The following is a 40,700-nucleotide window of genomic DNA, read 5'->3' as shown; positions in this document are numbered from 1 at the left end:
TTTCTTCCAAAGTTCTTTCAAGTTCATATGAATAATCAAAATGATTTTCAATTGATCCCTTATTTCTTCCAGTAATAATTAGAATTTCTTCAATTCCAGCCTCCAAAAGTTCCTCCACAAGATACTGTAATGCTGGTTTATCGACAATTACAAGCATTTCCTTAGGCTGTGCTTTTGTCGCAGGCAAAACTCTTGTTCCAAGTCCTGCTGCTGGTATAACGGCTTTTCTTATTTTTTTTATGCTCATAATTTACCTCCTGTTTTATTCATATATCAAATTTTAAATCTATCTTAAAATTTAAAAACTAAAATACAAAGTAAACAATATCCAACATAGGCCAAAACTTTAAATTTAAATAATAAAAGCTGTGCTAAAATCATTTCTTTAAAAATTTGAAAGCTATGGGCTCGTCAAATTTGCGTTAATCGTGATAAAAAGGAATAAATTTGAAAGAAATTTTAATTACAAACGACGACGGATTCGAGGCTAGCGGCCTGCACGCTTTAGCTAGCGCACTGAGGGAGCTACCCGATACGCGCGTTACGATCGTAGCGCCGAGTACCGAAAAATCAGCCTGCGCGCACTCTCTTACGCTCACTAGACCTCTTCGCTTTATCAAGCTTGACGACGATTTTTACAAACTTGACGACGCTACACCCGCAGACTGCGTCTATCTCGCGCTTCATGCGCTTTACAAAAAACTACCCGACCTCGTAATCAGCGGTATAAACCACGGCGCAAACGTGGGCGAGGACATCACCTATTCGGGTACGTGCGGAGCGGCTATGGAGGGCGTTTTGCAGGGCGTGCCAAGTATCGCGTTTTCGCAGTTTTACAAAAACGACAGCATCGAAAAACTAGGTTTTTCGCTCGCGCAGCAAGCCGTCAAATTTATCGTTCCGCGCGTACTAGAGGGCGAAATATCCCTACCGCCGCGCCAATTTTTAAACGTAAATATCCCAGCCGTCTCCGCCCGCGAATTTAGAGGCTACCGCATAGTTCCCGCAGGCAGACGCAGCTACGCCACGCACGCGATGCTACACCGCAACCCGCGCGGCGTCGAGTACTACTGGCTCGGACAGCCGTCAAATTTAGACTACGAGCAAAACGGCGAGTCCGATATCAGCGTGCTTAGCGAGAGTTTCGCCTCGCTCACTCCGATCATGCTCGATATGACCGCACACGCGAGCTTGCAGGGCCTAAAAACCGCGCTAAAGGATCAAATTTGAGCGAGGTGATTTTGGATCAGAACGACCGATTTACGAGGTCTCGCTGGCTGTTTGGCGATGATTTTAAAAAGCTTCAAAACGCAAACGTCCTAATCTGCGGCGTGGGCGGCGTGGGCGGAGTCTGTGCGGATGCGCTAGCTCGCGCGGGTGTGGGTAAAATCACCGTCATCGACAAAGATATTTTTGATATAACCAATCAAAACCGTCAAATTTACAGCGAGGCGGTCGGCGCCGTCAAGGTCGGCGAATTTGCCAAAAGATACGAGTGCGTAACGGCGCTGCAAGAACTTATGACACCGGAATTTATTGCAAATTTTGATTTCTCGCCCTTTGATCTCGTGATCGACGCTATCGACGACGTACCCGCCAAGATCGCGCTCGCGCTAAAAACGCACGAAAAGCTCATCAGCTCGATGGGCGGAGCAAAGCGCATCGATCCTACGCAGATCAAGGTCGCCTCCGTCTGGCAAACCTGCAACGATCCGTTTGCTAAAAAAATACGCACCGAGCTTAAAAAAGCGGGCTTTAAAGGCAAATTTGACGTCGTGTTTTCTACCGAGCTGCCAAGGTGCGTGAAACTGGGCAGCTTCATGGGCGTAACGGCGTGTTTTGGGCTAAATTTAGCGGCTTTAGCGGTGAGAAAAATCATCAGCGATAAATAATTTTAATTAGTCTGGGCGAGTTTAACCGCTCGCTTAAAACAAATTTATGCTATTATACCGCACTTAAATTAAGGAAAAAAATGAAAACATGCGTCATCCTTGCCGGCGGCAAAAGCTCGCGAATGGGCCGCGACAAAACGCTGCTACCTTTTGGCGGATTTGCGACGCTCACGCACTACGGAGCGCATAAATTCGGGCGGATTTTCGAGCGCGTATTTGTTAGCTCTAAATTTGACAAATTCGACCCGCCCCTGCCACTCATCAAAGACGCCGACGCAGAGGAGATCTCTCGGTCAAATTTGAACGTAGCAAGTGATAAAAACACCCCGACAAACTCAGCTCAAATTTCTGCGCAAGATACGTCAAATTTGAGCCCGTACGCCTTTTCTCCGATGCTAGCTCTTTACAGTATCCTTAGAAATTTCCCAAACGAAAGCGTCTTTATCGTTCCCGCCGATATGCCGTTTGTTAGCGAAAATTGCGTGCGCGAGCTATATAAATTTGTGGGCAAATACGACATGGTCATCGCCGCAGACGAGTCGCATACGCACTCGCTTTGCGGGTTTTTTAGCGGGGATTTAGCGGACGCGGCGGGCGAGCTTTTTGCCGCGGGCGAGCACAAGATCGGGCTTTTGCGCGACCGTTGCCGTTGCAAGATCGTAAAATTCGCGCGCGAAGACGAGTTTTTTAACATCAACTACCAAGCAGATTACGAACAAGCTTTAAAAGAAGGAAAAATATGAAAAAAATTATCGTTTTACTGGCGATTTTGTTAAATTTCGCAGCAGCCGGCGAGTCTGCAACGGCGAAGCAAAATTTAATCGGCCAGTCCGAAAATGCGGCTGAAAATTTAACCGAGCCGACTACCAAAGACGAAGCCAAGCGCCTCTACGAAGCTGCCGCAAAGCTCGAGTACGAAGGCGACAAAACAAGAGCCCTTCAGCTTTATAAACTAGCGGCTAAAAAGGCGATATTTACGGACGAGGACGGCGAAACTGCCGCCATGGAGCGCTCCGTGATCGCGCCGTCAGATAGCGTAGCGGACGCGCCGGTGGAGGAGCAAAAGATTACCTCTAAAGAGCGCCCGAAAGCGAAATTTGAAAGCGGCGAGGCATACGACGTGGATGAAATTTTAGGCTTAAAAATGCACCACCTAAACTACCTCCTGCCGGCAACCTACGCATTTAACGACGTTGAAGGCAGGCGCAGATTTGAGACCGCTTTTCAAATCAGCCTGCAAAAGCCGCTGTTTTACGACGTATTTGATATGAACGAAACGATCTCGGCGGGCTACTCGCAAAGCTCGTGGTGGCAGACGGCCAAGAGCTCTACACCGTTTCGCGAGACCAACTATCGCCCCGAGATTTTCATAACCGTTCCGATGAGATTTGAGGCGCTGCCGAGTCTTGATTACCTACGCGCGGGACTTTTGCACGAGAGTAACGGCCAGGGCGGCGAGAAATCGCGCTCGTGGAACCGCGTCTATCTCGAGGCCAAACTTTACGCCGGTAGTCTAGTCGTGATCCCGCGAGCGTGGGCGCGCATACCGGAAAGCAAAGGCAGCGACGATAATCCCGACATCGAAAAATACATCGGCAATATGGATATAAATTTCGCTCTGCCTTACCGCGGCCACATCTTTACGGCGATGGTGCGAAACAACCTGCATTTTGATAAAACCAACCGCGGCGCGGGCGAGCTTGGGTGGCTCTTTCCGTTTGGCAAGAGCGGCGTTTACGGCTACGTGAAGTACTTCACTGGATACGGCGAGAGCCTCATCGACTATAACCGCCACACCGATAAGGTCGGCATCGGCTTTGCGATTTTAAAGTAAAAGGCTAGCGCGCTCAAGCGGCGCAGGCAAGGTAAAAATCACGGCAAGCGACCAAAAGCGATAAGTCAAATTTGGCCGAGTTGATGAGCCAGGCAAATTTGACGAGCAGGCGCTTGTTTGCAAAATATACGCATAATAAAGCAAGAAGCAAATTTGCGAATTTTAGCCGCGGCGCGATCCTTTAAATTTGCGCCAAAATCGCAGTCAAAAATCGCCGCCGCAATGCAAGCTCGAAATTCGTCAAATTTAGGGAGATAGATGAAAAATTTATTAAGGCTTTTTATCGTTTTAACCTGCGCGACCTCGCTACAAGCAGGCAGCAAATACGCGCCCGAGCAACAAAACAACGAGCTAATCGCAACTTATGAGATATTTTTTAAGTACAACCTGCGCAACGGCGAAAAGGACGCAAGCGGCAAAATACACAACAGACTCTACATCACCTGGCTAGATGCGAGCGGCGCGCAGTTAAATCGCTACGTCATCGACGAAGCGGACGAGAAGTACAAGCGCAAGATCTCGGACGACCCATCCACAAAGCTAAAAATCTCGTTCGCCGTCCGCAAAAACGAGCGCTGGGTGCTACTTGAAGTGTACTCAAAAGAGCACCGAGACGCGCCTGCGTTCACGGCCGAGAGATGCCTGTGTGGCGGACTAGAAAAGGAGCTACTAGAACTTTTTGACGCGGGCGAAGTGCTAAAACTGCACCGAAAAACCAAGCGTTTTGATGCAAATTTAGGCTTTTTCGTCGAAAACAACATAGCCGAATACCGCAGAGACGGCAAGCCATCGTATAAGGAATTTACCAGAGTCCAAACGAGTAAAAAGGAAACGACTTTTGAAAAATACGACGAGGGCGGGCGCCTGCACAGTCGCGCATACCAGATAGGCGGCGAGTCTGCGTATTTTGAGTTTTTCTACCCGAGCGGCAAACTAAAAAGCGTGATAGACCAGCGCCAAACGATCGGCAAGCCGCTTAGCGAAGCGATTAAAATACAAAAAGAATTTAACGAAAAAGGCGAGCTCGTAAAAGAGGTCGTAACCGACGCAAAAGCGGGCGCGGCGACTACGAAATTTTACGGCGAAAACGGCGAAATCATAAAAACCGAAACAAAAAATCTCAGATAAACTAAGAGCGGAGAAAAATATGTTTTTAAAGCTAGACGAGATCGCTCGCGAGCTAGACGAGATATGCCTGCCTCTGGAGCAAGAGGGCATAACGGGCATGAGGCTACTAGCACAAAGCGATGCCGACGCGTCCACGCGGGCGCTAGAAAATGCGCAAGAGGCTCTAGGCGTCAAATTTCCGCTTGCGCTTTCGCGGCTAGTTTGCAAATTTGACTTTGGCGAATTTGAAGTTTGCAACGTATGCTTTGGCGGCGGCGGCGACTACGCTAGCGAGCTAGTGCGCCTAAACAGCACCGACGAATACGGCGGCAAATGGTGGCACGGCGATACGCGTCCTACAAATTTGATAGTTTTTGCCGTGGGCGATCCGTGGATTTTTTTGCTTGATTGCGCGGACGGCGCGATTTATGCGTGGCTGCTCGGAGACAAAGAGCTTTGCAGTAGGCGCGTTGCGAGCGATTTTGAGAGATTTTTTAGAGCGCTTGGAAGCATCGATATCACACGACTAAGCAAAAAGGCCGTACCGAGCACGGAAGAAATAGCTAAATTCGTCCAGGCCGGCGATGATAATGCAATTGAGTTTTGGCGAGAAATGGCTGGAATTTGATAAATTTATGCTGGAAAGCTAGGCCTTTGCGCTAGCTTTTGCGGTAAATTTGCCTGATTTCAAAACTCTAAATTTGGCGACAACTACCGTCAAATTTTAACTCCAAATTTACAAATTTCACTTGCAAACCAGCTCAAATTTATATTATTTTTTGCATTTGGGTGCTAAATTTGAGCTCAAATTTGTCGTAAATTCGGCTCCAAAAATCAACAAAAGGCAAAAAATGATAACCGCAAAGGCTCTTTACGCATCCGCAAGGCTTAGATCGCTACCCCTTAGCGTATCAGGCGTACTGCTTGGCAGCGGTGCGGCATACGGTGTGGGCGTATTTAGAGCGGACATTTTCGCGCTGGCGCTGCTTACGACGCTGCTGTTTCAGGTACTCAGCGACTACGCCAACGACTACGGCGACGCGGTAAAGGGCACCGACGACGAGGGCAGGCTGGGGCCGCGCCGCGCGATCCAAACGGGGCAGATGAGCATGGCAGAGATGAAACGCGTCATCGTCGCTACGGCGCTACTTGCGGCATTTTCGAGCCTCGCGCTAAGCGTTTTGGCGTTTGGCGAGCGTTTTTATCTCGTGATTCTATTTTTGGCGCTAGGCGGCGCGTCGATATACGCTGCGATCCGCTACACCGTGGGCGCCGGCGCATACGGATATAAGGGGCTTGGCGACGTTTTCGTGTTTTTGTTTTTTGGACTTTTGAGCGTGCTAGGTTCGTACTTTTTATACGCGCGTTCGCTCGATGCGGCGCTACTGCTGCCTGCGTGCGCGTGCGGGATGCTAAGCACGGCGGTGCTAAATTTAAATAATATGCGCGATGTGCAAAACGACGCGCTCAAAGGCAAGCGCACGATCCCCGTGCGTATCGGGCTGCGCGCAGCCAAGCTCTACCACTACGCTCTTATCGCCGGCGGAGCAGGATCGATGCTTTGCTACTCGCTTTTGCGCGGAGACTCAGGCGTAAAACTACTCTACATAACTAGCTTTGTGCCGCTTATTTGGCATCTCTTTTTTGTTTCGAAAGTGCGGGAGTGTCGCGACTTCGACGGACAGCTAAAGGTCGTCGCGCTCTGCACGTTTACGATGTCGGCGCTGTTTTTTATCGGGGAAATTTGGGGTTAAATTTAGCCTGATTATTGTTCCGTGCTATTGCTGGCGACAAAAAGTAATTCAAATTTTTCTCAAAATATTGCGAAAAAGTTATATATTTACTTTTTTAAAATACACTTTCAAACCTAAATCACAAGGAGAAAAAATGAAAAAACTCATCAAATTTTCGCTAGCGGTAGCCCTAGCAGCGAGCTTCGCAAACGCCACAGTCTACGAGATCGACCCGGCACACAGCAACATCGGCTTTAAGATCAAACACCTAAGCATCTCAAAAGTCAGCGGAAATTTCGGCAAATTTGACGCCGTGATCGACTACGACAAGGACGCCAAGGAGCTAAAAGCACTAGAGGCTACCATCGAAACCGCCTCGGTAAATACGCAAAACGACAAGCGCGACGAACACCTGCGAAGCGCGGATTTTTTCAACGCGGCTAAATTTGACAAAATCACCTACAAAATGGTCAAATTTGAGAAAGAAAGCGACACCGAAGGCAAGGTCGTAGGCACGCTCACGATGCACGGCGTCACTAAGCCCGTGGTGCTAAAATTCGAGCTTGGCGGCTTTACGGCGGATAAAAACGGCAAGGAAAAAATCGGCTTTAGCCTAGAGGGCGAGACCAAACGCAAGCTCTTTGAGATCGGGCTAGATACCTCCGAGATCACGCTATCGGACAAAGTAGAGCTAGAGATCGAGATCGAAGCGAAGGAAAAATAAGTCTGGTTAAAGCCCGTTTTTTCAGGCTTTGTCTTGTTTTTGAGTTCTAAGTTTTTGCAAATTTGATAACCCGTACGGCACAAAAACCTGAACGGCAAAAACTAGAACTAAAATTTGACGCGTCAAAGCGCGATGTCAAATTTGAAAAACTAGCGAAACAGCCACGCCAAAAGGCGAATTTATAGCAAAAAACATCCGCTCGGACTTGCACATCACACCGAGCGATCAAGCACGACCAAGCCGGCAAACCGATAAATTCGCCGGCCCCGTCGCCGTAATAAAGCGTAAATTTACCCCTTACGCCCTAGCAAATATAGCCTCAAAGCCTGCTCTGCCGTCATTTTGAGATTGCGTGTAGCGGTTTGCTTATCCATCGCCTCCTCTAGACTCACAGGCTCGTTTAATACGCTAAAAAACGCATCGATGCCGTTTTCGTTACAGCCGCCGGCGCACGGCGACACGCTACCGGCTAGCGCGATGACGGGTTTGCCGTATTTTTTGGCGATCTTCGCCACTCCGGTTGGTGTCTTGCCCATCGAGCTTTGAAAGTCCAGTCGTCCCTCGCCGGTGATGACTAGATCGGCGTTTTTCACGTCCTCTTCGAGGCGGATTTCCTCCATGATGATGTCGATGCCGGGCTTTAGTTTGGCGTTTAGGTAGCTCACAAACCCGTACCCTAGCCCGCCTGCCGCGCCCGCGCCCTTGAAGTTCCAAAATTCGCTCGAAAAGTGCTCGCTCGTCGCGCTCGCAAAGCTTATAAGCCCAGCATCCAGATCCTTTACCATCTGCTCGTCCGCACCCTTTTGCGGACCGTAGACGTAGGCCGCGCCGTTTTTGCCAAACAGAGGATTATCCACGTCGCAAGCCACTAGAAATTCGCACTCTTGTAGCTCGGGTACTACGTTTTTGTTTGAAATTTTGGTGATTTTTATGAGGTTTTCGCCTTTGCCCTCGAGCAGCTCGCCGTTTTCGTCAAAAAACTCGTATCCTAGCGCGCTTAGCATGCCAGTACCCGCGTCGTTCGTCGCGCTGCCGCCGATACCGACGATAAATTTACGCGCGCCCTTGCTAATAGCATGCAAAATCATCTGCCCAAAGCCGTAGGTGCTCGTTTTCATCGGGTTTCGGCGCTCTTTTTCCACCAGCATGAGTCCGCTAGAAGACGCCATCTCGAGGATGCCCAGCTCGCCTGCTAGCGCGTATCTGGCGGGGATCTTTTCGCCGAGAGGATTTTGCACGATGACGTCGATAAACTCGCCCTCTAGCGCATCTGCTAGCGCCACCACGCTACCTTCGCCGCCGTCTGCGATAGGTTTAACCACCACTTCCTCGGTCTCGCCGGCCAAGGCTTCTATACCCTCTTTTACGGCGTTGCCGGCTTCAAGCGAGCTCAAAGAGCCCTTAAAAGAGTCGATTGCTATTAGTATTTTCATCTGTTTTCCTTTTTCTGTTAGCGGCTCGTCTTTTGAGCACTTTTTCAGTTGCGCTTCGCTCACTGCTTTGCAAGAAGCGGAGCTGGCTAAAATTTAGCTCGGCGGACTGTTTTTGCTTCGTTTCACTCGCAACTGCAAGCAGAAGTCCAGCCTACGCTAAATTTTACCTGCGCAATCCCAAAAATCATCTCAAAATACTTCGCCTTAAATTCTACGATCTGATTTTATCAAATTTAGTTTTAAATCGCGACGCTTATAAATGCCAAATTTGATCCCTAGCCCGCAATGCTTTGTTCGAAGAGCAAAGCCATGTCGCCACATCTCACGCGCAGTGGGGTTAGAGAGGGCTTCTGCGTCGCTGCGCTAGCAGCTGCAAGCAGACGGGAGAGGGTCTGCCTTTAGCAGTTGCTAGTGCGTAGTACGACGCAAAGGAAGGCGACGCTCTACTTAGCTTCACTACGTTCGCTACCGTCGCCCTATGGGCTTGAGACCGCTTTGCTCGTAACTGCAAGCAGACCGTAATTCAAGCCCCTTCCCCCTTAACAAGAAAGATTAAATTTAATGCGCAATGCTAAATTTAACCAAATCAAATTTGGCATTTTCAAGATGCGGGTCTGGGCGGACAAATTTGAAAATTTACCGCTCTTACCGTAAAGAGTGCAGCCTGGTTGCGCCAAAACCGCACTCAAATTTGTCCTCAAATTTAAAGCAAAATCAGCGACGCAACCCAAACCGTCGCCATACCGACGATACCCATTATAAAAGTAAGCATCGTCTGGGTCTTGTAGCCCTGCTCCGGCGACATCTTGCTAAAGTTCGTAACGACCCAAAAATAGCTATCGTTAGCATGCGAAACCGTCATCGCGCCCGCAGCGATCGCCATCACCGTTAGCACCGCGCCCATCTCGCTCGTGAGTCCTAGCGCGCTCATCATCGAGCCGCTATCGGTGAAAAGCCCCATGATAGAGGCCGTCGTCGTAAGCGCCACGGTCGAGCTACCCTGAGCGGTCTTGATGATAGCCGAGATAACAAACGGGAAAAATATGCCCACAGTGCCGATGAGGTGGGCGTTTGCCTTCATAAACTCGACAAATCCGGCCTTAGCGATGACGTTGCCTAGCACGCCGCCCGCAGCCGTGATAAAGAGGATCGGTCCGACGATCTTTAGCGTTTCGTTGGTCATGAGGTTAAATTCACCAAGCTTGCCCGTTTTAGCCAGCAAGATAACGGCAAATAGTACGCCTACGCCAAGCGCGATGATCGGGTTGCCTAAAAACAAAACAAAATTTGCAAACGAGCCTTTTAGCTTTAGTATCGAGACGACCGAACCCAGCGCCATCAGCAAAATCGGCATAAAAATCGGCGCCAAGCTCAAAAACGCGCAAGGCAGCTTGCCGTGCTCTTTGATGATCTCGTCGTAGCTCTTGCCAACTTCGGCTAGATCCTCTTTTAGGCTCACTTTTGCGCCGATAGTTTTAGCAAAAAGATAGCCCGCGATGAGAACCGGTATCGAAACGACAGCACCCACGGCGATAACTAGCAGCAGGTTGTGCCCTACGCCCACGAGTCCTGCGGCTGCTATCGGGCCCGGAGTCGGCGGTATAAATACGTGCGATGTGTATAGGCCGCACGAGAGCGCAACGGCCATAGCTACGGGGTTGGCGCCGATTTTTTCCTTTATCGCGCGGCGGATCGGATCGAGTACAACAAAGCCGCTATCGCAAAAGACCGGGATACCTACGATCCAGCCCATGATGAGCATGGCTAGCTCGGGGCGCTTGTCGCCTACGCAGCGCACGACCATGTCGGCTAGCTTTAGCGCCGCGCCCGTCTTTTCCAGCGCCATACCGATGAGCGCGCCCAGGATGATGACGATGCCTATGCTTTTAAATATCCCGCTAAATCCCTCTCCGATGATCGCGGGAACCTTGACCAGGTCGATGCCCGCGACGACGGCTAGAGCTAGCGAAACGAGCATGATCGCTATAAAGGGGTGAACCCCGAACTTAGAAATCAGCACGATCATAACGACGACCGCGATGACGAAGCAGATGATGAGAGCAATACCGCTCATAACAGCTCCTTTCGGATAAAATTTTTGCCTAGCGCAATATTACCGAAATTTGTTTTTAAAATATCTAAATTAGATTTGAAATTTTAGTTTCATTTTATAAAATGAGTGAATTTGACGGCCGATTACTTTTGCGGTAAATGTACAGGCAGCTTTGGCGCGGTTAAATTTTGTTTTGAATTTAGGTTCGAATTTGGAGCAAATTTATCACAAAAAATAACTTGCGAGGTTAAATTTGCGATACTATAATTCGTAAAACAAGCGTCAAATTTGACTACTAGCGCTTGCCGAAGCTCAAATTTACTCCGCCTTAAGCCTTACGGCATTATCATTTTATCAATGATTTGCAAAAGATGCAAAGCGGTTAAATTTAAAACAGTTGCGGGTTTTATTGACCCACATATTTTAGGCACGAGGCAAAACGTACCGTCTCTGTTTTGCCGACAACTAAAAAGGATACGCTATGGGTATGATAATCTTACTTTTTTACGTTATTCCATATTTGGCAATTAGCACTGTAGTTATGGTCATCACCGTAAAATACGCTAATAAAATTTGGATCAGAGGCATAGTAGCGGCCGTGCTATTTCTAATCCCCACTTACGATATCATTATCACCAACATACTCGGGGCGTATTACTGCGCTACCGCTCCAAAGGCCTTTATAAAAGAAACGGTAGAGTATCCGCAGAGTATTTATTTTGAGGATAATGTTTTTAACGGATTTAACGAGTAAAATATAGAATATATGATGAATAACTACCTTGACGGCATTCATCTAAAAACTTTGGCTTTAAATTTACCCGACGGAAACGTAGCTGTATATCATTACGAGAAAAATCAAGATGAATACGACAAAATAGTAAAAGAGGTCAAGCAAGAGCTAGGAGATAAGACGTCGCACTATGATGATATCAGAGCTAGAATCATAAAAATAATCGACTCAAATAAAATCATAACTACGAAAGATAAGATGCCTAAGATGAACTATACCGTCCTATATGATAAGGTAAATTTAAATCGGTTCGCTTCTAAATACTTTCACTCCGACACAATGAGAATCATAAACAATAAAACAAATGAAACTATTGCTTTTCAGCAGAGATATTTTATGCTAAAAAGAATGCTAGATATTGACGCGTCAGGTACTTTTACCGGTCGTTTTATATGTAAAGAAAAAATTATTGCAATAGTATCAAGAACTTTTCCTAAAATGTATCTAATTGAAAGATACACTTTGCCTAATTTTGATAGAAGATTTGTAGATCACTTTAAAGGAGAGTAGTATGAGAGCAGAAGAGAAAATATTACGCTCGCCACAAAAGACTCAAGAAGCGCCACAAACAGACTATTAAAATTAACATCCGACTCTCGACTCGAAATTTATTTGGCAAAGCCGAGTCGATAAATTTAATTGACAAATTTAGCAAACAGTCCGTACTTATCCGCCAAAAGATAAAGCCCTAAAAATAGCGCGGCGTATAAAACGGTTTTAAATATTTTTAGCAAGGCGTGCAAATTTGATCCTTTTTGCTTCGTTAAATTTGCAAAATATTAGCCAAAGGGCGGTTAAATTTGAGTGAAATTTGGACGGAAATTTGGAAATGCGTGGAAAATAAATCAAGGCAAATTTGACTAAATTTGAAAGGATAAGGCAAAACTCGGTAAATTTGGGAAAATTTGAAGTATAAAGAAAAAATTTAGCCGAAAAGCTCGGCTAAATTTGAGAAATCTTAGTGTAGGCTCTCGATGTAGCTAAGCGCGGTAAGGGCCGCTACCGCGCCATCTCCTGCGGCCACGATGACTTGTTTTGGCGCGTCTTTTCTGATGTCGCCCGCGGCAAATAACCCCGGCACGCTAGTTTGCATCTTTAGATCGACGCTCACTTGGCCGCCATCCTCGGTCTGGCATACGAATTCGCCGTTTTCTTGGCGGAGGACGTCGTTGTTTACGTTAAGTCCGACGAATACGAAAACGCCCGGCACTTTTAGGTCGCGCTCGCCCTCTTTCGTGTTTATGATTAGACCGGCAAGTCCTGCTTTGTCGCCATAAGCTTGCTTGATCGTAGCGCTCGTGATGAACTCGATTTTGGCGTTAGCGCGGGCCTTTTCTAGCGTGACGGGAGCGGCGCGAAACTCATCTCTGCGGTGGATGATGTAGACGCGCGAGCAGATGTTGGCTAGATATAGGGCCTCCTCGATCGCCGTGTCGCCGCCGCCTAAAACCGCGACCTCTTTGTTTTTATAGAAAAATCCGTCGCAAGTCGCGCACGTGCTCACGCCTCTGCCGAAAAATTCGTCCTCGCCCGCAAAGCCTGCGCGGCGCGGAGTGGAGCCGGTGGCTACGATGACTGCTTTGGCCTGCTCTTCTTTGCCGCCTTCAAGCTTGACCGTAAAGCTGCCGTCGGCGTTTTTTACCACGCGCTCGACGCCCGCCATCTCGTGCTTTAGTCCAAAATGTGTGCACTGTGCGACCCACGTGCTCATGAAGTCTATGCCGCTCTCGCCAGGAGCTTTTTGGCCGGGATAGTTTTCTATCTCAGAGCTGCTCGTGATCTGGCCGCCTGGCATACCTTTTTCAAACATTACGACGTTTTTTAGTCCGCCGCGAGTGGCGTAAAGTCCCGCGCTAAGTCCTGCAGGACCGCCTCCGATGATTGCTAAATCTAACATATTTTTTCCTTTAAATTTTATTTATTTTTGAATCTTGTTTATAAATGCCGCCCTTTTGCGCCTTTAGCTCCACGCTGGCGGGCAAAGACGTGATATTTAGGACGTGCATCAGCTTTAAAATCGTATTTATATCCGAAGCGACGAAATTTATATTTTCCTCGCTTGGCGCGCGTTTTTGGAGTAAATCCACGGCGACGATTTTTAAATCCTTGCTTGAAGTTTTTAAAATTTCCTTCCAATCTGATTGGTTGGAGCTAAAAACCACGAGTAAAAATTTATCGTCCTGCGGCACGAAAATTTGAGCCTGCTCATAAAAAACCAGTTCGTTAAAATTTACGAATTTATACTGCGAAAATCTGTAATTATTGTAGGCAAATACGCCTGCTACCAGCGCTGCGCCGATAAAAGACGCAAAAACGGAGGTGAGAGGAAGCAGGCTTCCTCCTCGTCTAAAAACCATTAAAGAAGCGAATTTATCTTATCGGCGATGGCTTGTTTTGATTGCGCGCCGACCATTTGCTCTACGACTTCGCCATTTTTGAAAAATAGAAGCGTAGGGATCGAGCGGATGCCAAATTCTACGGCAAGGTCTTGCACCTCGTCGGTGTTTACTTTGCAAATTTTAGCTTTGCCCTCAAACTCCTCAGCTAGCTCGTCGATGACCGGAGCAAGCATACGGCAAGGTCCGCACCAAGGCGCCCAAAAATCTACTAGCGCAACGCCCTCTTTAGCGACATCGAAATTCGCAGTCGTTAGTTCTATGTATTTTCCCATTTTATTCTCCTTTTTAAAGATATTCGTAATTATACACGAAAGTATTTAAATTTTAGCTAAATAAGAATTTTTACAAACTAATATTTTCTATCCACTTTATCTCGCTCTTTTTTATCGCGATCAAATCGACCTGAAAATCGGCGTTAGCGCCGTCTTGTAGCAGATAAAAATCGATAGTTTTTAAAATTTTATTAAATTTAGCGGGCGTGAGGCGATACTCTGCCTCGTAGTCGCCCTGCGTAGCTTTGATTTCAACGAAGTGCAAGATGCCGTCTTTTTTAGCGATAACGTCGATCTCGCCAAATTTGGAGCTAAAATTTCTAGCGAGGATCTCGCAGCCGTTTTTTAGCAAAAACTCGCAAGCCAGATCCTCGGAGCTTTTGCCGAAAAGATACGCCTTAAGCCCCAAATTTTACTCTTCTATCCTCATCATAAAAGGCTTTTCTTTTACAAACTCTTGCTCTTGCAAAATTTCCATAGTGCGTCTGACGTCTTTTTCTACGCTCGTGTGAGTCGTGAAAAATAGCGTCGCATATGGACTTTCGTCCTTTGGTTTTTGTAGCAGGCTGTCGATAGAGAGGTTGTTTTCGCTCATTAAATTCGTGATTTTAGCCAGCACGCCGACTTTGTCCTCGACCCTGAGCCTAAAATAATATTTCGTGCGAATTTCGCTCGGATCTAGGAGCTCAAGCGCGTTTAGCTCAAACGGCGCCTTGTAGCCTAGCATTGGGGATTTGCCGTCTCTGGCGATATCGATGAGATCACTAATGACCGAGCTCGCCGTCGCAGGACCACCCGCGCCCGGACCGTAAAACATCGTCTCTCCGACAGCGTCGCCCACTACGCTCACGGCATTTGTCACGCCGTCTGTTTTAGCTATCATTTTATCTTTTGGTACGAGTGCTGGGTGTACGCGCAACTCGACCTTCTCGCCCGTTTTTTTGGCGATGGCGAGTAGTTTGATGACGTACTCGAAATCGTTAGCGAAAAATATATCCTCGGGCGTGATGCCTTCAATGCCCTCTATCAGGATATCCTCCGGGTTGCCGTGTACGCCGTATGCGATGCTGGCTAGTATCAGTAGCTTGTGCGCCGCGTCAAATCCGCCTACGTCAAAGGTCGGATCGGCTTCGGCGTAGCCTAGCTCCTGGGCTTTTTTTAGCGCATCGGCGAAATTTGAGCCCTTGCTCATCATTGAGGTTAGGATGTAGTTGCTCGTGCCGTTTAAAATCCCGTTGATGCTTAGGATGTGGTTGGCGCTAAGGCCCTCGCGAAGGGCTCTGATGATAGGTATGCCACCCGCGACGCTAGCCTCGAAGCCAAACGGCGTGTTTTGCGCTAAATTTTGCAAGGCGTAGCGGTGATAGGCGAGTAGCGCCTTGTTTGCCGTTACGACTGCTTTTTTGCGCTCTAAAATTTGACTAACGACCCTAAACGGCTCCTCAACGCCGCCCATAAGCTCGACGAAAACATCGATATCGTCGCGTTTTATGACGCTATCGATGTCGTCCGTGAGCGGGATGGCGACATCTCTTTTTTTGCTTAAATTTCTAACGACACCTATAACCGGGACTATTTCCTCGCCGCATCTTGCCGCGATCAGTTTTTTGTTTTGGAGTAAAATTTTAGCTACGGCTTCGCCGACGGTGCCGACGCCTAAAATGGCTATATTCATACAAATTCTTTCAGATATTTTTTGATATTTCGCGCTGCTTGGCGGATGCGGTTTTCGTTCTCGATGAGAGCAAGGCGCACATAATCGTTGCCGCCCTCGCCAAAGCCGATACCCGGGCTCACCGCAACGCTAGCTTTTGTTAAAAGCTGCTTTGAAAACTCGAGACTACCGATGTTTCCCACTTGCGGTGGGATTTTTGCCCAGATGAACATACTTGAGCTTGGTTTATGCATCTCCCAGCCCGCACTAGCAAAGGCTTCTAGCATCACGTCGCGGCGTTTTTCGTAAATTTGACGGATCTCCTCGACGCAGCTTTGATCGCCGTCTAGCGCAATTGTGGCGGAAACTTGGATCGGAGTAAACATGCCGTAGTCTACCCATGATTTTATCTTTTTAAGAGCGGCGCAAAGGCGCTTGTTCCCGCATAAAAATCCGACGCGCCAGCCCGCCATATTGTAGCTTTTTGATAGCGTATAGCACTCGACGGCGACGTCTTTTGCGCCTTCTACCTCAAAGATGCTTGGCGTCTTGTATCCGTCAAACGTGAGGTCGGCGTAGGCGATGTCGGAGATCACGTAAAAGCGCTCTTGTTTGCTCATCGCCACTAGCCGCTCGTAGAAGCTCTTTTGCACGGTTACGGTTGTTGGGTTGTGCGGGAAATTTACGACGACGTATTTAGGTTTCGGCGAGCTTGAGCGGATCGTGTGAAGCAGGTCTTCGAAAAATTTATTTTCGTCAAGTTCAAATTTGTCGTTGTACTTTAGCGGCATCTTCGCCACGCTACCGCCGGCAAATAAAAACGCCTGCGTGTGGATCGGATATGCAGGATCTGGCACTACGGCTACGTCGCCCGGGTTTATCACGGCCTGAGCTAGGTGCACGAAGCCCTCTTTGCTGCCCATAACCGCGACGGCTTCGGTGTCGGGGTCTAAATTTACGCCGTATTTACGCTTGTACCAGTTGCAGATGGCTAGGCGCAGTTTGTAGATACCCGCACTTGCCGAGTAGCCGTGGGTTTTGTCTTTTTGCGCGCTTTCGCAGAGTTTATCGACGATGTGCTGAGGCGTGCGACCCTCCGGGTTTCCCATCGAAAAGTCGATGATATCTTCGCCCGCTCGGCGTGCCGCCATTTTTATCGCGTTCACCTCGGCAAATACGTAGTTTGGAAGTCGTTCTATGGTATTGAATCTAATCTCGTCAAACATAAATTTCTCCTTATTCTAGGTAGATTTTGAGTCCTCGTTTGATATTTTCTAGACTGACCGCATCGTCGATCATCAGATATTTTGCGTTTTGCGGGAAGGAAACTTTCAGACTATTTATAGCCTTGTCGCTTCGTTTTTCCTCGAGCAAATTTAAATTTTTATCCAAAATTCTCACGATAGCCGACCAGCGATCCTCCCCGTCTGCGCCTATGGTGGCGGTTTTTGCGCCGCTAACGTCGATGAGATATGGCTCAAGCGGCTTTGAGAGTTGGACTTCTTGCGAAAACTGCACGGGAGTTTGGTTTATAGATGAATTTGACGTGTCGATAACATACTCATAGGATAGCTCGCCGACCCTGTTTATATCTGTTATTTCGGTGCCGCTTTCTTTAAGCGCAGCGTAGAGCGAGCCTGGATCTGGGATAAATTTGGTGTCGATCGTCACGCCCCAAAGCGCACCGCCGGCGTTAGAAAATTCGCTCGTTAGGATATTGTTGTAGCCTAGTCCATTTAGAGCGTCTTTTGCGATTTTCATGATAAGTAGCGGGCTGTTTTGGCGCGAGATAAACTTGATATTTACCTTGACGTTTTGCTTGTAGGATAGGCGTAGGAGCGAATTTGACTTTAAAACGTTTGAAATTTTAGCGATATCGGGCTTGCCGTTTGCGTTTAGATATGCAGAGCCATCGCCAAAGAGCTGAGTTGCTTTTGCGCTATTTTGACCTAGCAGGCCGCCTGCTATATCCACCACGCTGCCCGCAAGGCAAAAAGCCGCGCTAGCAGTCAAAACTAAAAGCTTTTTTACCACGATTTGCCCTTATTTAGTGCTACAAATTCGTCGTATGTGAGCGGCGTAACTTTATCTTTTTCGACCAAAAAGCGCTTTGGATTATCGCCGCTAAATTTGATATTTTGATCGCCGATTTCTAAATTTATCTCTCCGTGTCCTGTGACGATGAGTTGTTTTTTGCCTATTTCGATGGAAACGGCATTTGAGGCATTTTGAGATTTCTTTTTGTTGTCGTCCAAATTTATCACGCCGAGCCAAACTTTTCTGCGCGGAACGACTTTTATCTCGCTTAGTCCGTTTAGTTGGTATACATCACCGCTTTTAGGCGTTACTTGGACTGCGGTGGATGCATTTTCGTCGGTCAAATTTGAAACCTGTTCATTCTGTAAATTTTTACTGACGTTTTGCTCTGCGGGTTTTGATTGCGTGCTTGTAGAAACCGCCAGATTAAACTCTGGCAAGGGTTGCTCTGCTTGGGTAACAGTAAAATTTGAAGCGTTTTCTTCGATTTTGTTCAACTCATCTTCTTTTTTCGGCGTAGAGGATATGCTGACCGTGATATTTGCGTCTTTTATAGAGTCTAAATTTTTAGTCGCTTGTTGCACTATGTTTGCATCGGTGTAAGTTACGCTTTTATTTTTGTCTTCAAAAAGGCTTGAAAGATTACCGATATATTTTTGAGGCTCGAAAAAGTAAATTAAAGCGCCGATTGCGCAAATGGTAACGATGCCGCTTAGCATACCGCCGTAAGATGATTTTTCGCTTGCGGTATAGGCCGGTATTTTAGGCGATATGGTTATGGTTTTATGCTTTAGCTCGCTCTCGTGCTCGGCCATAAAAGCATCATACTCGCTCATCCATTGCGTAAAGTCTATATCAAGCTCGCGCTCCAGAATTTTAACAAAACCCTTGACGTTAAAACGTGCCAATTTTTCAAAATTTTTATCGGCGATGTAACCTAGATATTCTGCCTCGATGTGCGTTCTTCTGGCGACCTCGCTAAGCCCTAGTTCTTTTAGCAAACTTATGTCATTCATTTATAATCCTATCGCAAAGTATGGCAAACGCAGCCGAGACGTTTAGGCTGTCCCAGTCGTTTTTCATTTTTATTCCTACTATTTCGTCGCTTTTGGCAAGGACTTTTTTGTGCAAGCCTTCGCCCTCGCTGCCCATCACGAGCGCGACTTTTTGGTTAAATTTGACCTCGTGAGCGTTTTTGCCGCCGCTTGCCGTGGCGTAAATTTTAAAACCGACCTGTTTTAGTTCGTTTAGCAAGCTAAGACCGTCTTCGACAAGAGCGATATTTGCCTCGTAGGCCGCTCCACTGCTAGCTCGCAGTACGCCTTCCATCGCCAAATTTTTAGCGACGACGACGATGCCTCCGCAGCCCAGCGCATGCGCCGTTCGGACGATGGCTCCGATGTTTCCCACGTCGCTAAGTCCGTATAAGATCGCTATAAAATTTTGTTTTTTTATCTCGTCGATACTTTTAAACTCAAACTCCTCAACTTCGGCTAAAAAGCCTTGGTGATTGCCGCCGTGTGCGAGAGCTTGGGCTTTTTGATTATCCACGCGTTTTATCGGCGCGCCGACGCCTACGATCTGCGAAAATAGCGCCTTGTCGCACTCCTTGGCGAGATAGATCGTTTTGACGTTTTTTTTATAGTTTTTTATGATGTGCAAAAATAGCTGTTTACCGTATATTATCATCGCCTGATAATAGCTAAAAATCGGTAAAATTTAGCTAAATTTTTAGATAATTTCGTCCTTTGCTAAGTCTGTATACAATTTTATCGAGCAAGTTCGGAGTAAATTTCCTTAACGTTTTTGCCCGTGATTTTTGCTAGGAGTTTTGCTTTAGCTTTAGGTGAAATCTCAAGTTCCAAAATATCGTTTTGGGTGATTTTCTCAAAGGTAAAATTTGGATTTTTCTGCACGACGACGCACCACTCGCCGCTTAAATTTGACTCTTGTAGCTTTTGCGCGAGTTTGCTTGCCGCGGCTCTAAATTTTGTTTCAAATTTCTTCGTCGCCTCTTTTATGGCAAAAATCTCTCTATCCGGCTCAAGTTTGGCAAAGTCTAAGATGAGCGAAAGTATGCGTTTTGGGCTTTCGTAGATGACTACCGGAAATGGCGAATTTAGCGCATTTTGGATAGCTGCGGCTCGCTCTTTGCCGTTGTTTGGCAAAAATCCTAAAAAACAAAATTCTTTTTCGCAAAGACCGCTTGCTACGACGGCTAAGAGCGCGGCGTTTGAACCGCTTAACACCTCGTATACGATGTCGTTTTTTATCGCGAAATTTACGAGTGCAGCTCCCGGATCGCTGATGCCGGGCATACCCGCATCGCTTAAAAACGCTACGTTTTTATCAAAAATTTCAAGCTCGATTTTGGATAAAATTTCATCTTCGTTATGCGTGTGTAGCGGGATAAATTTTTGTATATTTATATTTGCGTCAAAACGCGTATTTAGCAGGCTTATGAGAGATTTTGCGACTCTGGTATCTTCGCAAAAGAGTATCTCGCATTCGCGCAAAACGCTCAAAGCGCGAAGCGAGATATCGCTTAAATTTCCTATCGGCGTAGGAACGAAATATAGCAAAGGATTATTTTAAGTTATATTTTTTCTTAAATTTATCAACGCGGCCTGCGCTATCTACGATCTTTTCGCTGCCTGTGAAAAACGGATGGCACTCTGAGCAGATGTCCACTCTGATCTCGTTTTTGTTTGACTTCGTAGTGAAGGTGTTGCCGCAAGCGCAAGTTACTTTGCACTCAACAAATTCCGGATGAATCTCTTTTTTCATTTTTTGTCCTTTTATCGTCTGATTTTTTAATTTTCATTTAAAGTAAGGCGAGATTATACAAAAAACTTCGTAAAAAATCAAATTTAAATCAAAATTTTAGCCGCTATGCCTAAAATTACCGTTTGCGAGCGCAAAATATTTTTTGCTCTCAGCCCGTATTTTTTCGCGACAGCTTCTCGCTCGCTCTGACTAAAACCACCCTCTGGCCCGATCGCTAAAATTTCCTTGCCCGCGTAACCATCCAAATTCCCTCCGTCAAAGTCGATAAGCGCGACGTTTGGATAAAATTTAACTAGCTCGTCCAGACTTTTGTAAATTTCAAATTTCATCAAATCATTTCGTCCGCACTGCTCGCACGAGCTTATCAAAATGCGCTCTAGCCGCGAAATATCGAGCTTAAAGTTTTTTTGCGAAAACTCGCTGTAAAAAAAGATTATTTTTCCAACGCCCATTTCGTTTAGGCTGGGTAGCGTTTTTTCAACCGTTTTTGGATCGACGACGGCCCAGGCTAGCGTCAGATCGCTGCTTCTCGCCTCTACGTCATGCGAAAATATCAAATTTAGCTCCGCGCCCCTTTTGTCTAAATTTACGATTTCATAGATGTGGTTTTGTCCGTCGGTCAAATTTCGCACGTCGATGCGCTCGCCTATCTTTGCGCGCCTCACCTTTAGGTGTAAAAATGCCTCGCCATCAAGCCTAATTTGCTTGTTTTTGGCCTCTTTTGAATATAAAAATTTCATCTCACCCCGCTTGCAATGAGTATCAAAACAAAATCAGCCGCAATTTTTAGGCGCATTTTGGCTCTAAAATTGGTAAAATTTTTAGTTTTCATCGCCTTTTTTAGCTGTTTAAACTCCGTCGCCCCAAGTCCGATAAGCAGCGCCCAAACCGCGATCATCACGAGAGCTTTGAAGCTCGGATAAAAGTAAAAAACGCTCATCAAAAGTAGCCCCGTAAGCATCATCGCAGCCAAAAACGCGTAGTATGTGGGCAAAAATAGCCTGATACGCTTAGCGTAGGCAGGCGAATTTACACCGAAATTTATCAAACAAAAATGAGCCGCGACGAGTGCTAAAAGCGTAAAAGCAAGCCCGATGTGGATAGGGCGCGCTAGCTCGTAGAGCTCTGATAGGTGTTCGTTAAATTTCATTTTTCAGGCACCGGCTCAGGCGGCATATTTTCGTCGATACTCACGTTTGCGTCGCTTTGCGCGATAGGTACGTCGCTAGGTACCGTGCCGCCAAGATCCAGCGACGCGGGCTCCTTTTTCTCGTCGCAACCGCTAAAAAACAGCGCCGCCAGCGTCAAAATCGCAAAAATTTTCCTCATTTGCGCTAGACCTCCTTTGGATTTACTATTTTTTTGCCTAGCTTGATTTTCTCAAACAGCTCCGCGTCCTCCCACTCGGCTCTCACACCCTCGGAAAAGACGATCTCGTTTAAATTTACCTCGCCCATTTTGGCGTTATACGCGTCCTCTCTAAAGCACTGCGCGTAGCCCGTGTCGGTCTCGTGGACGATGACGCTGTAAAGCTTCACTTCACGCTCACCGTTTTGCATCTGCGTGGTTTTCAAAAGCCTATCGATCATCACGAAAAATATCCTACAAAACTGCTCTGCGGAGGGATTTAGCGGGATCTCGATCCAGCGCGCGGAGTGCTTTTTGAGGTCGTTTTTATACTCGGCACTATCTCCGCTAAATATCGTCGTGCAGTGATCGAAGCTATCGATGATGCAGCCGATACCCTGCTTCATCAGACCAAAGTCATACACCATCCCCGCGTTATCGAGAAAATTTGACTCAAGTAAAATTTCAGCCCTGTAAGAGTGCCCGTGGATACTGGTTTTGCAGCGTTTTGAGCTACAAAATCTAACGATGTGAGCGTTTTCAAATTTAAACATTTTTCTTATTATCATCTTAGCTCCGTTTATTAAATTTTACCTTTTGCACCGTAAAGATGCGGGTAAGGCCGCCTAAATTTACGCCTTAAACCCCTTCTTTCGCGCCCCAAAGCCTGATATGCAGGCGATCGGAGTAGTTAAAGCCGTGCTTGATCGCAAACTGCGCGACGGCTACGGCGTTTTGCTCAAGGCTTATTTTATCATAACCTTGCGGCATACAAAAAACTTCCGCGTCGCAAAGCTCTAAAATACGCGAAATTTGCGCTATCGCCGAGCCGTTTTCTACGCTTTTTTTATCAAGGACGAATTTATAAAAACTGCCAGCGGCGTTTTGTTTTATGGCTTTTAGTGTGGCGGGATTTATGCGTTTTGCCTCGCTCTCGCCGCTATTTTCGAGCTTGACGCTGACGGCGAAACGGCACTTTTTATAAATTTCAAATTTGGCGAAATCTACTTCGATCGTGCCGTTCGTCTCAAAATGCGGTTCGTAGCCCTCGCTGATCGCAAAATTTAAAAAATCTATCAAAATTTGGTTTTTATGATGCAGTAGCGGTTCGCCGCCCGTGATGACGATGATGGACTTTTGACGCAAATTTGCGCTCAAATTTTGAGTGATTTTTATGAGTTCGTCGGCGCGGGTGATTTTTTGATACGAAAAATGCCCCGTAAAAACCGCGCGGATCGTATCGCAGCCAGTTAGCGTCTCGCCGGTTTTTGGCGAGACGGCCTGCACTCCAAAGCCCGCGCAGTTTAGATTGCAGCCCGCAAAGCGCAAGAAAATCGCCAAACGGCCGCTGCTCGCGCCTTCACCTTGGATACTTAAAAAACTCTCGACCAGATTTAAACTCAAATTTCGCCTTTTAAATTTTGGTCGATTATAGCAAAATTTGAAGGGTAGTTTTACGGAGTTAAGCGGATTTTACGTCAAATTTGAGCGGGTTTTGTTAGAAAACGGCAGTAAATTTATAGGTAAAATATAAAATTTGGATGTAGTTAAATTTGATTAAAATTTAATAAAAGCAGGCTAAATTTGCGTCAAATCTAGCGTAAATTTAGCCCTGTTTTCAGCCGCCTGTTTGGTAAAAGGCGCGGCTTGAGGTCTCATTTTGAGCGCCGATCGCCCACTTGTTTTCTTTGGGCTTGTTTTGCAACACTTGACGCAAGATCTCGCTAGCGCCCGCGATATCGCCCTTTCTAACGGCATCTTTTATACTCATCGCATCCTCAAAATATAGGCACGGAATGAGATGTCCCTCGGCCGTGAGGCGGATGCGGTTACAGCTCTCACAAAAGTCGTGTTTATGCGGGTCGATGACGCCAAAGGTGTAGCCGTCCTCCAGTCTGTAGATGCTGGCCGGGCTCGTCGGGATCTTTTCGGCTACTTTGAAGCGATATTTTTTTGCGATGACGTCTAAAATTTCAGCCGATTTCATGCCTTTTAGCTCGTCATTTGCGTGGATGTTTTCCATGTATTCGATATAGCGAATTTGACAACCCATAGAGCGCGCAAACTCTAGCAAAGAGACGATCTCGTCGTCGTTTACGCCTCTTAGCGCGACGGTGTTTAGCTTGACTTTTAGCCCAGCTTCAAGCGCCGCGTCAAGGCCCGCTAAAACCTCGTGCAAGACGCTTTTTTGCGCGAGAAATTTGGCTTTTTCTGTTTTTAAGCTATCAAGCGACATATTTATGCGCTTTAAACCCGCGTTTTTTAGGGCTTTTGCGTAGTGTTTGAGCATAAAGCCGTTTGTCGTGATGGCTAGATCGACATCGGGACTGTGCTCGTTTATCATAGCGATAAATTTGTCCAAGTCCTTGCGAAGTAGCGGTTCACCGCCCGTTATGCGGATCTTTTTTACGCCTTCGTCTAAACAGACTTTGACAAATAAAAACAGCTCCTCAAAGCTTAGTAAATTTTCTCTTGGTTCCCAGCTAAACGGAGTTTTAGGCATGCAGTATTTGCATCTAAAGTTGCATCTTTGCGTGACCGAAATACGCAGATAATCAACCGTCCGTCCGTGCCCGTCTATTAACATTTTTCCACCCTTAAATTTTATCAAAACCATTTAATTTTGATTTGGTTAAAAGGCATTATAGGAATTTAAGCTTTAAATTTTTTTAAAATTCGCGTATGAAAATAATGTTATTTTTTTATATTTCGCGCCTAGCTTTTAACACTATATTAGCTCTCGTAGTTTTAGCGTCAGCTCGACCTTGCCGACGCCTACGCACAGCTCTTTTGCGATGCTTTCGACGCTTTTGCCTTCGCTATACATCTGCACTATGCGCTTTTCGTCGTCCTCGCCGTTTGGAGCCGAGATCTTGCTGATACTTTTGGTGCGCTCCTCAAGCGTAAATAATCTATCTTGTTGCTGGCTTTGGAAGCTATCTATCGAGCTTTCGATGCCTTGGAGGGTGTTTATTATCGGGGTAATTTTTTGATTTATTTTTTCATTTAGACGCTGTTCGAGGTTGCTTTCTAGCTGCACTACGTCAAATTCGGCAGGCTCGCTTTGATTAAAATTCGCAACCTGTTTTTTTACCGCGTGAAGCTCTTGTATTAGGCTTTCGACCGCCTTTTCGTATCTTGAAAATTTCCTTGCCGCCTCTAGATCTTTTATAAAAACCAGCACGAAAAGCACCGTCAAAATCAGCCCGAAAATTACAAATATTATCAAATCGTTACTCATCGTTCATCTCCTTTAGTTCTCTTATCATGGCGCGCTCTCTGGCCGTCACGTAGCCGTTGTAATCGCTCTCGTCGCTTTCGTTTATGCGCGTGATTTTGGCGGTTTTTTCATCTAGCGCTTCAAAAAATATCGCCACGTCTCGCTTTGGAAAAATAGGCATAAAAATGCGTCCGTAGTACCTGGCGCCTTCTTTAAATTTAGCCTCTTTTATCCTAAAATTTTCAAAATTTATCCCGTCCAGCGCGCTAGATTGAGCAAGCTCAAGCTTTATAAATTTTTCATTTTTTATGTAGGCGTTTAGTTCGTCAAATTTACGGTGAAGCTCGACAAGTAGCGTTAGTATCACCTGATCGCTTTCCTTCGTGTCGCCCTTTGCTTTGGCGCGCTTTATCCACGCTCCTAGCGGATCGTCCTCGTTGCCGCTTAGCTTGTCAAATTCGCGCAAAAACTCGCTCTCGCGCTCGCCCGCTTCCTCAAAAACTATGTCTAAATTTGCCGGAACCAGTCTCATAAGCTAACCCAAACGAAAACGAAAAAAAGTATGCCAAGATAGCCGTTTAGCGTGAAAAACGCCCGGTCGATCTTGCTAAAATCTCGCCTAACGATTCGGTGTTCAGCCACTAGGATACCTCCGCAAAGCAAAATGCCCACATACGCGGCCGCGCCAAGCCATCCCGCCCACGCAAAAAGCAGCCAAAAGATCACGGCCGTGGCGTGAAAGATTGCCGAGATAAACATCGTAGCCTTTTCGCCGTAAACGCTAGGTATACTAAAAAGTCCGTGCTCGCGGTCAAATTCAATATCTTGGAGCGAATAAAGCAGGTCAAATCCTGCCACCCAAAACATCACGCCAAGGCAGAGCAGCACGCTAAAAAGCGGTATCTCGCCAGTAACGGCGACGGCTCCGGCGATGGGCGCAAGGCCTAGCGAGAGGCCCAGGACTAGGTGCGCTAGCTCGCTAAAACGTTTAAAAAGCGAATATCCGCCGAGCACCGCCAGGATCGGAAAGCTCAGCCAAAACGCAAGCTCGTTTAAGAGATACGCAACGAGCACGAAGATGGCGGCGTTTGCGGCGATAAAAATCTGCAAATTCGTCCTGCCGATACGCCCATCCACGCTCGGGCGATTTGCCGTGCGCGGGTTTAGTTTGTCGATATCTTCGTCCTTGTAGCGGTTAAACGCCATCGCAAAATTTCGCGCCGAAACCGCGCAAAGAACGCCCAAAATAAGCAGCTTCCAGCCAAACCAAGCCGTGCCGTTTACCTGCGCGCTCGCCGTTATCATCGCGGTAAAGATAAAAGGTAGCGCAAAAACAGAGTGCTTAAAGACGATCAGTTCGTTAATATCTTTTAAAATATTTATAAATTTTTGCATAATCTTCCTGAAATTTTTGCTTTATTTTATCTTATAAAAGCGTAAATTGTGATAAAATTTGAGCCGATTCACGAATTTTAAGGCATTTTTATGAAAGAACTTGCCCTCATCGGCACCACAGCTAGCGGAAAAACGGCGCTCGCGCTAAAGCTAGCAAGCGAATTTAACGGAGTGATTCTGAGTCTTGATTCGCTTTGCGTTTATAAATTTATCGATATCGCAAGCGCTAAGCCCAGCGCGGACGAGCTAGCCTCGGTGCGGCATTTTGGGGTAAATTTGCTGATGCCAGATGAACATTTTGACGTTGGGATGTTTTTTGATGTTTATAAAACGGCACGCGAATTTGCGCAAAAAAACGATAAAAATTTATTTATAACCGGCGGTAGCGGATTTTATCTAAAGGCCTTGCTATCGGGTCTCACTCCTAAATTTGAGCGCGTAGAGAGCGGTCTAAGCAACGCTCAAATTTACGAGCTAGTTTCAAGCCTAGATCCCGAATTTGCCGCCAAATTTAGCGCAAACGACACCTACCGCCTGCAAAAGTGGTTTGATATCTACTCGTTTTTGCGCTCTAGCGGGCGCGGCGAGGCTCCAAGCCCGTATCTGCGCGAAAATACCCCAGCCCCCGTCGCGTCAAATTTGGCGATTTTCGAGCTTAGCTGGGATAGGGACGAGCTGAGAAGACGCATAAAGGAACGCACGCGAGTGATGTTTGAGCAGGGTTTGCTGGACGAAGCGCGGGAGCTATTTGCACGGTATCCGCAGCGACCAAAGCCGCTAAACTCGGTCGGACTAAAAGAGTGCGGAGAGTTTTTGCGAGGCGAGATCAAAACCCAGACCGAGCTGGAGGAGCTCATATGCACGCACACGGCGCAGCTGGCTAAGCGTCAGCGGACGTTTAATAGATCGCAGTTTGAGAGTAAATTTAGCGGCAGTGTCGGGGAGTGTGAGGAGAAAATCACAGAATTTTTGAGTGATTGATTCTGATTTGCGGCTCGTCTTTTGAGTGCTTTTTCGAGATTTTTGCTTCGTTGCACTCGCAACTGCAAGCAGAACGCAAAATTTTCGCTCCGCAGGCTACATGCCTAGCGCACGCTCAATTTTGCTTCAAAACTCGAAAAATCATCTCGCGATACTTCGCCTTGACTTTTTATGCTCAAATTTGCAAATTTAACTCGAAATTTTACGCACCGAGACCCTGTGTTGCTTGGTGGCGTCTAGCTTTTATGTTAAGGGGGAAGGGGCTTGAATTACGAAGTCGCTCCCTTCCCCCTTAACGATCCCCCAACCCCTACGACGTGAGAGGTTGCTGCACTACGTGCAGATTTAAATTTTGCTGGACTTTAAATTTAAGCCGCTAGCTTTAATCAAATTTGCAGTTAAATTTAGTAAAATCGGCAAAAATTATTCAAGACAAAATAGGCGTAGTTTAAATAAATTTTTCTTGCCCACAAAGGAGCGGACTGGTCGTCCGTGACTGCGGCGGGTATGGAAAAATTTATTCTAAAATCCGTCATTTATGGGGAATTATAATGTTAGTTCATATTTGCTGCTCCGTCGACAGTCACTATTTCCTGCAACGCCTGCGCGCCGACCGTCCGCACGAGCGTCTCGTCGGCTATTTTTACGATCCCAACATCCACCCGTATAGCGAGTTTTTGATGAGGTTTCGCGACGTAAAAAGAAGCTGCGAAAAGCTGGGCGTCGAGCTCATCTGCGGCGAATACGAATATGAGGCGTGGCTAGAGGGCGCAAAGGGCCTTGAAAACGAGCCTGAAAAGGGCAAGCGCTGTGCTTATTGCTTTGATTTTCGCGTGGGAAATTCGGCCCAAAAAGCGCGCGAACTAGGCGAAAAATCCATCACTACGACGCTGCTGATGAGCCCGAAAAAGGATTTCTCGCAGCTAGAAGCGGCGCTAAATAAGGCCGCTAGAGAATACGAACTAGAAACATTTGCCGTGGACTACCGCGCGGGCGGCGGCACGAACGCGCAGTTTGAGCTTGCAAAAAAAGATAAACTCTATCATCAAAACTACTGTGGCTGTATTTTCGGGCTTAGCAAGCAGCGCGAGGCGCAAAAACTGCCGCTTAGCGAGCTGATGAGCGAAATTAGCGGGCGAGTGATGCCAGGCGGCATCGAGGAGCGGCTGGAGCTTTATGAAAAGGTGCGCGAGTGCGAGGCTGCGGGCGTGCCGTTTCATCTATCGCGCAAGTACTTCCTAAACTACCGCCTGCTGCGCGCCTACGTCAAATTTGGCGGCTCGGTCGTGCCGTCGTATTTTCTGCTTTACTCGCATTTTAAGCGCGAAAACGTCAAATTTAGCGTGAGCGAGGCGGCGCAAATTTGCGACGAGCTGCGAGACGGCGTGACGCTACTAAATTTGGCTAAATTTAACGAGCTCTCGGGCGAAAATTTCGCTAGCGTAAACGAGCTTTGTCGCCGGCCTATCGCGGTATCGCGCGAGCTGGAAATCCGCCGCGAGCTGTGCGGAGAATTTAGCCAAAATCCTATAATCGTGCTGGATGAAATTCGCGCGGGCAGGTACGAAATCTACGCTAAAGACGAGCTTTATAACGATAGTCGCGAGGTTTTGGTAACGCAAATTTGAGCTAAATTTAGCGCACGCGGAATAAAAGACGGATGCCAAAAATTTAGAGGCTAAATTTTGCCCCGACCAAATCAATAATCTTTTTCTTAGCAAAATTTGGCTAAAATCGGCTTTAAATTTTACTCACAAGGTTTAAAGTGATCGACATCGTTGAAATCCAAAAAATACTCCCGCACAGATATCCATTTCTGCTAATCGACCGAGTTACCGAGCTCGAGCCAGCCAAACACATCGTCGCGTATAAAAACGTAACGATCGGCGAGCCCGTATTTCAGGGGCACTTCCCGGGTCACCCGATATATCCGGGCGTGATGATCATCGAGGGTATGGCGCAAGCAGGTGGCGTACTCGCGTTTAAGAGCATGAGCGACGAGCATCAAGCAAACATCGAAAATAAAGTCGTTTATTTTATGAGCATCGACGGAGCTAAATTTCGCCATCCGATACGCCCCGGCGACAGGCTCGAGTACCGCCTCGAAGTGCTAAAACACAAAGGCAATATCTGGGTGCTAAAAGGCGAAGCCTACGTGGACGGCACGCTAGCGTGCGAAGCCGAGCTAAAAGCTATGATCGTAGATAAATAAGCGAGCCAAAATGAGAAATATCCATCCGCAAGCCGTCGTCGAGGACGGTGCTAAGATCGGCGAGGACGTAACGATCGAGGCCTATGCCTACGTCAGCAAAGACGCGGTGCTAGGCGACGGCGTACTCGTAAAGCAAGGCGCTAGGATCGTGGGCGACACGCATATCGGCGAAGGCGGTAAAATTTACAGCTACGCTATCGTGGGCGATATCCCGCAGGACGTGAGCTACCGCGCCGAGGAAAACACGGGCGTTCGCATCGGTAAAAACGCGACGATCCGCGAGTTTTGCACGATAAACTCGGGCACGCACAAAGGCGACGGGATCACGCGCATCGGCGATAACGCATTTATCATGGCCTACTGCCACGTCGCGCACGACTGCATCATAGGAAATAACGTCATCTTGGCAAACAACGCGACTCTAGCGGGCCACGTGGAGCTAGGCGACTACAGCGTCGTGGGCGGTATGACGCCGATACATCAGTTCGTGAGAGTCGGCGAGAGCTGCATGATCGCTGGTGCTAGCGCGCTATCTCAGGATGTCGTGCCGTTTTGTCTGGCTGAAGGCAACCGAGCCTACATCAGAAGCTTAAATTTGGTCGGTATCAGGCGAAGGTTTGATAAAGACACGGTCGAAGAGATAAATAGGGCGTATAAATTTTTATTTAGAAAAAGCGGGGATCTAAAGGCTGCGGCTAGCGAGCTTTTAGCGGGCGCAGCGAACGAACAGGTGCGAAAAATGTGCGAATTTATCCTAAGCACCAAGCGCGGTATCCCATTAGCAAAAGGAAGAGAATAATGGCGAGAAAATGTAATTTTTGCGGCGAGACGGAGTCAAACGATAGACGCCTTTTTGCGGATTTGGACAATAAGGCTTTCATCTGCGAATACTGCGTGAATGCCGCTTATAATATGATTTGCGGCGATACGAGCCTGCAAGAATCGACTCCTGAAAACAAAACCGACAAAGACTATACGAATTTAACTCCAAAAGAGCTAAAGGCGGTGCTAGATAACTACGTAATCGGTCAAGATAAGGCTAAAAAAGTCTTTAGCGTCGGCGTTTATAATCACTACAAAAGAATTTTTAGAAAAGGCGAGATAGAAGACGACACCGAGATCTCAAAATCAAATATCTTGCTCGTCGGCCCTACGGGTAGCGGCAAGACGCTGATGGCGCAGACGCTGGCTAAATTTCTAGACGTGCCTATCGCTATCTGCGACGCGACGAGTCTAACGGAGGCCGGCTATGTCGGCGAAGATGTGGAAAATATCCTAACTCGCCTTTTACAAGCCGCAGACGGCGACGTAAAGCGTGCCGAGCAGGGCATAGTTTTCGTCGATGAGATAGATAAGATCGCCAGGATGAGCGAAAACCGCTCGATCACGCGCGACGTGAGCGGCGAGGGCGTACAGCAGGCGCTTTTAAAAATCATCGAGGGCAGTCTTGTAAATATCCCTCCAAAAGGCGGCAGAAAGCATCCTAATCAGGAATTTATCCAGATAGATACTTCAAACATCCTCTTTGTCTGCGGCGGCGCGTTTGACGGACTAGCCGACATCATCGAGCGCAGGATCGGTAAAAACGTGCTGGGCTTTGGTCAAGATAAACGCTCAAAAGACGATAGGGAAAATTTGCTAGACGCGCTTGAGAGCGACGATTTGGTGCATTTTGGGCTCATCCCCGAGCTCATCGGCAGACTTCACGTTGTGGCCACGTTAAATAAAATTACGCAAGACGATATGGTGCGAATTTTAACCGAGCCTAAAAATGCGATACTAAAGCAGTACCAAAAGCTTTTCGCGATAGATAGGGCAAATTTAAAATTTGACGATGAAGCCCTAAAAGAGATCGCAAGGCTAGCCATCGAGCGAAAAACGGGAGCCAGAGGTCTGCGAAGTATAATGGAAGAGGTGATGACAGATATAATGTACGAACTGCCGGAGCTTGCGGGCTACGACGTGGTGATCACCAAAGAGGTCGTAAACGGCAAAGAAAAGCCGATTTTCGTAAAAAACAATAAAATAAGCGCATAAGGATACAGATGATTTTAGACCAACTAATAGGATTTTTTTCAAGCGATATGGGTATCGATCTAGGCACTGCAAATACGCTAGTTCTAGTAAAAGATAAAGGCATCATCATAAACGAGCCCTCCGTCGTCGCGGTACAACGCGAAAAATACGGCAAGCAAAAAATCTTAGCCGTCGGCCACGAAGCAAAAGAGATGGTGGGTAAAACTCCCGGCGACATCGAGGCTATCCGCCCAATGAGAGACGGCGTTATCGCGGATTTTGATATGACGGAAAAGATGATCCGATATTTCATCGAAAAAACTCACCGCAGAAAGAGCTTCCTGCGCCCTCGTATCATCATCTCCGTGCCTTACGGCCTAACTCAAGTCGAGCGAAAAGCTGTACGCGAGAGTGCGCTAAGCGCCGGGGCTAGAGAGGTATTTTTGATCGAGGAGCCTATGGCTGCTGCTATCGGGGCAAATTTGCCCGTGCGCGAACCGCAGGGTAATCTAGTCGTCGATATCGGCGGCGGCACGACGGAGATTGGCGTAGTGTCTCTAGGCGGTTTAGTTATCAGCAAGTCTATCCGCACCGCAGGCGATAAAATAGATATGAGCATCGTAAACTACATAAAAGAAAAATACAACCTCCTAATCGGCGAGCGTGCGGGCGAGGATATCAAAATTTCCGTCGGCTCAGCGATACAGCTGCCTGAGGAGCTTAGCATCGTAGTAAAAGGTCGCGACCAAATCAGTGGCCTACTAAGCCGCGTGGAGCTAACGAGCGAAGACGTGCGCGAGGCTATGCGCGAACCGCTAAAAGAGATCGCCGACGCCCTAAAAACCGTGCTTGAGATGATGCCGCCTGATCTTGCCGGAGATATCGTGGAAAACGGTATCGTGCTAACCGGAGGCGGCGCGCTGATCCGCGGACTTGATAAGTACTTAAGCGATATCGTAAAACTTCCGGTTTTCGTTGCTGACGATCCGTTGCTAGCCGTGGCCAGAGGCACCGGCAAGGCTCTTGAGGAGATTAAATTTTTACAACAACTCGTAAATGAAGAGTAAAATTTTATTTGTCGCTCTTATCGGCGCGCTGGTATTTTTTTCGCTTGATAGAGGCGCGCTGATCTCGGGATACGTCGTAAATTTAAACAACCGCATAGTTGCCGCCTACGACGACGCGGTCAAATTTGTAAAAGACGGCGTAAACGAGCATTTTAGGCAGCGCGAGGAGATAAAGCAGCTTCGCGCTCAAAACGCCGAACTGGAAAAATCGGCAGCTCTGCTTTCAAGCTTCGCAAAGGAGCTAAATGAAATTTTGGTCGATAAAAACTCGACCGCCTACGAGCCTAGAGTCCAGCTCGTGCGGGCGCTTAGCTATGTAAATATCAGCGACTACGACAAGGTCTGGCTGGATAAATTTAGCGGCTACGACGAGACTAAAATTTACGGACTCATTTATCAAGGCAAGAGCGCTGGGATCGTCGTGAGCAAGGACGGAAATCCAATGGCTCTGCTGCAAAATGATCCAAAAAGTATATTTGCCGTTTCAATCGGCGAGGAAAAGATCCCGGGCATAGCGCACGGGAGCAAAGACGGAATAACGGTGAAATTTATCCCCCAGTGGCTCAGCCCAAAAGAGGGCGACGAGGTCGTAACTAGCGGGCTTGACGGGATATTTTTCAGCGGGATTTCAGTGGGCAAGGTCACGGGCGTGATCCAAGAGAGCCTATATAAAAGCGCGGCCGTAAAGCCATACGTAAGCATAACCATCCCCTCGTATCTATACGTCGTAACAAAGGAAAAATAATGCCAAAAAGAACCGACATCAACACCGTTTTACTCATCGGCAGCGGCCCTATCGTCATAGGCCAAGCGTGCGAATTCGACTACAGCGGCACACAAGCTGCAAAGACTCTAAAGCAGCTTGGCTACCGTGTCGTGCTCATAAACTCAAACCCGGCCACCATCATGACGGATCCGGGTTTCGCCGACGCTACCTACGTCGAGCCGATAACCAAAGAGAGCATCAAGCGCATCATAGATAAAGAAAAAGTCGATGCCATACTGCCTACGATGGGCGGTCAGGTCGCGTTAAACGTCGCTATGCAGCTATATGAGGCGGACATGCTAGGCAGCGTCAAATTTCTAGGCGCGAATCCACAAGCGATCAAAAAGGGCGAGGACAGGCAGGAGTTTAAAAAGGCGATGCAAAAGATCGGCATGGACCTGCCGCAAAGCCAGTACGCCTACGACATGGACGAGGCACTAGCCGCAGCTGCAAATATCGGCTTTCCACTCATCATCCGCGCTAGCTATACTCTTGGCGGTGCAGGTAGCGGCGTAGCGTATAATATCGACGAATTTAAAGAACTAGCCCAAACCGGCCTAGACGCCAGCCCGATACATGAAATTTTGGTCGAGGAGAGCTTGCTAGGCTGGAAAGAGTACGAGATGGAGGTCATCCGCGACCGCAACGACAACTGTATCATCGTCTGCTCGATCGAAAACTTCGATCCCATGGGCGTGCATACGGGCGACAGTATCACGGTTGCGCCGGCTCTTACGCTAACTGATAAAGAGTATCAGGCGATGCGCGACGCGAGTTTTAAAATTTTACGCGAGATCGGCGTGGATACGGGCGGTAGCAACGTGCAGTTTGCTATAAATCCAAAAACCGGCCGCATGATCGTGATCGAGATGAACCCGCGCGTTAGCCGCAGCTCGGCGCTAGCAAGCAAGGCCACGGGCTACCCGATCGCCAAGGTCGCGACGCTACTAGCCGTGGGCTTTAGCCTGGATGAGATCAAAAACGACATCACCGGCACGCCTGCTAGCTTTGAGCCCGTCATCGACTATATCGTGACTAAGATCCCGCGCTTTACGTTTGAGAAATTCTCGGGCGCGAACCCGTATCTAGGCACCGCGATGAAGAGCGTGGGCGAGGTGATGGCGATCGGCAGGACATTTAAGGAAAGCATCCAGAAAGCGCTTTGCGGGGTGGAAAAGGACTATTACGGATTTAACTTCGTAAATTTGGAAAAAAATGCGCTTGTTTACGGGCTTAGAAACGCAAACGAAAGCCGCATTTTATACGTCGCGCAGGCATTTCGCGACGGCCTTAGCGTCGCCGAAGTGCACGAGATGAGCAAGATCGATCCGTGGTTTTTGGATCAAATTTGGCAGATAGTTAAATTTGAAGAACGCATCAATATGGACATCCTAAACGACGAGCCACTGCTAAGAGAGGCCAAAACGATGGGCTTTTCGGACAAGATGATCGCACATCTTATAAATTTAAAAGACAACCTTGATCTGGGTCAAAACGATATTTATTTTGCGCGCGAGAAAATGGGTATAAACCTCGAATACAACGAGGTTGATACATGCGCGGGCGAGTTTAAGGCGCTCACGCCGTATCTCTACTCAACGACGAATATCACGAAGCTGCCGTGCCTTTCGTCAAATTTCGCGGAGTCAAATTTGAACGCAAATTCGGCGCAAAAAGAGAAAAAAGTGATGATCATCGGCGGCGGTCCAAACCGCATAGGCCAAGGCATCGAGTTTGACTACTGCTGCGTGCACGCTAGCTACGCGCTACGCGACATGGGCGTAAAGACCATAATGTACAACTGCAACCCCGAAACCGTCAGCACCGACTACGACACGAGCGATATTTTGTACTTTGAGCCGATTGACTTCGAGCACGTTAGAGCCGTGATCGAGCACGAAAATCCGGACGGCGTGATCGTGCATTTCGGCGGTCAGACGCCGCTAAAATTCGCCAAACGCCTAAGCATAGCGGGCGCAAAAATCATCGGCACCAGCGCGCGCACGATCGACGTCGCCGAAGACCGCAAGAAATTTAGCGAATTTATCTCTAAAATAGGCGTCAAACAGCCGCGAAACGACACTGCTACAAGCGAAAAAGAGGCGCTAGAAAAGGCCGCCGCTATCGGCTATCCCGTACTAGTGCGCCCTAGCTACGTGCTAGGCGGCCGCGCGATGAGGCGGGTACATAGCGACGAGGAGCTACGCCTATACATGAGCGAGGCGGTCAAGGTTAGCAACCATTCGCCGGTGCTGATCGATAAATTTTTACAAGACGCCGTGGAGCTTGACGTAGACGCGATCAGCGACGGCAAGGACGTCTATATCGGCGCCGTGATGCAGCATATCGAGGAGGCGGGCATCCACAGCGGCGACAGCGCGTGCATACTGCCTCCGCTAAATTTGACCGCGCAGATGATCGAAAAGGTAGAAAACCAAACCCGCGACATCGCGCTAAATTTGGGCGTCGTGGGGCTCATGAATATCCAGTTTGCCATCTATGAGAACGAGCTTTTCATGATCGAGGTAAACCCGCGCGCCAGCCGCACGGTGCCGTTTGTTAGCAAGGCGACGGGCGTGCCGATGGCAAAGGTCGCCACGCGCGTTATGTGGCAAGGAAATTTGCGCGAGGCGCTTAAATTTTACGATAACTACGGCGCGGTTTACGAGGAGCGCGGCATACTCAAGCCTCGAGTGAAAAATCACGTCTGCGTAAAAGAAGCGGTATTTCCGTTTAACAAACTCTCTGGCGCGGATCTGATCCTGGGGCCTGAGATGAAAAGCACGGGCGAGGTCATGGGCATATCAAGCGATTTTGCAAAGAGCTTTGCAAAAAGCCAGATCGCCGCGAGTAACTCGCTTCCTACTAGCGGCCTAGTCTTTTTGACGCTAGCTGACGCGGACAAAAAATACGCCGCAAATTTGGCACGCGAGTTAATAAGCCTCGGCTTTAAAATCATCGCCACGGGCGGAACGTATAAAATTTTAAATGACGCGGGCGTAGAGAGCGAGTTCGTCTACAAAATCAGCGAAGGTCGCCCAAACGTCGAGGATAAGCTCAAAAACGGCGACATCGCGCTCGTCATCAACACCAGCGACAGCAAGTCAAACAGCGAGGACGGCAAGAAAATCAGGCAAAACATCATGCGATTTAGGATCCCGTATTTCACGACGATGTCGGCGGCTCTAGCGGCGGCTAAGTCGCTAAAAAGCGTGCAGGACGGCAGCGCGCTGGAGGTTAAGAGCCTGCAGGAGTATCTGGGCGGCGAGTAAGCGTGTGCCGGCAAATTTAAACGTCAAATTTGCCTTTGCGCCCAGTTTTTGCGTTAAATAAAAGCTTAAATTTAGCTCTCTAATTTCACGTCTGGAATTTGTTTAGATGAGATTAAATTTTACTTCTAGCGTTTTGGGCGATGCGAAATAGTAAAATTTTAGCTAAATTTTACACAGCAAAAAGGAGCGAAAATGTTTGATTTTAAAAAAGAGTTTAAAGAGCTTTATGCGCCAAAGCAGACGCCGCAAATTTTAATCGTCCCGCCTGCAAATTTCGTCTGCGTTCGCGGCGAGGGCGATCCAAACGAGCCAAGCAGCGCGTATCAGCGCGCGATAGAGGTGCTTTACGCCGTGAGTTACGCGCTAAAAATGAGCTATAAAACGGATTATAAAATAGATGGCTTTTTTGAATACGTCGTGCCGCCGCTAGAGGGATTTTGGCGGCAAAGCGGCTCGGCTTGCGGCGAGGCAGACTACGCTAGAAAGAGCGATTTTAGCTGGATTAGCGCGATTAGACTGCCAAATTTTATCGCGCGAGAAAATTTCGACTGGGCGGTAGAGCAAGCCGCAAAAAAGAAAAAGATCGACTGCGGCGCGACGGAGTTTTTGAGGATAGATGAAGGTCTTTGTGCGCAAATTTTACACATAGGCAGCTTTGACGACGAGCCAGGGAGTGTTGCTAAAATAGACGAGTTTATCGTCGCAAACGGCTATGCAAAGGACTTTGGCGAGCAAAGGGCGCATCACGAAATCTACCTAAGTGACCCCAGAAAAACCGCGCCGCAAAAATGCAAAACGATAATTAGACTACCGATTAGAAAAATTTAGTAGCGACGCGGTTTCTAAGTAAAGCTATAGTACTTGCTCGAGACTCGCCTTTTTATTGTGCCGATTTGCAAAATAGAGTAGATTAAGAAAAATTATGTCGATTGCAGCGCGTAGAGATTAAATTTAAGCGAGATTATAGAGCTTGGCGGTGCGCTACACTGCATAACGGCAGAGAAATTTGGGCGGTAAAGTTACCACCTTATTTACTATTTTTTTTGGGGATAATTTCTTTATTAAAGTCGAATTCCCAAATTTTTGGGTCTGGCACGTCTTTTATTTCTTCTTTGCTATACCCAATAGCCTTTAGTCTTTCATTCCAAGTCCTTCTAATGCCTTCAGCAATAGACTTAAATTCCCTTGGCGAAAACTCATCGGTTTTTGCATTATTGCACCAGTAGCAAGCCATGCAACAATTCTCTTTGCTATACTCTAAATTTGGTAGCTTCCTATCTATCTCTAGCGTATATCCGCGCGTATCGCTTCTTTTATTGTTTAACTTGCCTCTTTTACCAAGCTCTTCAATCTGAACTAGACTTATGCCACAGTATGAGCAAGTTGTCTTTGCAAGCATCTCATCAAATTCTTTTTCAGTAAATTTTTTCCTAAAATCCTCTTCGTACTCTTTTTCTAATTCTTCTAAAATTTTTGGAAAATCTTTGGATTTTTGAACAAAATATTGTCTTTGCTCTACCACCATGATATTTAACACCTTTCCCTTATGCTTTATTTTGCTCTCATCGCTGTTTAGCTCTAGTTGATAGTATCTACTGCTGTATAAATTTGCCACTTCATTGGTGATTTTAAAATCCTTAAATTCCTTTTTTATCGTCTCAATATTACTCTCGATATAGTAATCCTTGTATCCTTTTTCGTCTGAGTTGTCCCAAGAAAAAGCCTTGTCAAACAAAAATAGCTGAACTTTCGTTTTAAAGCTATCTTCCATTTTAGTTTTATATTTCTTTGTCATCTTTTCTCCTTCATCAAAATTTTTGTCATTATACAGCGTTTTTACGACTTTGACCGCTACGAGGCAGTATAGGCGTTTGTATACCTGTAGCTCGACTCTGCTCGAACTAAAATTTAAAATCTCATTCTTGGCCGGTCCAAAAATTTAAATAGCCATTTACGCTCGCCTCAAATCCTCCCCAAACCCCAAATTTAACCCCAGCTTAAGCATAAGCTTATATACTTTGGCTTTAAATTTAAGGCGGCAAATGAGATCTCAGAGCGAATTTTTTGGCGTATTTATCACCCTTCTTGGCGGCGTATTATGGGGCTTTAGCGGAGTTTGCGGGCAGTATCTGTTCACGCAAAAAGGCGTCAGCGCCGACTGGCTCGTGCCATACCGCCTGAGCCTTGCGGGGCTTGCGATGGTGGCGTATTATTTAGCGCGTTCGCCGCGCGCAGCCCTCGCACCGCTAAAAGATCGCGCGCTATTGCCGCAGCTGCTCATCTATGCCGTATTTGGGCTCATGATGACGCAGTATGCGTATTTTTACAGCATCGAGCTCTCAAATGCCGCCGTCGCGACCGTGATCCAGTACTCTGCGCCCGCGCTCATCCTTGCCGTAGTTTGCTTTTTGGAGCGACGCGCACCCAAAAAGGTCGAGCTCATCGCGCTTATTTTAGCGGTGCTTGGCGTCATGCTGCTAGCCACTCACGGCGATCTGGGATCGCTGGTTATCAGCGCGGAGGCGCTGGTTTGGTGCCTCATTAGCGCGCTTGGCGTCGTGATTTATAGTCTCATCCCCGCGAAGCTAAATCAAAAATACCCCGTCCCGTTAAATTTAGGCTGGGGCATGGCGATCGGCGGCGGCGTGCTCGCGCTTTACACGCGGGTTTGGCAGCTAGGCGGTGTGAGCGACGCAGACGGCTTTGCGGCGCTTGCCGCGGTGGTGATCCTGGGCACGATATGCGCGTTTAGCTTTTACATGACTGGGCTAAAGATAATAGGCGCGAGCAGGGCGAGCATGATCGCTTGCATCGAACCGGTGAGCGCCGCGGCGTTTGCCTATTTTTGGTTGGGGACGGAGTTCGTGTTTCTTGATTTTGCGGGCTTTACTCTCATTATCTCGTGCATATTTTTGCTAGCTAAAGATAGGAAAAAGGCGTAAATTTGGAGGAGAGATGATCTATTTGGCGCAGACCGATACGACGGCGGGATTTTTGAGTAAGGATTTTCGCGAGATAAACGCACTCAAACGCCGAGCGGCGGACAAACCCTGCCTCATAACGACGGCAAAGCTTAGCGAGCTAAAAAATCTCGCTCGCGTGCCCGCTAAATTTAAAAATTTAGTGCGCCGCGCGAGGAAAACGACGTTTTTATATCCGAACGCCAAAGCCGTGCGCGTCGTGAAAGAGTGCGCTCACGAGGAGTTTTTACGTAAATTTGACTGGCTCTACTCCAGCAGCGCAAATTTAAACGGGCAAAATTTCGACGAAGCCTGGGCAAAAGCGGCGGCGGATCAGGTCGTGGATAAAAATTTCAGCCAAAACGCAAGCTCGAAAATTTATAAAATTTCAAAAACGCGCCTAAAACGGCTGAGGTAATCCACCCGAATTTACTCTCGTTTTTTCGACCCTCTACCCCAAATTTCACTCAAATTTAACCGTCCTTTGGCTAAGATTTCGCAATTTTAGTCATAAGCAAAAGGATCAAATTTGCACACTCTACTTAAAATCCTAAAAAACATCATCAAAGGCATATTTTATATAGCCGTCTTTCTGGGCTTTTTTATCCTAGCGGTTAGGTTTGAAGTCGGCTCGAAATCAAAGTCGGTCTCCTCTAGTTATACCGTAACCGCAGACACTAAAATAGACCCGAACTCCGAGCTAGCCAAATACGTAACGCAAGAGGAGATAGAGGCGTTTAGATTTG

At 47.4% G+C, this 40,700-nt stretch carries 45 protein-coding genes and 1 pseudogene; 22 read left to right on the top strand and 24 right to left on the bottom strand.

Going from position 1 to position 40,700, the window contains the following annotated elements; all coding sequences use genetic code 11:
- Window positions 1-241: sugar phosphate nucleotidyltransferase (locus Q0386_RS01395; RefSeq protein ID WP_367272373.1), on the bottom strand; the 241-nt coding region annotated here is incomplete at its 3' end.
- Between the two features lie 206 nt (window positions 242-447).
- Between Q0386_RS01395 and surE the strand changes: the two genes are divergently transcribed.
- The 8 genes from surE (at window position 448) to Q0386_RS01355 (ending at window position 7,290) form a co-directional block, all read left to right on the top strand.
- The gene (gene surE / locus Q0386_RS01390; protein WP_299026005.1) at window positions 448-1,230 is read left to right on the top strand and encodes a 5'/3'-nucleotidase SurE; all 783 of its coding nucleotides are present in this window, start codon (window positions 448-450) and stop codon (window positions 1,228-1,230) included.
- Entirely contained in the window at window positions 1,227-1,892 is a 666-nt protein-coding gene (locus tag Q0386_RS01385) for a tRNA threonylcarbamoyladenosine dehydratase (protein WP_299026002.1), read from the top strand. Before surE ends, Q0386_RS01385 begins: the two co-directional genes overlap by 4 nt.
- Before the next feature lie 80 nt (window positions 1,893-1,972).
- On the top strand, window positions 1,973-2,635 hold the full coding sequence (locus Q0386_RS01380; RefSeq protein WP_299025999.1) for a molybdenum cofactor guanylyltransferase: 663 nt from the start codon (window positions 1,973-1,975) through the stop codon (window positions 2,633-2,635).
- Entirely contained in the window at window positions 2,632-3,726 is a 1,095-nt protein-coding gene (locus Q0386_RS01375; protein WP_299025996.1) for a phospholipase A, read from the top strand. The genes Q0386_RS01380 and Q0386_RS01375 overlap by 4 nt, the downstream gene beginning before the upstream one ends.
- A gap of 258 nt (window positions 3,727-3,984) precedes the next feature.
- Window positions 3,985-4,854, top strand: a complete 870-nt coding sequence (locus tag Q0386_RS01370) for a hypothetical protein (protein ID WP_299025993.1) — start codon at window positions 3,985-3,987, stop codon at window positions 4,852-4,854.
- Window positions 4,855-4,873: 19 nt separating this feature from the next.
- Entirely contained in the window at window positions 4,874-5,461 is a 588-nt protein-coding gene (locus Q0386_RS01365) for an SMI1/KNR4 family protein (RefSeq protein ID WP_299025990.1), read from the top strand.
- Between the two features lie 223 nt (window positions 5,462-5,684).
- Window positions 5,685-6,587, top strand: a complete 903-nt coding sequence (gene menA / locus Q0386_RS01360; RefSeq protein WP_299025987.1) for a 1,4-dihydroxy-2-naphthoate octaprenyltransferase — start codon at window positions 5,685-5,687, stop codon at window positions 6,585-6,587.
- Window positions 6,588-6,720: 133 nt separating this feature from the next.
- On the top strand, window positions 6,721-7,290 hold the full coding sequence (locus tag Q0386_RS01355; RefSeq protein WP_299025984.1) for a YceI family protein: 570 nt from the start codon (window positions 6,721-6,723) through the stop codon (window positions 7,288-7,290).
- Window positions 7,291-7,580: 290 nt separating this feature from the next.
- Here the strand turns inward: Q0386_RS01355 and Q0386_RS01350 are convergent, their stop codons facing one another.
- Window positions 7,581-8,723 (bottom strand): glycerate kinase, encoded by a 1,143-nt coding sequence (locus Q0386_RS01350; RefSeq protein ID WP_299025981.1) that lies wholly within the window; start codon window positions 8,721-8,723, stop codon window positions 7,581-7,583.
- Between the two features lie 703 nt (window positions 8,724-9,426).
- Window positions 9,427-10,797, bottom strand: a complete 1,371-nt coding sequence (locus Q0386_RS01345) for a GntP family permease (protein ID WP_299025978.1) — start codon at window positions 10,795-10,797, stop codon at window positions 9,427-9,429.
- A 460-nt stretch (window positions 10,798-11,257) separates the two neighbouring features.
- On the opposite strand from Q0386_RS01345, the gene Q0386_RS01340 reads away from it, so the two are divergent.
- Window positions 11,258-11,530 (top strand): hypothetical protein, encoded by a 273-nt coding sequence (locus Q0386_RS01340; RefSeq protein WP_299025975.1) that lies wholly within the window; start codon window positions 11,258-11,260, stop codon window positions 11,528-11,530.
- A 15-nt stretch (window positions 11,531-11,545) separates the two neighbouring features.
- Entirely contained in the window at window positions 11,546-12,079 is a 534-nt protein-coding gene (locus tag Q0386_RS01335) for a hypothetical protein (protein ID WP_299025972.1), read from the top strand.
- Window positions 12,080-12,527: 448 nt separating this feature from the next.
- Here Q0386_RS01335 and Q0386_RS01330 read toward each other — a convergent pair whose 3' ends face one another.
- From Q0386_RS01330 to mqnP, 20 genes are all read right to left on the bottom strand, one after another.
- Complete coding sequence (locus Q0386_RS01330) at window positions 12,528-13,466, bottom strand: FAD-dependent oxidoreductase (RefSeq protein ID WP_299025969.1); 939 nt, start codon at window positions 13,464-13,466, stop codon at window positions 12,528-12,530.
- A 10-nt stretch (window positions 13,467-13,476) separates the two neighbouring features.
- Window positions 13,477-13,926 (bottom strand): hypothetical protein, encoded by a 450-nt coding sequence (locus tag Q0386_RS01325; protein ID WP_298792607.1) that lies wholly within the window; start codon window positions 13,924-13,926, stop codon window positions 13,477-13,479.
- Complete coding sequence (trxA, locus tag Q0386_RS01320) at window positions 13,926-14,240, bottom strand: thioredoxin (RefSeq protein ID WP_002952671.1); 315 nt, start codon at window positions 14,238-14,240, stop codon at window positions 13,926-13,928. Before trxA ends, Q0386_RS01325 begins: the two co-directional genes overlap by 1 nt.
- A 70-nt stretch (window positions 14,241-14,310) precedes the next feature.
- The gene (locus Q0386_RS01315) at window positions 14,311-14,649 is read right to left on the bottom strand and encodes a YraN family protein (protein WP_299025964.1); all 339 of its coding nucleotides are present in this window, start codon (window positions 14,647-14,649) and stop codon (window positions 14,311-14,313) included.
- A gap of 3 nt (window positions 14,650-14,652) precedes the next feature.
- On the bottom strand, window positions 14,653-15,915 hold the full coding sequence (locus tag Q0386_RS01310) for a homoserine dehydrogenase (protein WP_299025961.1): 1,263 nt from the start codon (window positions 15,913-15,915) through the stop codon (window positions 14,653-14,655).
- Window positions 15,912-17,120: an LL-diaminopimelate aminotransferase gene (locus tag Q0386_RS01305; RefSeq protein ID WP_299025958.1), complete on the bottom strand. Its 1,209-nt coding sequence runs from the start codon at window positions 17,118-17,120 to the stop codon at window positions 15,912-15,914. The genes Q0386_RS01310 and Q0386_RS01305 overlap by 4 nt, the downstream gene beginning before the upstream one ends.
- A 10-nt stretch (window positions 17,121-17,130) precedes the next feature.
- Entirely contained in the window at window positions 17,131-17,928 is a 798-nt protein-coding gene (locus Q0386_RS01300) for a hypothetical protein (RefSeq protein WP_299025955.1), read from the bottom strand.
- Window positions 17,922-18,947 (bottom strand): phosphatidylglycerophosphate synthase, encoded by a 1,026-nt coding sequence (locus Q0386_RS01295; protein ID WP_299025952.1) that lies wholly within the window; start codon window positions 18,945-18,947, stop codon window positions 17,922-17,924. Before Q0386_RS01295 ends, Q0386_RS01300 begins: the two co-directional genes overlap by 7 nt.
- Window positions 18,940-19,620, bottom strand: coding sequence for a 23S rRNA (guanosine(2251)-2'-O)-methyltransferase RlmB (gene rlmB, locus Q0386_RS01290; RefSeq protein ID WP_299025949.1), 681 nt, complete (start codon window positions 19,618-19,620; stop codon window positions 18,940-18,942). The genes Q0386_RS01295 and rlmB overlap by 8 nt, the downstream gene beginning before the upstream one ends.
- Before the next feature lie 80 nt (window positions 19,621-19,700).
- Complete coding sequence (rsmI, locus tag Q0386_RS01285; protein ID WP_299025946.1) at window positions 19,701-20,513, bottom strand: 16S rRNA (cytidine(1402)-2'-O)-methyltransferase; 813 nt, start codon at window positions 20,511-20,513, stop codon at window positions 19,701-19,703.
- A gap of 4 nt (window positions 20,514-20,517) precedes the next feature.
- Entirely contained in the window at window positions 20,518-20,718 is a 201-nt protein-coding gene (gene rpmE / locus Q0386_RS01280; RefSeq protein WP_002947184.1) for a 50S ribosomal protein L31, read from the bottom strand.
- 83 nt (window positions 20,719-20,801) lie between these two features.
- Entirely contained in the window at window positions 20,802-21,458 is a 657-nt protein-coding gene (locus tag Q0386_RS01275; protein ID WP_299025931.1) for a 16S rRNA (uracil(1498)-N(3))-methyltransferase, read from the bottom strand.
- Window positions 21,455-21,868, bottom strand: a complete 414-nt coding sequence (locus Q0386_RS01270) for a hypothetical protein (RefSeq protein ID WP_299025928.1) — start codon at window positions 21,866-21,868, stop codon at window positions 21,455-21,457. The genes Q0386_RS01275 and Q0386_RS01270 overlap by 4 nt, the downstream gene beginning before the upstream one ends.
- A complete protein-coding gene (locus Q0386_RS01265; RefSeq protein WP_298792586.1) occupies window positions 21,865-22,047 on the bottom strand; it encodes a hypothetical protein in 183 nt (60 codons plus the stop codon). Before Q0386_RS01265 ends, Q0386_RS01270 begins: the two co-directional genes overlap by 4 nt.
- A gap of 5 nt (window positions 22,048-22,052) precedes the next feature.
- Window positions 22,053-22,634, bottom strand: a complete 582-nt coding sequence (locus Q0386_RS01260; RefSeq protein WP_299025924.1) for a 6-carboxytetrahydropterin synthase — start codon at window positions 22,632-22,634, stop codon at window positions 22,053-22,055.
- Window positions 22,635-22,704: 70 nt separating this feature from the next.
- Window positions 22,705-23,469 (bottom strand): 7-carboxy-7-deazaguanine synthase QueE, encoded by a 765-nt coding sequence (locus Q0386_RS01255; protein ID WP_299025921.1) that lies wholly within the window; start codon window positions 23,467-23,469, stop codon window positions 22,705-22,707.
- Window positions 23,470-23,683: 214 nt separating this feature from the next.
- Entirely contained in the window at window positions 23,684-24,652 is a 969-nt protein-coding gene (gene moaA / locus Q0386_RS01250) for a GTP 3',8-cyclase MoaA (protein ID WP_299025918.1), read from the bottom strand.
- Between the two features lie 141 nt (window positions 24,653-24,793).
- Window positions 24,794-25,306, bottom strand: a complete 513-nt coding sequence (locus tag Q0386_RS01245) for a hypothetical protein (RefSeq protein ID WP_299025915.1) — start codon at window positions 25,304-25,306, stop codon at window positions 24,794-24,796.
- Window positions 25,299-25,817 (bottom strand): hypothetical protein, encoded by a 519-nt coding sequence (locus Q0386_RS01240; protein WP_299025913.1) that lies wholly within the window; start codon window positions 25,815-25,817, stop codon window positions 25,299-25,301. Before Q0386_RS01240 ends, Q0386_RS01245 begins: the two co-directional genes overlap by 8 nt.
- Window positions 25,814-26,680 (bottom strand): menaquinone biosynthesis prenyltransferase MqnP, encoded by an 867-nt coding sequence (mqnP, locus tag Q0386_RS01235; RefSeq protein ID WP_299025911.1) that lies wholly within the window; start codon window positions 26,678-26,680, stop codon window positions 25,814-25,816. The genes Q0386_RS01240 and mqnP overlap by 4 nt, the downstream gene beginning before the upstream one ends.
- Before the next feature lie 90 nt (window positions 26,681-26,770).
- On the opposite strand from mqnP, the gene miaA reads away from it, so the two are divergent.
- The 9 genes from miaA (at window position 26,771) to Q0386_RS01190 (ending at window position 37,822) form a co-directional block, all read left to right on the top strand.
- Window positions 26,771-27,661, top strand: a complete 891-nt coding sequence (gene miaA / locus Q0386_RS01230) for a tRNA (adenosine(37)-N6)-dimethylallyltransferase MiaA (protein WP_299025908.1) — start codon at window positions 26,771-26,773, stop codon at window positions 27,659-27,661.
- A gap of 551 nt (window positions 27,662-28,212) precedes the next feature.
- Window positions 28,213-29,289 (top strand): epoxyqueuosine reductase QueH, encoded by a 1,077-nt coding sequence (locus Q0386_RS01225; RefSeq protein WP_298947633.1) that lies wholly within the window; start codon window positions 28,213-28,215, stop codon window positions 29,287-29,289.
- Window positions 29,290-29,426: 137 nt separating this feature from the next.
- Entirely contained in the window at window positions 29,427-29,873 is a 447-nt protein-coding gene (gene fabZ, locus Q0386_RS01220; RefSeq protein WP_298791920.1) for a 3-hydroxyacyl-ACP dehydratase FabZ, read from the top strand.
- A 10-nt stretch (window positions 29,874-29,883) separates the two neighbouring features.
- Window positions 29,884-30,672 carry an acyl-ACP--UDP-N-acetylglucosamine O-acyltransferase gene (gene lpxA, locus Q0386_RS01215; protein ID WP_299025905.1) on the top strand — a complete coding sequence of 263 codons (789 nt, stop codon included), beginning with the start codon at window positions 29,884-29,886 and terminating at the stop codon, window positions 30,670-30,672.
- Window positions 30,672-31,910 carry an ATP-dependent Clp protease ATP-binding subunit ClpX gene (clpX, locus tag Q0386_RS01210; protein WP_299025900.1) on the top strand — a complete coding sequence of 413 codons (1,239 nt, stop codon included), beginning with the start codon at window positions 30,672-30,674 and terminating at the stop codon, window positions 31,908-31,910. Before lpxA ends, clpX begins: the two co-directional genes overlap by 1 nt.
- Before the next feature lie 8 nt (window positions 31,911-31,918).
- Window positions 31,919-32,956 carry a rod shape-determining protein gene (locus Q0386_RS01205; protein ID WP_002947212.1) on the top strand — a complete coding sequence of 346 codons (1,038 nt, stop codon included), beginning with the start codon at window positions 31,919-31,921 and terminating at the stop codon, window positions 32,954-32,956.
- Window positions 32,946-33,701 carry a rod shape-determining protein MreC gene (gene mreC / locus Q0386_RS01200; protein WP_299025897.1) on the top strand — a complete coding sequence of 252 codons (756 nt, stop codon included), beginning with the start codon at window positions 32,946-32,948 and terminating at the stop codon, window positions 33,699-33,701. The genes Q0386_RS01205 and mreC overlap by 11 nt, the downstream gene beginning before the upstream one ends.
- Window positions 33,701-36,994: a carbamoyl-phosphate synthase large subunit gene (gene carB / locus Q0386_RS01195; RefSeq protein WP_299025894.1), complete on the top strand. Its 3,294-nt coding sequence runs from the start codon at window positions 33,701-33,703 to the stop codon at window positions 36,992-36,994. The genes mreC and carB overlap by 1 nt, the downstream gene beginning before the upstream one ends.
- Before the next feature lie 192 nt (window positions 36,995-37,186).
- Window positions 37,187-37,822: a GyrI-like domain-containing protein gene (locus Q0386_RS01190; RefSeq protein WP_299025891.1), complete on the top strand. Its 636-nt coding sequence runs from the start codon at window positions 37,187-37,189 to the stop codon at window positions 37,820-37,822.
- A 199-nt stretch (window positions 37,823-38,021) separates the two neighbouring features.
- On the opposite strand, the gene Q0386_RS01185 is transcribed toward Q0386_RS01190, so the two are convergent.
- Window positions 38,022-38,789 (bottom strand): hypothetical protein, encoded by a 768-nt coding sequence (locus Q0386_RS01185; RefSeq protein ID WP_299025888.1) that lies wholly within the window; start codon window positions 38,787-38,789, stop codon window positions 38,022-38,024.
- Window positions 38,790-39,036: 247 nt separating this feature from the next.
- On the opposite strand from Q0386_RS01185, the gene Q0386_RS01180 reads away from it, so the two are divergent.
- The 3 genes and pseudogenes from Q0386_RS01180 to Q0386_RS01170 form a co-directional block, all read left to right on the top strand.
- Entirely contained in the window at window positions 39,037-39,936 is a 900-nt protein-coding gene (locus tag Q0386_RS01180; protein WP_299025884.1) for a DMT family transporter, read from the top strand.
- Between the two features lie 13 nt (window positions 39,937-39,949).
- On the top strand, window positions 39,950-40,372 hold the full coding sequence (locus Q0386_RS01175; protein WP_299025882.1) for a Sua5/YciO/YrdC/YwlC family protein: 423 nt from the start codon (window positions 39,950-39,952) through the stop codon (window positions 40,370-40,372).
- A 111-nt stretch (window positions 40,373-40,483) separates the two neighbouring features.
- Window positions 40,484-40,700, top strand: a pseudogene (locus Q0386_RS01170) (ankryin); the annotation flags it as partial.

Source organism: uncultured Campylobacter sp. (assembly GCF_938045625.1).
Classification (GTDB): domain Bacteria; phylum Campylobacterota; class Campylobacteria; order Campylobacterales; family Campylobacteraceae; genus Campylobacter_A.
Note: the sequence above shows the minus strand (reverse complement) of the source record. Positions and strands in the feature narration are given on the sequence as shown.

Bases quoted from the DNA above. Each gene is read 5' to 3' on its own strand.
- Q0386_RS01380 (WP_299025999.1), top strand. From the start codon at position 1,973: ATGAAAACATGCGTCATCCTTGCCGGCGGCAAAAGCTCGCGAATGGGC.
- Q0386_RS01375 (WP_299025996.1), top strand. From the start codon at position 2,632: ATGAAAAAAATTATCGTTTTACTGGCGATTTTGTTAAATTTCGCAGCA.
- Q0386_RS01370 (WP_299025993.1), top strand. From the start codon at position 3,985: ATGAAAAATTTATTAAGGCTTTTTATCGTTTTAACCTGCGCGACCTCG.
- Q0386_RS01365 (WP_299025990.1), top strand. From the start codon at position 4,874: ATGTTTTTAAAGCTAGACGAGATCGCTCGCGAGCTAGACGAGATATGC.
- menA (WP_299025987.1), top strand. From the start codon at position 5,685: ATGATAACCGCAAAGGCTCTTTACGCATCCGCAAGGCTTAGATCGCTA.
- Q0386_RS01355 (WP_299025984.1), top strand. From the start codon at position 6,721: ATGAAAAAACTCATCAAATTTTCGCTAGCGGTAGCCCTAGCAGCGAGC.
- Q0386_RS01350 (WP_299025981.1), bottom strand. From the start codon at position 8,723: ATGAAAATACTAATAGCAATCGACTCTTTTAAGGGCTCTTTGAGCTCG.
- Q0386_RS01345 (WP_299025978.1), bottom strand. From the start codon at position 10,797: ATGAGCGGTATTGCTCTCATCATCTGCTTCGTCATCGCGGTCGTCGTT.
- Q0386_RS01340 (WP_299025975.1), top strand. From the start codon at position 11,258: ATGGGTATGATAATCTTACTTTTTTACGTTATTCCATATTTGGCAATT.
- Q0386_RS01335 (WP_299025972.1), top strand. From the start codon at position 11,546: ATGAATAACTACCTTGACGGCATTCATCTAAAAACTTTGGCTTTAAAT.
- Q0386_RS01330 (WP_299025969.1), bottom strand. From the start codon at position 13,466: ATGTTAGATTTAGCAATCATCGGAGGCGGTCCTGCAGGACTTAGCGCG.
- Q0386_RS01325 (WP_298792607.1), bottom strand. From the start codon at position 13,926: ATGGTTTTTAGACGAGGAGGAAGCCTGCTTCCTCTCACCTCCGTTTTT.
- trxA (WP_002952671.1), bottom strand. From the start codon at position 14,240: ATGGGAAAATACATAGAACTAACGACTGCGAATTTCGATGTCGCTAAA.
- Q0386_RS01310 (WP_299025961.1), bottom strand. From the start codon at position 15,915: ATGAATATAGCCATTTTAGGCGTCGGCACCGTCGGCGAAGCCGTAGCT.
- Q0386_RS01305 (WP_299025958.1), bottom strand. From the start codon at position 17,120: ATGTTTGACGAGATTAGATTCAATACCATAGAACGACTTCCAAACTAC.
- Q0386_RS01295 (WP_299025952.1), bottom strand. From the start codon at position 18,947: ATGAATGACATAAGTTTGCTAAAAGAACTAGGGCTTAGCGAGGTCGCC.
- rlmB (WP_299025949.1), bottom strand. From the start codon at position 19,620: ATGATAATATACGGTAAACAGCTATTTTTGCACATCATAAAAAACTAT.
- rpmE (WP_002947184.1), bottom strand. From the start codon at position 20,718: ATGAAAAAAGAGATTCATCCGGAATTTGTTGAGTGCAAAGTAACTTGC.
- Q0386_RS01275 (WP_299025931.1), bottom strand. From the start codon at position 21,458: ATGAAATTTTTATATTCAAAAGAGGCCAAAAACAAGCAAATTAGGCTT.
- Q0386_RS01270 (WP_299025928.1), bottom strand. From the start codon at position 21,868: ATGAAATTTAACGAACACCTATCAGAGCTCTACGAGCTAGCGCGCCCT.
- Q0386_RS01265 (WP_298792586.1), bottom strand. From the start codon at position 22,047: ATGAGGAAAATTTTTGCGATTTTGACGCTGGCGGCGCTGTTTTTTAGC.
- Q0386_RS01260 (WP_299025924.1), bottom strand. From the start codon at position 22,634: ATGATAATAAGAAAAATGTTTAAATTTGAAAACGCTCACATCGTTAGA.
- moaA (WP_299025918.1), bottom strand. From the start codon at position 24,652: ATGTTAATAGACGGGCACGGACGGACGGTTGATTATCTGCGTATTTCG.
- Q0386_RS01245 (WP_299025915.1), bottom strand. From the start codon at position 25,306: ATGAGTAACGATTTGATAATATTTGTAATTTTCGGGCTGATTTTGACG.
- Q0386_RS01240 (WP_299025913.1), bottom strand. From the start codon at position 25,817: ATGAGACTGGTTCCGGCAAATTTAGACATAGTTTTTGAGGAAGCGGGC.
- mqnP (WP_299025911.1), bottom strand. From the start codon at position 26,680: ATGCAAAAATTTATAAATATTTTAAAAGATATTAACGAACTGATCGTC.
- miaA (WP_299025908.1), top strand. From the start codon at position 26,771: ATGAAAGAACTTGCCCTCATCGGCACCACAGCTAGCGGAAAAACGGCG.
- Q0386_RS01225 (WP_298947633.1), top strand. From the start codon at position 28,213: ATGTTAGTTCATATTTGCTGCTCCGTCGACAGTCACTATTTCCTGCAA.
- lpxA (WP_299025905.1), top strand. From the start codon at position 29,884: ATGAGAAATATCCATCCGCAAGCCGTCGTCGAGGACGGTGCTAAGATC.
- clpX (WP_299025900.1), top strand. From the start codon at position 30,672: ATGGCGAGAAAATGTAATTTTTGCGGCGAGACGGAGTCAAACGATAGA.
- Q0386_RS01205 (WP_002947212.1), top strand. From the start codon at position 31,919: ATGATTTTAGACCAACTAATAGGATTTTTTTCAAGCGATATGGGTATC.
- mreC (WP_299025897.1), top strand. From the start codon at position 32,946: ATGAAGAGTAAAATTTTATTTGTCGCTCTTATCGGCGCGCTGGTATTT.
- carB (WP_299025894.1), top strand. From the start codon at position 33,701: ATGCCAAAAAGAACCGACATCAACACCGTTTTACTCATCGGCAGCGGC.
- Q0386_RS01190 (WP_299025891.1), top strand. From the start codon at position 37,187: ATGTTTGATTTTAAAAAAGAGTTTAAAGAGCTTTATGCGCCAAAGCAG.
- Q0386_RS01185 (WP_299025888.1), bottom strand. From the start codon at position 38,789: ATGACAAAGAAATATAAAACTAAAATGGAAGATAGCTTTAAAACGAAA.
- Q0386_RS01180 (WP_299025884.1), top strand. From the start codon at position 39,037: ATGAGATCTCAGAGCGAATTTTTTGGCGTATTTATCACCCTTCTTGGC.
- Q0386_RS01175 (WP_299025882.1), top strand. From the start codon at position 39,950: ATGATCTATTTGGCGCAGACCGATACGACGGCGGGATTTTTGAGTAAG.